The following is a 57,671-nucleotide window of genomic DNA, read 5'->3' on the forward strand; positions in this document are numbered from 1 at the left end:
CTATGAAAACCAAGGTGAGGCAAGATTCGATGCATCTAATCGTTTTTTTCTTGTCTTAACAGATGAGGGTGATATGTCCGCGAGTTGGAAACTAAAACGAAATATTGTTTTTCTGCAAGAAAAAATTCATAGCCATTTGGATAGCTTATCTCAAGATATCAACTCACTTGATATGGAGTTTTATTGGGCGCAAGATCAAAAAACATATAAATGTAAATCAGATATATTGTTTTTGAAGTACGACGGAACAGCGTAGTGTTTAAATCATCAAATCGAGTCAAATCTAAAAATCACATAATAAAGTATAGGTTAGTCTCAGACACAGCGCCGCCCGCCATCGGCTGCCGAAGTTTTAAGGACGCGGCTTCCGACACAGGTAAAACATCACCAGCCCGGCTATCACCATGGGCGCGCTCAGCCACTGGCCCATGCTCAGCCCCATCGATAACAATCCCAGATAGCTATCCGGCTCGCGTGTGTATTCCGCCAGAAAGCGGAAGCTGCCGTAGCCGATCAGAAACAGCGCTGAGACCGTGCCGCGTGGCCGGGGTTTGCTCGAATATATCCATAAAATCAGGAACAGCACGACACCTTCCAGCGCAAATTCATAGAGCTGCGAGGGGTGGCGCACCACTTGATCCACCTTGGGGAAAATCATGCCCCAGGGCATGTCGGTGGCTCGGCCCCACAGCTCGCCATTGATGAAATTGCCCATGCGTCCGGCGCCGAGACCAATCGGTACCAGCGGTGCTACAAAGTCCATGATCTCCAGCCAGCGCTTGCCGGTTTTACGGGCAAACAGCGCCATGGCCGCCAGTACGCCGAGAAATCCACCGTGGAATGACATGCCGCCCTGCCACAGATAGAGGATTTCATGTGGATGCTGGCTGAAGTAAGTGGGCTGGTAAAACATCACATAACCAAGTCGCCCGCCGATGATGACGCCTAGCGCCCCATAAAACAGGATGTCGTCGACATCGCTGACTTTCCAGCCAGAGTCGGGGTTGCGGCGTATGCGCCACTTGCCCAGCCACAACAGACTCAGGAAACCGAGCAGGTACATGAGGCCATACCAGTGGATGCCGAAGCTGCCGATATGAATGGCAATGGGGTCGAATTCAGGATGTATGAGCATGGCTGGATGGAGGAACAGGGGCAAATTGAATTCCATTTGCCGTGGTTCTGTTTAAATTGACGATGTGCTATGGTAACTGAAAATAATGACATTCAGGATCGCGCATCCAGCGTTTAAGGATAGCGATACCAGTTTTGGGGGACACTTCATGCAACAGTCAGGATCGGAAACCTCTTCGGCAGCAGCTCCGCCGGAGGACGCAGAGGTCACTCTTTCCCTGATCTGTCAGTGGGCAGCCGTTCTGTTTGAGCATCTGCAAGACAAGGTTGCCCTCTACAATCTCAACGCCGAAACCCTTTACATCAATCCCATGCTCAAAGCGCATCTGCCTGCTCATTGGGGAGGCGTGGCCGATGTGGTGATGCATTCCTTTTTCTGGCGGTATCGCGAGACGCTGGAAGGCGTAATCAAAACCGGGCGGCCGGATAGTTGCCTCGCCCACTACACACTGGGTGACAAAGAGGTCTGCGATCTGGTGAATTTCAGCCCGCTGCGCGATGCAGATGGCATGTTGATGGGGGTGCTCGCCATTGGTCGGCAGACGGATCAGCGGGACTTTGAAGAAGGCGTGGAGATTCGCCGCCGCGAGCAATACCAGCGCGCCGTGCTGGATAATTTCCCGTTCATTGTCTGGCTGAAAGACAAGCAAAGCCGTTTTCTTTCAATGAATAGTGCGTTCAGCAAAATGTTCGGTCTGCAAAATGCAGATGAGATGATAGGCAAAACGGATTTTGATATTTTCCCCGAGGCCATGGCCCAAGGCTATGTTGAGGATGACAAGGAAGTTCTGGCATCCGGCAATATCAAGATGCTGGTGGAACCAATCCGGAAGTCCGATGGCGAAATGCATTGGGCGGAAACCTATAAGTCGCCGGTGGTGATTGATGGCGAGGTGATTGGCACCGTGGGCTTTGCCCGTGACATTACGGCGGAGCGGCGGCTGGAGGCGGAGATTATCCGGCGCGAAAATGAATACTCTATGCTGGTGCAGAATCTGCCGTTGACCATCGTGCGCTATGACCGCGAATGCAGGCGCGTGTTTGTAAACTCGTATTGTGCGATGCGCGACAGCCTGCAGCAGCAAGTCAGTCAGGTAATGGGCAAGTCGCCGGTTGAGTATTGGAGCGGCAATATCATCAATATCACGGCCGAGGATTACCAGAAACGTATCCTGAATGTGATGGATTCTGGTGAGCCTGATAATCTGGAGCTGGTGACGCAATATGGTGATGAGCAGCTGGTGCATCTGGTACGCATCGTCCCTGAGCGTTCGGCTTCCGGGGAGTTGATTGGCGCCATGACCGTGGCCAGTGATGTAACGGAGAACAGCCGCTACCGCAAGCGTATCGAGCAACTGGCCTATCACGATATCCTGACCGAACTGCCCAATCGGCTGCTGTTCAATCAACAATTGCAATTGCTGATTGAACAGGTGAAAACCCAGACACATGGCTTCTGCCTGCTGTTTATTGATCTTGATAACTTCAAGACTATTAACGATACCCTCGGCCACTCGGTGGGCGACAAATTGCTGATTGAGGTATCGCGCCGCATAAGCCAGTTACTGGGCAAGGACGATATGCTGGCCCGCATGGGCGGCGACGAGTTTGCCATTTCCCTGCCGCATTGCCTGTCCCGGCTGGATGCTGCCTTGCTGGCGGCGCGCATCATTGATGCACTGAATGTCCCATTTGAGGTCTCCAGCATCAAGTTCTTCGTATCTGCCAGCATGGGCATCGCTTTTTATCCGGAAGACAGCAGCCATCTGGATGACTTGCTCAAGCATGCCGATCTTGCCATGTACCATGCCAAACGACAGGGGCGTAACAATTTCCAGTTTTACAACCAGGAGCTGACCGTGAACGCGGCCGAGCGGCTGCTCATGGAAAACCTGCTGCGGCAGGCGCTGGCCAAAGGCGAGTTGCAGTTGTATTACCAACCCATTATCGAGCTGGCGACCGGAGAGATGTATGGGGCCGAAGCCTTGTTGCGCTGGAATAGTTATGATCTGGGCATGGTAGGACCAGATAAATTCATTCCGATTGCCGAAGAGCGGGGCATGATTGTTGAAATCGGTCGCTGGGTGCTGCGTGAAGGCTGCCGTACCGCAGTGGCATGGAATGCCTTGCGCAGCCAGCCTTATGTGCTGGCGATCAATCTGTCATCGCGACAATTCATGCAGCAGGATTTCCTGACCATGATTACCAACTGCCTGCAGGAGACCGGATGTCATCCACAGTGGCTCAAGTTTGAAATTACCGAAAGCCTGCTGCTGCACGATAGCGACCATATACGTCAGACGCTGGAGGCGCTGCACTCAATTGGGATAGCCATTGCGATTGATGATTTTGGCACCGGTTATTCCGCGCTGGGCTATCTGAATAAATTCCCGGTGAGTCAGGTCAAGATTGACCGTTCATTTATCAGTGATATTGCCACCAATACCGAATCTGCCTTGCTGGTAAAAGCCATTATTGCCATGGCGGATAGCCTGGGAAAAGACCTGGTGGCCGAAGGTGTGGAAACCGCCGAGCAGGCAGACTTGCTCAGCCTGCTCGGCTGTCAGTATGTGCAAGGCTATTACTATGGCCGTCCGATGCCGCTGGAGACATTCAACTTATCGTTGCGTTGATGCAACGCCCTGTCCCGCTTGTGCAACTCAAATGATGCAAGATTGATACATCTCGCGTCCTTGGCTTTGATCTGGGTTAAAATTTACTTTTTTGATCCCATTCGGATAAACGCCATGCCTCAATACCGTTCCCGTACTACCACCCATGGCCGCAATATGGCGGGTGCCCGTGCCCTGTGGCGGGCCACCGGCATGAAGGAAGAAGACTTCACCAAGCCGATTATTGCCATTGCCAACTCCTTTACCCAGTTTGTGCCTGGGCATGTCCACCTCAAGGACCTGGGCCAGATGGTTGCCCGCGAAATTGAACGCGCCGGTGGCGTTGCCAAGGAATTCAACACCATTGCCGTGGATGACGGCATCGCCATGGGGCACAGTGGCATGCTATACAGCCTGCCCAGCCGCGACCTGATCGCCGATAGCGTTGAGTACATGGTCAACGCCCACTGTGCCGATGCACTGGTATGTATCTCCAACTGCGACAAGATCACCCCCGGCATGCTGATGGCCGCACTGCGCCTGAATATCCCGGTGGTCTTCGTGTCTGGCGGCCCGATGGAAGCGGGCAAGGTCAACTGGCAAGGCACATTCCACAAGCTGGATCTGGTAGATGCCATGGTAGCCGGTGCTGACAGCAAGGTCAGCGATGCCGAGTCCGAGGCGATTGAGCGTTCGGCTTGCCCGACTTGCGGTTCTTGCTCCGGCATGTTTACCGCCAATTCCATGAACTGCCTGACCGAGGCGCTGGGGCTCTCATTGCCAGGCAATGGCTCCACCCTCGCCACGCATGCAGCTCGCAAGGAGCTGTTCCTCAAGGCGGGTCGCCTGATTGTCGAGATTACCAAGCGCTATTACGAGCAGGACGACGAAAGCGTGCTGCCGCGCAATGTGGCCAATTTCAAGGCCTTCGAGAATGCCATGAGCCTGGACGTGGCCATGGGCGGCTCCACTAATACCGTGCTGCACCTGCTGGCCGCAGCGCACGAGGCTGAAATCAATTTCACCATGGCCGATATTGACCGCATTTCGCGCAATGTGCCATGCGTGTGCAAAGTGGCGCCTGCTACCGCCAAATACCACATGGAAGACGTGCACCGCGCTGGTGGCGTCATGGGCATTTTGAGCGAGCTGAACCGCGCCGGGAATATTCATGCGGATACGCCTACCGTGCACAGTCCTACCCTGGGCGATGCGCTGGCGAAGTGGGATATCACGACTACCACCGATGAAGACGTGAAGAAGTTCTACCGCGCCGCCCCTGGCGGCATTTCCACCACCATCGCCTTCAGCCAATCCATGCTGTGGCCTGAGCTGGATACGGATCGCGAAGAAGGCTGCATCCGCAACAAGGAGCATGCCTACTCGCAGGATGGCGGTCTCGCCGTGCTGTACGGCAACATTGCGCTGGATGGTTGTATCGTCAAGACCGCCGGCGTAGATGACAGCATTCTCAAATTCACCGGGCGTGCGCGCATTTTTGAATCGCAGGATGCGGCGGTTGAAGGCATTCTGGGTGACAAGGTCGTTGCGGGCGATGTGGTCGTGATTCGTTACGAAGGTCCACGCGGTGGCCCTGGCATGCAGGAAATGCTGTACCCCACCTCCTATCTCAAGTCCAAAGGCCTTGGCAAGGAATGTGCTTTACTTACGGACGGACGTTTTTCCGGTGGCACCTCTGGCCTCAGTATTGGCCATGCATCACCTGAAGCGGCTGAAGGCGGCGCCATTGGCTTGGTGGAAGAGGGCGATATCATCGAAATCGATATCCCTAACCGCACCATCCATCTGGCTGTCAGCGATGAAGTCATGGCGCACCGTCGTGCGGCCATGGAGACGCGCGGCAAGGATGCCTGGAAGCCACAGGCACGTGAGCGTCATGTATCACCAGCCCTGCGTGCCTACGCCGCCATGAGTACCTCGGCAGCTCGCGGCGCTGTGCGCGATGTAAGCCAGATCGAAAAATAACACCGTAAGGATCAAGAGTCGGATGCAATCCATACAGCAGTTGAATGCGCGTTACGGCGTTGGCCAGAAAATCCATTTCTATTCTGATCAGAATGGTCTGGTAACGGTTCATATTGAAAACCCCCATGCCTCGGCCAAGATCGCCCTGCAAGGCGCGCATGTCATGGAGTGGCAACCACATCACTCCGAAGAGCCGGTGTTTTGGCTGTCAGACCAGGCGCGCTTTGTCCGTGGCCGCTCGATTCGCGGTGGGGTGCCGGTATGTTGGCCCTGGTTTGGTGCACATGCCACCGATGAAACGCTCTGTCCGCACGGTTTTGCCCGGGTGGCTCAGTGGAAAATCGTCGATACGGTGATTGATCCGGATGGCGCCACGCGCATCGTCATGCAACTCATTGAAACCCAGCAGCTCGGCAAGCAATGGCCGCATCACTGTGAAGTGACCCTCACGGTGATTGTCGGCTCGGCCTTGCGCATGCAGCTTACAACGACCAATACCGGTACGGCTCCCTTTGTATTGGGTGAGGCCTTGCATACCTATTTCCATGTCAGCGATATTGAAGTCATCAAGATCAGCGGTCTGGAAAACACCCAGTATCAGGACAAGGTGGAAGGCTACGCCGTCAAGCAGCAGCAGGGTGATATTCGTTTCACCGAAGAAACCGATCGGGTGTACATCAATACTGAAAGCACCTGTGTGATCGAAGACCCCGGCTTGCGCCGTCGTATCGTGGTACAGAAATCCGGCAGTAAATCGACAGTGGTATGGAATCCATGGGGCCAGAAAGCCGCCGAGATCGGCGATCTGGGTAGTCATTCGGGCTGGCGCCACATGGTCTGTGTGGAATCTGCCAATGCGACTGACAACGTGGTAACCGTCGCCCCGGGTGAAGTTCATACGCTTGAGGTGGAGTACAGCACCGAATATTACCTCTAGCCGACATCGGCGATGAGTGAGGCTGGCCGCGGGATGGAACTGCGTCCGGGCAGGCAAGTCAGAATGATGCATGTGCAAGTAATGCATGGCAGGACACGGTCAACGTTTCGTTATGATTGACGTTGATTGAGTGTAGGTGATGCGCGAGATTGACAGGGTTAATAAAACGCTTAAGCACTTTCCAAGGCGCCGCAATCCTAGGTATCATTACAAGTTGTATTAACGTAGTTTTTACAAGACCGAGATGAAGGAGAAAGCATGAAAGGTTTATTAATGACGGTTGCAGCCGCCGGCTCTTTGATGCTGGCTGGACAAGCAAGCGCAGCAGATGCCAAGGCCGCTGAAGCCCTGGCTCAAAAGAATGGCTGTCTGGCATGTCACAGCATCGCCAACAAGGTAGTGGGTCCTGCTTACAAGGACGTTGCTGCCAAGTACAAGGGCGACAAAACGGCAGAAGCCAAGCTGATCACCAAGGTCAAGGCTGGTGGTAGTGGTGTTTGGGGCCCAATCCCAATGCCGCCTAACAGCCCGCACGTAAAAGACGAAGACATCAAGACTATCGTTGAATGGATTCTGACACTGTAATTACGGATTACAGTTTTCAAACAAAAAGCCGGTTCAAAAGACCGGCTTTTTTGTTGCCCGCAACTCTCAATGGGTAGCGGTTAAACCTCGGCCCCAAGCGATTTTTCTGCCTACAACTGGGCGGCCGTAATGACGATTTCAATGCGCCACTCAGGCTTGGCCAGTGCTGCCTTTACCGTGGCACGCGGTGGAGCCGCTCCGGCAGGCACCCAGGCATCCCACACCGTGTTCATACCGTCGTAATCAGCCAGATCTGCCAGGTAAATCTGCGCCATGAGGATGCGCGATTTATCGCTACCGGCTTCTGCCAGCAAGTTATCGATCATGGTTAGCACTTCTGCGGTTTGGCCCTGGATATCCAGGCTGCCGTCATTCGCCACCTGGCCTGCCAGGTAAATCGTGCTGTTAAAAATGGATGCCTCGCTGTAGCGGGTGCCAGGATGTAAACGCTGAAGATCGGACATGGAGAGTGTTAACGAGGTTGTTTGTTAAGAATGCTATGGTGCCTTGAATACACAAAATAGAACACTATTCCGAGCAGCACCCAGATAATAAATCGGTGCCATGTTTCGTTTGGCAGGAACGTCATCAGAGCGCCACATGAGATTACGCCCAGCAGGGGAATTAACGGATTCCATGGATTCTTGAACGGACGCTTGAGGTTGGGCTGGCGTATCCGCAATACCATGACGCCAATACACACCATGACAAAGCTTGCCAGGGTGCCGATATTTACGGTCTCTGCGAGCTCACCCAGCGGGAAAAAGCCTGCGATCGATGAAATAATGAGGGCGCATAGCAGAATGATGCGTACTGGAGTACGACGCGCCGGATTCAGCTTGGAAAAAAAGGGTGAAATCAGGCCATCGCGGCTCATGGCATACAGGATGCGGGTGAGACCGTACATCAGCACTAGCAGCACAGTGATTAGCCCCGCCAGCACGCCGGTGGCCACAAGCGTTGAAGACCATGTGAAGCCGATTTTGGACAGCGCGTAGGCCACCGGCGAGCTGACATTGAGTTCAGTGTAATGCACCATCCCAGTCAGCAGGCCGGAGACAAGAATATAGACAATGGTGCAGAAGGTGAGCGAAGCAATAAGTCCGATCGGCAAGTCACGTTGTGGATTTTTAGCCTCATCTGCTGCGGTGGAAACAGCATCAAAACCAAAGTAGGCAAAAAATACCAGTGAAGCGCCGGCCAGGATGCCTGTGGTATGACCATCCGGCAGTTTTTCAAACCAGCCAAACGGCATGAAGGGCTGCCAGTTGTCGGTCTGGATATGCAAGGCCGCAATGGCGACAAAAATCACGATGGTGCTGAGCTTGATGGCAACAATGATGTTATTAACCTGAGCGCTCTGTTTTACCCCGATGATGAGCAGGAGCGCCAGCACCCAGATAATGCCAAACGCAGGCAGGTTGATGATGCCGCCCTGGATCGGCGCTTTGCTTAGCAGCTCCGGCAGATGGATATTGAAGTTGGCCAGCGTGCCGATAAAGTAACCGGCCCATCCATTTGCAACGGCAGCGGCCCCCACGCCATACTCCAGCAACAGAATCCAGCCCATGATCCAGGCTATCAGCTCGCCGAATGCGACATAGCTGTATCCGTAAGCACTGCCTGATCCGCCAACTGACGCCGCCAGCTCTGCGTAGGAGAGGGCAGCAAATCCGGAAGCGATACCGGCAAAAATGAAAGAGACCACCACCGCTGGGCCAGAGAGCGTGGCCGCCGCAATGCCTGTCAGGACGAAAATACCCGTGCCGATGGCACATCCTATGCCCAGCAGGGCGAGATCAAAGGCGCTCAGACATTTTTTGAGACCGCTACGGTCTTCAGTATCAATCGGCTTGGTACGAAAAAGCTGTGCAAACATGCGATCCCCTATTTTTTGAAAATAGTATGCACGAAATATGCCTGTTGCCTGATCTTGCATAAGCCATCCTTCTGGCCCATGTCTAAGTGTTGCCTGCTCGCCGTGCGATAAACCCGCTGGCGAAGGTGAGCCAGGGAAGGCCTGGCTCAAACAGGGGACTTATCCCTTGAAGTAGCGATCAGTTTCCGCCTTGATCACCTTGGAAAGTACCAGCAGGCCGATCAGGTTGGGAATCGCCATCATGCCATTCATCAGGTCCGAGAAATTCCAAACCAGCTCCAGGCTGATGCTGGCGCCAACGGCGACGGCCAGAGTAAAGACCAAGCGATAAATCTTGATGCTGCGGAAGCCAAACAGGTATTCCACCGCTTTTTCGCCGTAGTAATTCCAGCCGATGAGGGTGGAGTAGGCAAACAGCGCAGTTGAAATGGCGACGATGTATTTGCCGGTGTCGCCCAGGGTTTCCGCCATGCTGATGCTGGTGAGCTGGCCTGCGCTGACGCCGTGCTTCCAGGCCGTAGCCGTGAGGATGATGAGCGCGGTCATGGTGCAGACCACCAGCGTATCGATAAAGGTTTGCGTCATGCTGACCAGTGCCTGGCTGACCGGGTCTTTGGTGCGTGCTGCAGCCGCGGCAATGGGGGCAGAGCCTAAGCCGGATTCATTGGAAAATACACCACGGGCAATGCCATAACGCATGGCGGCCGCGACCGTTGCCCCGGCAAAGCCGCCGCCTGCCGCTGCCGGGCTGAAGGCGTGATGGAAGATCAGGTAAAACGCATGCGGGATTTCGCTCAGGTTATAGGCCAGTACCACCAGGCCACTACCCACATAGACCACGATCATCAGTGGCACCAGATAAGAGGTGAATTTGCCGATGGACTTGATGCCGCCGATGATCACGAGGCCGGTCAGTACCATCAGGATAAAGCCGGTGAGTTCGGTGGGGATATGAAAGGTGGATTTGAAGATTTCTGCCGTGGCATTGGCTTGGGCCATGTTGCCAATGCCAAAGGCAGCACAGGCAGTGAAGAAGGCGAACAACGCACCAAGCCACGGCATGCCCACGCCTTTTGCCAGGTAGTACATGGGGCCGCCGCGCATGCCATGCGGGCCTTTTTCACGGTATTTGATGGCGAGGACGGCTTCTGAATATTTGGTCACCATGCCGACCAGGCCGGTCATCCACATCCAGAAGACGGCGCCGGGGCCGCCCAGGGTAATGGCGGTGGCGACGCCAACGATATTGCCGATGCCCACAGTGGCGGCCAATGCCGTCATCAGCGCGGCAAAGTGGCTGATATCGCCATCGTGGCCGACTTCTTTCTTGAAAATCAGCTTGAATGCCAGCGGCAGGGTGCGGAACTGCAAACCCTTGAGCAGCACGGTGAGATAGAGGCCGGTGCCGACCAGCAGGATCAACATGGGTGGCCCCCAGATCCAGCTGGATAGTGTGGCGATAATGCTTTCAATGGTTTGCATTTATAACTCCCTTTTTACAGGGATTATAAGCACAAACCGCGCCGATCAAGCTAAGCCAGCCAGTTTTTATCGATCAGGAAATCGCTGTAGAGACGGGCTTCAGGCGAGCCTGCTTCCGGTTTCCAGTCATAGCGCCATTTAACGATGGGTGGCATGGAAAGCAGGATAGACTCTGTGCGGCCATTAGATTGCAGGCCAAACAGCGTGCCGCGGTCATACACCAAGTTGAATTCGACATAACGGCCACGACGATAAGCTTGGAAATCGCGCTCGCGCTCGCCATAGGCTATGTCCTTGCGGCGCTGCACGATAGGCATGTAGGCCTGAATGAAGGCATCGCCCACATTGCGGATCAGGGCAAAACTCTGCTCAAAGCCCAGTTCGTTAAAATCATCAAAGAAGATGCCGCCTATACCGCGTGGCTCCTTGCGATGCTTGAGGTGGAAATATTCATCGCAATGCTGCTTGAATGCGGGGTAATACTGGCTGCCGAATGGCGCGAGCGCTTCGCGACACAGACGGTGAAAATGCACGGCATCATCCTCAAAACCATAATAAGGGGTGAGGTCCATGCCGCCGCCAAACCACCAGATAGGTTCTTCGCCTGGTTTTTCAGCGACAAAAAAGCGCACATTCATATGCACGGTGGGGATGTAAGGGTTGCGCGGGTGAAACACCAGCGAGACACCCATGGCCTTCCAGCTGCGGCCTGCCGCTTCCGGGTGTGCCACGCTCGCGGATGGCGGCAATTTATTGCCGATCACATGCGAAAAGCCCACGCCTGCACGTTCAAACACATTGCCTTCTTCCAGCAGGCAGGAAGTACCGCCGCCGCCTTCCGGGCGCTGCCAGCTGTCATTCAGGAAATTCTTGCCATCAATCAGCTCAATCGCTTCAACGATGCGGTTTTGCAGACCTTGCAGATAGTCATATACGGCGTCGGAATTCATGCGGTGCTCCGGTTTAGGGGCGCAAAATGCGTCCGGTGATGAGGTCTTGTATGGTCGAGGGCTTGCGGGCGCCACCGGTCAGTCCGGCGATGACGCGTACGCGCTGCCCGAAAAGCTGGCGGCACCGACGGGTGGTTTTGGCCGAGGCATGGCCCGCCTTGTTGGCACTGGTGGAGACCAGGGCCATGCCCGCCATGCGGCAAAGTCTTGACGACAAGGGGTGTGCTGTCACGCGCACAGCAAGCGAGGGATGACGACCATGCAGCCAGATGGGGCAGTCTTCTGCGTGCGGCACCAGCCAGGTATGCGGGCCGGGCCAGGTGGTGGCAACGCGCGCTTGCTGTTCGGGGCTCAATGGTGCAATCAGGCGCTTGAAGCGTGCCTGCTGATCCGCTATCAGGATCAGGCCTTTGCGTTGTGGCCGACCCTTGAGGCGCAGTATGCGCTGCACGCCCAGACGGCTATGTGGATCGCACCCAAACCCAAAGCAGGACTCGGTAGGATAGGCAATGACCCCGCCCTGACGCAGGTAATGCCGCAACTCGCGTGCATTCATCATTGCCGTTTACTCTCAGGATTTGACGGCGCGGTAGCCGATATCCTTGCGCATCTGCGCGCCATCAAAATGAATCTCTTCGGCGATCTGGTAAGCACGGCTTTGTGCGTATTTCACGGTTTCGCCCAGCGCGGTAACGCAGAGTACACGGCCACCGCTGGTCAGCACGCGGCCATCTTCCAGTCGAGTGCCAGCATGAAACACATGGGCATCCTGCAGATCACGCGGCAGGCCGGTGATTTTATCACCGGTACGCGGGGTATCAGGGTAATTGGAGGCGGCCATCACCACGCCCAGCGCGGTGCGGCGATCCCAATCCACCGTCGCCTGGTCCAGCGTGCCGTTGACGGCATGCTCGGCCAGACCCACGAGGTCCGTCTTGAGACGCAGCATGATGGGCTGGGTTTCCGGGTCGCCCATGCGGCAGTTGAATTCCAGCGTCTTGACGTCGCCTTCGGGCGTAATCATCAGGCCCGCATACAAAAAGCCGGTGTAGGGAATGCCATCCTTCGCCATGCCCGCGACGGTGGGGGCAATGATTTCGCGCATTACCTTGGCATGAATGTCAGGGGTGACCACAGGGGCTGGAGAATATGCCCCCATGCCGCCGGTGTTAGGGCCTTGGTCGCCATCCAGCAAGCGTTTGTGGTCCTGGCTGGTGGCCAGAGGCAGGATATTCTTGCCATCGACCATCACGATAAAGCTGGCTTCTTCGCCAGTCAGGAACTCTTCAATCACCACGCGGGCACCAGCAGCCCCCAGCTTGTTGTCAGCCAGCATGGCGTCAATCGCGGCATGGGCTTCATCTTCATCCATGGCCACGACCACGCCCTTGCCTGCCGCCAAGCCATCGGCCTTGATGACGATAGGCGCGCCTTGTGCACGCACATAGTCGTGGGCAGCAGCAGCATCGGTAAACGTGCCATAGGCGGCTGTCGGGATGCCATGGCGTATCATGAACGCCTTGGCAAAATCCTTGGAGCTTTCCAGTTGGGCAGCTGCCTTGGTGGGGCCGAAAATCTTCAGGTCATTGGCGCGGAAAGTATCTACGACACCTTGCGAAAGCGGGGCTTCCGGGCCGACGATGGTGAGGGCGATCTGCTCCTTGAGCGCAAATTCCAGAAGATCGGCTACCGAGGAGGCGGGGACGTTGACCATGTCCGGGTTAAGCGCGGTGCCAGCATTGCCCGGGGCCACGTAAACGCGGCTGATATTGGGGTTTTGCGTAACTTTCCAGGCCAGTGCATGTTCGCGGCCACCGCTGCCAATGACGAGTACTTTCATGTTGTTAACCCTGTGCTATGTGAACAATGCCCCGCGATCTGAACAATGGGCATTCCGCATAATCGGAAAGCCCATCCAGATGCGCAGGGCACGGCATATTTAGTGACGGAAATGACGAATGCCGGTGAGTACCATGGCAATGCCATGCTCATCCGCGGCGGCAATGACTTCTTCATCGCGAATGCTGCCACCTGGCTGAATAACGCAAGCAGCACCGGCTTCGGCCAGCACGTCCACTCCATCGCGGAATGGGAAGAAAGCATCGGAGGCCACGGCAGAACCCTGCAGGGAAAGCCCCGCATTCTGCGCCTTGATGGCGGCGATCTTGGTGCTATCCACGCGGCTCATCTGGCCAGCGCCCACGCCCAGCGTCATACCATTGCCACAGAAGACGATGGCATTGGATTTGACATACTTGGCCACGCGCCAGGCGAACAGCAGGTCTTGCAGCTGTTGCGGTGTAGGCTGTGTGCGGGTGACCACTTTGAGGTCAGACAGGCTGAGCTCATGGTTGTCCGCGGTCTGGATCAGCAGGCCCGAGCCCACGCGCTTGGTGTCATGCGAGTTGCGGCCTTGCTCCCAGGCGCTGCTGCCACCGGGTGGCAATGCAATCTTGAGCACACGCACATTGGCCTTGGCCTTGAAAATTGCCAGTGCATCCGCAGTAAAGTCAGGCGCAATCAGCACTTCGACAAACTGCTTGGCAACGGCTTCTGCTGCGGCAGCGTCCACGGTCTGGTTGAAGGCGATGATGCCGCCGAATGCCGAGGTCGTGTCAGTCTGGAAAGCCTTGCTGTAGGCTTCGAGCGCGGTCGCGCCGACGGCAACGCCACAAGGGTTGGCATGCTTGACGATGACGCAGGCGCCACTGTCAAAGCTCTTGACGCATTCCCAGGCAGCATCAGCATCGGCGATGTTGTTGTAAGAAAGCTCTTTGCCCTGCAATTGTTCGGCGGTGACCAGTGAGCCAGGTGCCGGGTACAAGTCACGGTAGAACGCGGCCTGCTGGTGTGGGTTTTCGCCATAGCGCAGGTCTTGCACCTTGACGAAGCGGCCATTGGTTTGCGCGGGGAATGCGCTGCGGGTGCCATCGGTATTGATGGAGGAAAGATAATCGCTGATGGCGGCATCGTAGTTGCTGATGCGGTTGAACGCGGCGACGGACAGCGCAAAGCGTGTGGCCTGGCTGGTAGCGCCCCCCGTGCTTTTCATCTCATCCAGCACGGCGGCGTATTGCGATGCATCGGTCAGTACCACCACATCTTTCCAGTTCTTGGCGGCGGAGCGCACCATGGCAGGGCCGCCGATGTCGATGTTTTCAATCGCATCTTCCAGCGTACAGTCGGCCTTGGCGACAGTGGCCTCGAATGGGTAAAGATTGACGCAGAGCAAATCAATATTGGGAATACCCGCTTCCTGCATGGCGCTCACGTGCTCAGGCAGATCGCGACGGCCCAGCAGGCCGCCGTGCACCTTGGGATGCAGCGTTTTGACGCGGCCATCCAGCATTTCAGGAAAGCCGGTGTAATCACTGACTTCAATCACGGGAATCTGGTGATCGCGAAACAGCTTTGCCGTGCCGCCAGTCGAGAGGATTTCGACGCCAAAGGCGTGCAGGCTTTGGGCAAATTCGACGATGCCTGCCTTGTCGGAAACGCTGATGAGTGCTCTTTTGATGATGGCCATGATGTCAGTTGATGTCAGTGAGGGTCAGTAAATATGCGTCGTTAAATTGAAGCGGGAAAAATAAAACAGGAAAACATTAAGAACAGCATGAAGCGGCTATGGCCGCCTGGCGGTTATTCAATCTGGTAAAGCTGCATCTTCTTGCGCAGGGTGTTGCGGTTGAGGCCGAGAATCTCGGCGGCCTTGCTCTGGTTGCCCCCGGCGCGATGCAGCACATATTCGAGCATGGGTTTTTCCACGCAGCCCATCACCATGTCATACACGGCGTGTGGCGGCTGGCCATCAAGGTCTTTGAAATATTCATCCAGGGCGGCCCTGATACAGGCGGCGACGTCTTTGTTGCTCATGCTTTATTTCTCATGGCTAGGCCGCCATCGCTTGGTCATCGGAGGAGTCAGTCTCGGGCACATATTGCAGGCGCTGGTCGTGCTGCAACAACTGACCGAAGAATTGGCTGATGGCCGCCTGTTGCTCGTCTACCGTTTGCAACTGATTCATGTGGTGGCGGAAATTGGCGGAATCCTTCAGCCCCTTGGTGTACCAGGAGATATGCTTGCGCGCCACGCGCATGCCAGTCAGCTCGCCATAAAAGTCATACAGGTCCTGCACATGGTCCAGCATCACCTGATGGATTTCGCTCACCTCGGGTGGCGGCAGATGCTCGCCGGTTTCGAGGAAATGCGCGATTTCACGGAAAATCCAGGGGCGACCTTGGGCCGCACGACCTATCATCACGGCATCGGCCTGGGTGTATTCCAGCACAAACTTGGCTTTTTCCGGGGTGGTGATGTCGCCATTGGCGATCAATGGAATCTTGATGGCTTGCTTGACCGCCGCAATGGTGTCGTACTCGGCATCGCCGTTATATAGGCAAGCGCGGGTGCGGCCGTGCATGGCCAGTGCCTGCACGCCGATGTCTTCCGCCATGCGCGCCACGGCCACGGCGTTGCGGTTGTTCTTGTCCCAGCCGGTACGGATTTTCAGGGTCACCGGCACATCCACGGCGGCCACCACCGCTTTCAGAATCTGCGATACCAGCGGCTCATCCTTGAGCAGGGCAGAGCCTGCCATTACATTGCAAATCTTCTTGGCCGGGCAACCCATGTTGATGTCGATGATCTGCGCACCGTTATCCACATTGTGCTTGGCGGCCTCTGCCATCATCTTCGGGTCTGCCCCGGCGATCTGCACCGAAATCGGCTCCACTTCGCCCTCGTGGTTGGCGCGACGCAACGTCTTGGCGCTGCCGTACAGCAGCGAGTTCGACGTCACCATCTCGGAAACAGCCAGCCCCGCGCCCAGCTTTTTGCAGAGCATGCGGAAAGGCCGATCCGTCACGCCCGCCATGGGCGCAACCACCAGATTGTTTTTTAGTTTGTATGGGCCGATTTGCACTGAAGCTGAAACCTTGGACAAAGTCCGTACGATGATTGTGGAAAAGCTGCCTATTTTATATGCAAACGGCAGGCGCGCAAAACGAAAAATTGTAATTGGTGGGCTTGACATGAGTAAAAGCATGCATCTGCTAGCTTGTTGATTCCCTTAAAACTATCAAGATTGCTTGGCGCTCTGTTCTCTGGCAGGGCCAGGCAAAAATACCTTCCTTGAGTAAACAGATAGACTGCTTTCGGCATCGCTAAAAAGTGGGCGTCAAGCTATGGATGCTTTATGCTGGCGCCACCCCTGGACCATAACTTATATGCCGATGAACAAGCAGCCGATATCCTCTCCCTCCACCACCCGCATCGCCTTTGCCAGCTTCATCGGCACTGCCATCGAGTTCTATGACTTTTACATCTACGCCATGGCGGCTGCCCTGGTGATCGGGCAGGTGTTCTTCCCCGCGGAGGCTCCGGCGGCCCAGTCGCTCAATGCATTTTTGACCTTTGGCATCGCCTTTCTGGCACGGCCGCTGGGGGCGGTGCTGTTCGGGCATTTTGGTGACCGGGTGGGGCGCAAAGTCACTCTGGCGGCATCATTGTTGTTGATGGGGATCAGCACGTTGCTGATTGGTGTGCTCCCGGGCTATGCCGAATGGGGCGTGTGGGCGCCGGTGGTGTTGTGCCTGTTGCGCTTTGGTCAGGGGCTGGGGCTGGGCGGCGAATGGGGTGGTGCAGCCCTGCTGGCTACCGAACATGCGCCGGAGGGGCGGCGTGCCTGGTTTGGCATGTTTCCGCAATTGGGGCCCTCCGTGGGCTTTTTGCTGGCGACTTTGAGCTTTCTTGGTTTAAGCCTGTGGCTGACAGATGCTGAATTCAAGGCGTGGGGCTGGCGCGTGCCGTTTATTGCCAGCGCCTTGCTGGTGGTGGTGGGGCTTTATGTACGCTTTACGCTGGCCGAAACCCCGGCCTTTGCCGCTGTGCTGGCCCATAAAGCCACCCATACTCTGCCGGTGGGCGCCTTGCTGAAGACGCATGCGCGTGCCGTGCTACTGGGCGCGCTGGCGATGGGCGTGTGCTACAACCTGTTTTACACCGCGACGGTGTTTTGCCTGAGCTATGGCACTGGCACGCTGGGCATATCGCGCCCGGTTTTTCTGGGCATGCTGTGCGTGGCGATTCTGGCGATGACGCTGGCGACGCCCTTGGCCGCTGCCCGGAGTGATCGTATTGGCCGTCGACCGGTGTTGCTGCGCGGGGCGCTGGCCGCCATGCTGGCGGGTTTTCTGCTGGCACCTGCGTTGCAGAGCGGTTCTTTGTTGCTGGTGACGGCGTATCTCGCGTTGTTGTTATTCCTCATGGGCGTGACCTTTGCCCCCATGGGTGCATTTTTGCCCGAGCAGTTCCCGGCCGCCGTGCGCTATAGCGGTGCCGGGCTTGCATATAGTTTGGGTGGCATTCTCGGTGCCTCGCTGGCGCCCGCCATTTCGCAAGCGCTGGTGCAACAAGGCGGGCTGGCCTGGGTAGGCGGATATGTGTCGGTGATGGCGGGGTTGAGTGCGCTGGCTGTGCTGGGGCTCAGGGCGCGGGCTGGGTAAGTTGTTCCAGTTCGCCTAGCCAGTGTATGGCGTGCTCGCGGCTGGTGCCGCACATGGCGGGTTCCGGTTGCAGGCCGCCGCAGAAGTGCGGGCGCTCGGGCTGGCCGAAGATGGCGCAGCGCAGGTCGTCCGTTAATTGTATGCAGCGCACGCCAGCGGGTTTGCCATGCGGCATGCCGGGTATGGGACTGGTGATTGAGGGGGCGATGCAGCAGGCGCCGCAGTCCGGGCGGCAGTCCATCACATGGCTTGCCAGGGAAAGCCTGCCTGCGTCACGCCTTGCGTGATGTCGGCCATGGCAGCGGCCACCGCGTCAGACTGGCCTTTGACGCCCAGCTCGATGGTGCGTCGCGTATCCAGCTTGGGCAGGCTGAACAGCTTGACCTCGGGGTGGGTGGCGACGATGTGGTTCATGAGATCAATCAACTGGCTCTCACCGGCATCCCACACCACAATCGCTTGTTCGGTGATCACATGCTGGTGGAACAGATGGGCGTAGTGCGTATCCAGCACCCATTCCATCATCGGCCAGGCCATCTCGGGAAAGCCGGGCATGAAGTAATGCGAGCCCAGTGAAAACCCCGCCACGCGGTTGACCGGGTTAGGGATCAGGTCAGCGCCCTTGGGGAAATCTGCCATCAGCACCCGCTTGGGGTAGGCGGCCTCGCCAAAGCGCGCTTCAATTTCGGCTACTGCGCCCGCATGGCGCTCAATGGGCAGGCCAGCGGCTTCGGCAGCGGCCTGGCGGGTAAAGTCGTCTGGCGTGGCGCCTATGCCGCCAAAACTGAACACGATGTCGCAACGGTCCATGCTGCGTTTGATGCTTTGCGCGATACGGCGCTGGTCATCGCCCAGATACTCGGCCCAGCCAAGCTGCAAGCCGCGTGCGGCCAGGGTCTGGATTACCCGGGACAGATGGGCATCCTGCCGTTTGCCGGAGAGGATTTCATCGCCGATGATGTAGGCACCGAAGGTTGGCATGGTGTGTGGACGTTATCGAAAATCGCATTATATCCTGCCCGGTAATACAGGCTTGCAGTCTGGGCGCTTTCAACATGCGTCCTTATGCAACGCCATAAACCCAGGCACTATGCCATATACTTTGCAGCATATTTACCCTGATTTAGCTTATGACCACCGACAAAGATAACCCCGACAACGAAGTGCTATGCCACTGCAGCGGCACCAAGCGCGGCCAGATACGCGAGCTGTTTCTGGAAGGCCGTGATCTGGAGGGCATCTCGCGCTGGACGGGCGCGCTGACTGGCTGCGGCGGCTGTGAATGGGATATCGAGTGGTATCTAAAGGAGCTTAAGGAGGAGGGCGCGAAGGCCGCGCCCGTTTCTTCAACAGTGCCGGATTCGGCTGAGCCGCCCGCGGGTGATAGTCCTGAGGCACCGACAGAGGAGTCTTAGAGCCGAACCGGCTTGGCCTGCGAACATCTGTGGTGCTGAACGATCAGTGCGCCGCTTCCCAGTTACTCCCTACACCGACTTCTGCCAGCAATGGCACATCCAGTTTTGCCACATCCTGCATCAGCTGCGGCAGTTTTTCCTTCACCAGCGCCAGCTCGTTATCCGGCACTTCCAGCACCAGTTCATCGTGCACTTGCATGATGAGTTTTGTGGCGAGCTTTTCGGTTTCCAGCCAGCTTTGCACGGCAATCATGGCGAGCTTGATGAGGTCGGCTGCGGTGCCTTGCATGGGCGCGTTGATGGCGGCGCGTTCGGCACCGGCGCGGCGCATGCCGTTAGGGCTGTTGATCTCCGGCACCCACAGGCGACGGCCGAAGAAGGTTTCCACATAGCCTTGGGCTTTGGCGCGCTCGCGCGTGTTTTGCATGTAATCGCGCACGCCGGGGTAGCGGGTGAAATAGCGCTCGATGTAGTTCTGCGCGGCCTGCCGTTCGATGCCGAGGTTTTGCGCGAGGCCAAAGGCGCTCATGCCGTAGATCAGGCCAAAGTTGATGACTTTTGCGTAACGACGCTGTTCGCTGCTGACGGCTTCGCGTTCCACGCCAAAAATTTCGGCAGCGGTGGCGCGGTGAATATCCTCACCGGCGGCAAAGGCGGTGAGCAGGCCGTCATCCTGTGACAAGTGCGCCATGATGCGCAGCTCAATCTGCGAATAGTCGGCGGAGACGATGTGGCCGCCCGCCGGGGCGATGAAGGCTTCGCGAATGCGGCGGCCTTCGGCGGTGCGTACCGGGATGTTCTGCAGATTGGGGTCCGAGCTGGAGAGGCGCCCCGTCACGGCCACGGCCTGGCTGTAGCTGGTGTGCACGCGGCCGGTGGTCGGGTTGATCATGCGCGGCAGCTTGTCGGTGTAGGTGGATTTCAGCTTGGCGAGCCCGCGATATTCCAGCAAGACCTTGGGCAATGGGTAATCCAGCGCCAGCTCCTGCAGTACATCTTCATCGGTAGAGGGCGTGCCGCTGGGGGTTTTCTTCAGGGGCTTGATGCCCAGCTTGCCGAACAGGATTTCCTGCAATTGCTTGGGCGAGCCCAGATTGAACGGCTGGCCGGCCAGTTCGTAAGCCTGTTGTTCCAGCGCCATCAGCTTCTGGCCGATTTCATGGCTCTGGCGATTCAGCATGTCATTGTCGATCAGCACGCCATTGCGCTCGATGGTAAACAGGATGTCCAGCACCGGCATCTCGATCTGGCGATAGACGAATTCCAGCTTGGCATCTTCGGCCACTTGCGGGTAAAGATACTCATGCAGTTGCAGGGTGATATCCGCATCTTCGGCGGCATATTCGCCCGCCTGCTCCAGCGCCACCTGGCTGAACGACACCTGTTTGGCACCTTTGCCCGCTACCTGTTCATAAGTGATGGTCTGCACGCCGAGGTGGCGCATGGCGAGATCATCCATGCCATGGGTACGATGGCTTTCCAGCACATAAGATTGCAGCAGGGTGTCGTGCGCAATGCCATTGAGCGCGATGCCGTGGTTGGCCAGCACGTGCTTGTCGTATTTGAGGTTTTGCCCGACTTTTTTGATGGCGGGGTTTTCCAGCAGCGGCTTGATGCGCGCCAGCGTAGCGGCAAACGGCAGCTGATCTGGCGCGCCGGGGTAATCATGCGTCAGTGGCAGATAAGCGGCTTCGCCCGCCTTGATCGAAAACGACATGCCAACCAGCTTGGCGGTCAGCGGGTCCAGCGAGGTGGTCTCGGTATCAAAGCACACCAGTGCGGCGCTGCTGATCTTGTCCAGCCAGCGTTGCAGGCTGGCCTCATCGAGGATGGTCTCGAACTGACGGGTGCTGACGCCAGCGGCGGCAAACAAATCTGCCGAGGTGCCAGCGGGCTGCGCTGCCACGGTGGGCAATGGGGCTTGCGCGGCGGGGATGGCCAGGTCCAGCTCGCGGCGCAGGGTCTTGAATTCAAAACGGTCAAATAGCTCGATTAGCTTTTCGCGGTCCTGCGGGCGTGGCGCCAGGTCATCCAGGCTCTCCTGTATGCCCACATCGCAGCGGATGGTGATCAGCTCGCGCGCCGTGGGCAGCCAGGGCAGGGCTTTGCGCAGGTTCTCGCCCACTACGCCGGTTATCTGATCGGCATTGGCGACGATATTTTCCAGCGAGCCGTATTGCTTCAGCCATTTGACGGCGGTTTTCGGGCCGACTTTTTCCACGCCTGGCACATTGTCCGAGCTGTCGCCTATCAATATCAGGTAATCCACCATCAGGCCAGGCGGCACGCCAAATTTGGCTTCGACGCCTGCCGGGTCCAGCACTTCATCGGTTTTGCGAAAGGCATCGCGCATGGTGTTGACGACGGTGATGTGCTCATTCACCAGTTGCGAAATATCCTTGTCGCCAGTGGAAATGATGACGCGTATGCCTTCGCGCTCGGCCTGCTTGGCCAGCGCGCCGATGACGTCATCGGCTTCCACGCCGTCTTCTACAATCAGGGGCCAGCCCATGGCCCGGATGGCCGTGTGCAAAGGCTCTATCTGTAGGCGCAGATCGTCGGGCATGGAGGCGCGGTTGGCCTTGTATTCGGGGTAGATGTCGTCACGAAAGGTTTTGCCTTTGGCATCAAACACACAAGCGCTATAATCGGCCGGATAATCTTTATGCAGGCGGCGCAGCATGTTCAGCACGCCCTGAATGGCGCCGGTCGGCTCGTTTTGCTTGTTGCGCAAATCGGGCATGGCATGAAACGCCCGGTAAAGATAGGATGAGCCGTCAACCAATAACAATGTTTTCATAAGGTGCCTTCATAAACTGACTTCTGACGCATGCCGTATTCAGGATGCCGTGCGCCAGTCCCGCATTTTCCAGGCCCTCAACACGCAAGGTTAAGCCCCATGTCTGCTGCAAAAAAAATCCCGAAACTGATGGACCCGGATCTCATCGAGCATCGACGTTCATCGCACGAGGCCTGGCATGCACTCGAGATTATGTCAGAATTCGTCGATGCTACCGAACGCCTGAAACAGATTACCCCGGCAGTCTCGATTTTCGGCAGTGCCCGCACCGCACCCGATCATCCCTATTACCAGCTGACAGAAGAAATCGCGCGCCAGCTCTCCGAGGCAGGCTTCAGCGTGATTTCGGGCGGTGGCCCCGGCATCATGGAAGCCGCCAACAAGGGCGCGTTTTATGCTCGTTCGCCCAGCATCGGCCTCAATATCGAATTGCCGCACGAGCAAAAGGGCAACCAGTATCAGGACATCAGCCAGACCTTCCATCACTTTTTCATGCGCAAGGTCATGTTTGTCAAATACGCCTCGGCCTATGTGGTGATGCCGGGCGGCTTTGGTACGCTGGATGAGCTGATGGAGGCGCTGACGCTGATACAGACCGGCAAGTCGCGCAAGATACCCATTATTCTGGTGCATGAGCCTTTCTGGGGCGGCATGCTGGACTGGTTCCGCAATACGCTGGTGGCAGAAGGCATGGTGTCGCCGGATGACATGGACCTGGTGCAGGTGATTGATGATCCGGCGGCCGTGGTGGAAGCCATCTTCAAGCACTACGAAACCCGTGGCTTCGAGTTGTCGCCAGCCGAGCGCCAGATTCAGCTTTACCTGTGATTCCCAACCGACATCTTCTGCATATCCATTTTCCCGGCTTGGGGTGGTTTTTGCTAGAATGCCTTCATCCCGCCGCTTTCGTTGTGAAGGCGGCTCAAAGCCTGAGGTGATTATGCGACTGCTTCGTCATTTAGTTGTTCTAGCACTGGTATTGCCATGGCTCGCCCATGCTGCTGAACTGCCCAAGAATCTTGAACCTTTGCCAGAGGCACCTCCGCCGCCGCCAGGCTATGAAAATACGCCAGAGCCTGAAGTGACCATCACCAAAAAGGGCGAAGACACCATTGAGGAATACCGCGTTAACGGTGAGCTTTACATGATGAAGGTGACGCCTTCGCATGGCGTGCCTTACTACCTGACCAAGGATGATGAGCAAAGCGATTGGGCACGTTCCAATGGGCCAACCCCACCGATCTCGATTCCAAAGTGGGTACTGTTCCGATTCTAGAATCCCGGTGCGAAGAGTTCATCTCTTCGCCATCTCACGATAAGCGTTATGTCCGTATTCACTACCGTTACTTTCGAGCAGCTCAGCCATTGGCTTGAAGCTTATCCGCTGGGCCAGCTGCGTGATCTGCAGGGCATCGCTTCCGGCATTACCAATACCAATTATTTTGTGACGACCGATACCGGTCGTTATGTGCTCACCCTGTTTGAAGAAAATACGGCGGAAGAGCTGCCGTTTTTTCTTGATCTCATGACCCATCTGGCCGAGCGCGGCATACCATGCCCGCATCCGGTCAAGAATCATGCGGGTGCCAGTCTGGGCGAGCTGAATGGCAAACCGGCGGCGCTGGTCAGCTGCCTGCGCGGCAAATCCCTTGAGCATCCCTCTGTTGAGCAATGCGCTGAAATCGGCCGTGTACTGGCAGACATGCATCTTGCCGGGCTGACCTTTCCTGCGGGCATGAAAAACCTGCGCGATGGTGAGTGGCGTCAAAAGACCGCTGCCAAAGTGGCTCCTTTATTGCGGCCTGCAGACAAAGCATTGCTCGATGCGCAACTGACATTCGAGGCCGAGGCAGATTCGGAATATCTGCCCAGTGGCGTGATTCATGCTGATCTCTTCCGCGACAATGTGCTTTTTGATGGTAACGAACTGGGCGGCATCATTGATTTTTACTATGCCTGTCAGGATGCCTTGCTCTACGACGTCGCCATTGCGGTGAACGACTGGTGCGTGGATGCCGATGGCGGCCTAGATCAGGCCAGAGTCATGGCGCTGATAGAGGCATACCATGCCGTGCGCCCGTTGACTGCCGCCGAAATAGAGGCGTGGCCGGGCATGCTGCGTACAGCTGCCATGCGGTTCTGGTTGTCGCGCCTGCATGATTTGCATTTCCCGAGTGCCGGGGAGCTGACGCATGCCAAGGATCCGGGCCATTTCAGAACTATATTGCATAAGCGCATGACGGAGCCGTCGGCGCTGGGACCGCTACCCACTTGAGGCAGCGGCCAATCATATAAAGGGGGAAAAATCATGTTCAAGCGTAGCGCCAGAGAGGCCATTCATTGGGTCAGGGATTGTCTTGGTATTTTCAGGCAAAATCCTGCCATGTGGATGCTGGTGGCCCTGAGCTACGTGCTGCTATTCATGGTGATCCCAGCGATAGTTTTCCTGCCGGTGATCGTGAAATTGCTGGTGGTGATCATGGGGCCGTTTTTCCTGGTGCTGGCGCTCACGCTTTACCGTGAAGCCGACTACGGACGCGATACCGAGTTCAGTGACATCGTCGCACAAGTGAAGCCGCAACTTGGCAAGCTGGTCGCCCTGGGCGGCGCTTGCATGGTTTATGGCATCCTCATCAGCTATGTGACGTCAGGCGATATGCAGGCGCTGGATGACATGGTGAATGCGAAGGCCGATGCTGAGGCACTGGCGACGCGCGCGGTGCCGCTGGCGATCAAGATGCTGGTGTTGATGACGCCGATTTTCATGTCCACCTGGTTTGCTCCCATGCTGGTGGCGCATCACCAGTTCTCGGTATGGAAAGCCATCAAGTCCAGTATTGCCGGCTGCCTGACCAGTGTGTTGTCGCTGACCTTTGCCTGGATATTGCTCACGGCGGGTCTGGCACTTTGCATGATGGCGACGGGGATAGTGGTGGCGCTGGTGACAGCGATTATCAAGCCTGTTGGCCTGATCCTGACCTCGCTGACACTCTTGGCCTTTTTGCTGCTGGCGACCTCGCTGATGCTGGGGTTGCAATATGTCAGCTATCGCGACATCTTTGCCAAAAAGCTGGATGCAAAGACATTGGAACCCTCCGCTATATAAGATTCTGAGTGGCGTAGCCGCCATCACAGCTACTCCTTAGTCTCATGCATTGCAAACAAAAGGCCCGCATAAGCGGGCTTTTTGTTTTATACCTTTTCCAGCTTGGCGTATTCCAGCATGAGCCATTTCATGCCTTCGCTGCCGAAATTCACCTGTACCCGCATGTCGTTGGCGTTGCCTTCGTAATTCACGACCACGCCTTGCCCAAACTTGCTGTGCGCTACGGCCTGGCCGATCTTCCATGGCATGCTGTTTTTCTGTTCGCTGCTGGTGGCAGCTTGCGATACCGGAGACTCTCCATAGCCACCGCGGCCAGGGCTGGCGCGTGTATTCAGGCGCTTCAACAAGGCCTCGGGTATTTCATCCAGAAAGCGCGATGAAATACCGTAGCGCACCTGACCATGCAGCATGCGGCTTTGCGCGTGGCTCAGGTAAAGACGCTGGCGCGCACGCGTCACGGCTACATACATCAGGCGCCGTTCTTCTTCCAGCCCGTTCGTTTCGTAAAGGCTTTGCTCGTGCGGGCACAAGCCTTCTTCCAGTCCGCTGATAAAGACCGTGCGGAATTCCAGGCCTTTGGCGGCATGCACGGTCATCAGTTGCAAGGCATCGCGACCGACTTCTGCCTGATGCTCGCCCGCTTCGAGGCTGGCAAAGGTGAGAAAATCCGTCAACGTGCCGGCATCCTGATTATTATTGACGAAGGTAACGGCCGCCGAGATTAATTCATCCAGGTTGGCGATACGATCTTCGCCTTCTTTTTCATTCTGGTAATGGGTTTTCAAGCCGGACAGCGTGGTGGCAATCTCGGCCATTTCCGGCAGCGTGAGCCCGGTGGCTTCTTCCGCCATCTGCCGGATCAACGCGACAAAGCCTTCTACGCCCTTGCCGGGGCGGCCGTTGCCCACTTTGTTGATGGCGGCCTGCCACAAGCTGCAATCTTCGGCGCGGGCGGCTTCCTGCAATTGTTCCAGGCTGCGTGCACCTATGCCGCGGGTGGGGAAGTTGATCACGCGCAGTAATGCGGTGTCATCGTTGGGGTTGGCGATCAGGCGCAGATAGGCCAGCGCATGCTTGATTTCGGCGCGCTCAAAAAAGCGCAGGCCGCCGTATACGCGATAAGGCAGACCAGCTGAAAACAGCGCATGCTCCAGCACGCGAGACTGGGCATTGGAGCGATAGAGCAGGGCGATCTCGCTCAGCTCGGTGCCCTCACTGTGCAGGGATTTGATTTCGTCGACGATAAAGTTGGCTTCATCAATATCGTTGTATGCCTGATACACGCGTATCGGCTCGCCCTTGCCAGCCGAGGTCCACAGGTTCTTGCCCAAGCGGTTACGGTTGTGGGTGATGATGGCGTTGGCAGCATCCAGAATATTGCCGTGTGAGCGGTAGTTCTGTTCCAGCTTGACGATGTTGCGCACATTGAAGTCTTGCTCAAAGTCGCGCATATTGCCCACTCGCGCGCCGCGAAAGGCATAAATCGACTGGTCGTCATCGCCCACGGCAAACACGCAATTGTCCGCCCCGGCCAGCAGCTTCAGCCACAGGTATTGCAGGCGGTTGGTATCCTGAAACTCATCGACCAGGATGTATTTGAAGCGGCTCTGGTAGTGCTGGCGTATGCTGGCATCGCGGCTCAGCAGTTCATAGCAGCGCAGCAGCAGTTCGGCAAAATCGACCACGCCCTCACGCTGGCACTGGCGGTCATATTCTTCAAAAATCTCCCGCATGCGCTGCGAATGGGCGTCGTAGGCATCCACGGCATTTGCCCGCAGGCCTTCTTCCTTGCAGCTGTTGATATAGCCCATGACCTGCTTGGGTGGAAACTTTTCATCATCCACATTCATCTGCTTCATCAGGCGCTTGATGCTGGATAGCTGGTCGGCCGTGTCGAGAATCTGGAAGGTGGCAGGCAGCAGGGCTTCGCGATGATGCGCACGCAACAGCCGGTTGCACAGACCATGGAATGTGCCCGCCCACATGCCGCGCACGTTGATTGGGAGCATGGCAGACAGCCGTGTCAGCATTTCCTTGGCGGCCTTGTTAGTAAAGGTCACCGCCAGCAAACCATTGGGCGATACCTGTCCGGTCTGGATCAGCCAGGCAATGCGGGTGGTGAGTACGCGGGTCTTGCCACTCCCCGCACCGGCAAGAATCAATGCGGATTGGTGTGGCAGCGTGACAGCCTCAAGCTGCTTGTCATTCAGGCCTTCGAGCAGGGCGTTGGGGGCGTGTTGTGAATTCATCTGCCAATTATCGCAGGTCATGCAGGCTTAGAGAACTAAAAGCGGGATACGGGGGTGATGGCAGAAAAACGGGATGTTAAAAAATGAAAAATCGGGGATCTTTTCTGACAATTTTAGAAATTGTCGGAACTAAACGCGAGTGACTTCGTCTTACTTTGCAGATGGCGCAAGTCATCTCCCGCTTCTCCTCCCTGAGCGGGAAGCCTTATCTGATGAGGCTGCTTGATCCCCGATTTTACTCCCCTTTAATCGGGGTTTTTTTTGCCTGTCGCTCTTGTAAATCCTTGTGGACTCCGGCGCGGAAGCGTTTCTGGAACTGATTATACCTTGGGCAAAATTAAATTGTAAAAAAATGTAACAGAATTGCTATCCAATCCCTGATCCGCCATGACAGGCCCCGCTGAACGGGGCTGTCCGTGAATTAATCGGTGGCAATAATGATACAAACGCGCCGGTTTTCAGCTCGACCTTCGGGGGTGGAGTTATCGGCGATCGGCTTTTGTGTGCCGATGCCGCGAACGATGAGGCCTTCACGCGGAATGCCGGTTTGATTGAACGCATCGGCCACTGCATTGGCGCGCTGCTCCGACAGTTGTGTGTTGTAGGCATCGCGCCCTGACTTGTCGGCATGGCCTTCAATGCGCATCTTTACCAGGCCCACAGACAGCAGTGCCTGGCTCACTTTGTTGACGACAGCGCGACTTTTATCGTTAAGCACATACTGGTTGCTATCAAACAGCAATTTATCGGCAAAGCTGAGTTCCCAGCCTTCATCCGTTTGTACAAAGCCTTGTTCTTTCAGGGTGCGAAGCTGTTTTTGTCGCAGGGTTTCCTGCTCCGGTGCGGCGGTTGGAGTTGACTGACATGCGGTCAACAACGTGGAAAAAGAAATGGCCAACATGGCATAGGTGATGATGGAACGTAACAAAGAATGCAATTTAAACCTCATAGTGAATAGATTTCAGATACCCCTGTATGTTGGAAGCCCACACGTTAAAAAACCAAGCCTTATCAATGGCTTTTATCTATCAATGCTTTAAATAACCCCGATTTTCATAATCCAATCGCCCAGCTGCCACGCTCCTGATCCTTGGCGCGGTACATCGCTTCGTCTGCCGCCGCCAGCAGTTCCTGTGCAGTGCGGGCATGGTCTGGGTAAAGTGCAATGCCGATGGTGACGGAGGTGGTGACCTGCTCACCGTTGGGCAATGTGATGGGAGACTGCATCTGGATGGCGATTTTCTCGGCAATATGCACGGCATCCTCGGCATGTTTGATGGGCTTCAGCAGTGCCGCAAACTCATCCCCTCCAAGGCGGGCCACAATGTCACTCTCGCGCAACTGGCCGCTGATGCGCAGTGCCAGGATTTTCAATACCTCGTCTCCAGCGCCATGCCCATAGGTATCGTTGATTTCCTTGAAGTGGTCACCATCCATGAACATCAATGCCACAGCGTTGTTGTGGAAACGGGCATCGCGCACAGCATGCTCCAGTTCGGATTCGAGCAAGCCACGATTGCATAGCCCGGTAAGACTGTCATGGTTGGCGCGATAGGCCAGTGTGTCATGTTCGCGTTCCACATGGCGCTGCCAGGTGGCGAGCTCATCCATCAAGGCATTGAAGTCCTGGTTTAGCTGATCGAGCTCGGCAATGTCAGCAGCGGGGGCACGCAAGCCGAAACTGCGATATTGACGAACGCGGTGGGCGGTATCGGCGAGCTTGTTCAGCGGGCCGGAAATACCCGCATGCATGCGCCGCGAGAAGGCCAGCGCCAGCAAGGTACTGAATGCCATGCAAGCCAGCACGCTGGCTACCCCGGTCACCAGGTATTGCACCAGAAGGCGGCTGTGCGGTACCAGCCGAATGCGCCCGATGGTGATGTTGTCGTGGGTGACAGGGTAATAATAGGGTTCAGGCATGACAATGCTCGCCAGCCAGTTTTCGAGCCGCACAAACGGGCCGGTCTCATGCCGTTTCCAGCTTGCCAGTGGCATGCCATTGCGCCCGACGACACGAATCTCTGCGACATCTTCGCGCTTGCCGACTTTATCCAGCGCTTCCTGCACCGCCAGCTCATCGTTGAATACCACAGCCGCTTCGACCGTGTAGCTGAGCGAGCGCGCAACCAGCTGCATATTCTGCGTGGCATAGGCCTGCAAGGCATAAATGCCAGCGAGCGTGAGGGCAAGGCCGGAGGAAATGACCGCGATCAGGGCCACGCTCAGATGCGCGCGCCTTAGTACCTGATCCAATCCTGGGAGTGATGAGCGAGAGTTCGTCATGGCAAAGATTTGCGCTTTCCTAGCTGGAGTACATTGGGATGTACACGCAAACCGCTGCGCGCAATGGTATCGAGATTGACTTCAAAGTAGACATTGTCTTCACGAAACAGCAGACAGAACATGCCTCCCGCGCTGCATGAAGGCGGAGGTTCGCTGATGATCAGTATGGGTTGTCCGATAAGCTGTGCCAGCAGCGATTCACGCTCGCCACTCTCCATGGTGCCAATGTAGGCAATCTGGCATTGGGCGACGGCTTCAGGACTATGCTGTGCAAGCTGGCGTACCGTGATGCGGGGATGCATGGGGTTAGGGGTCCCCGCTATCAAGGCATCTGCATAGCGTGTGTCGCCGGTAATACATAGCTGAAGTTCAGGAAAAGGGGCGGGCCAGCGGGTGTAGCTGACGATGCCGTACACAATTTGCGCCACCTGTCTGCCACGCGCGATGTCATCGCTGGCGGCAGCATGGCTGGCCTGACTCGCAAGCAGCAGGCAGGCGAAACCCAGCCAGGTCAGCAGCGAAAAATCAGGAAGGCAATATTGCGTGCCGGAAAATGGTGTGAAACGGTAAATTTAACAACCCCCTAGTCAATCAAACATGACGAGTTACCCGTAAGCACTCGTTCTTTAATTTATCGCATAAGTATGGCCCGAATTGGGGAAACTGCATAGATATTGGCCTATGCAGTCCGCTGGTGTGTAAGCGATCAGGTGTTTATTTTACGCGAGACCATCATCTCTGGCTTTGGGCAGCCTGAGTTCAAATCGTATTTTGTGGTCTTTCGACAGGGCGCGAATATTGCCACCATGCGCATCGATAATGGATTTGGTGATGGCGAGCCCCAGGCCAGTGCCTTCACTCTCACGCTGGCGTGAGGAGTCCACCCGATAAAACCGGTCAAACACCCGGGCCAGCGACTCCTGCGGGATAGGCTCACCTGCATTATCCACAAAGACCATCATCCAGTCGGTATCGTCATTCTGGATGGTGATCGTAATGGCTTGCCCCACCGGGGTATAGCGCACGGCATTGGATAGCAGATTGCTGAAAGCACGGCGTATCATCAAGCGGTCTCCAGCTAGGGTGGCCGTACCATGGCGCATGAGCGAGAGTTGTTTTTCAGCCGCCAACGCGTCGTAAAACTCAATCACGGCATCGATTTCTACGCCCAGATCCATGGTTTCGCGATGCGGTACCAGCAGGCCATTGTCCGCCTTGGCCAGAAACAGCATATCGGCAATCATGCGTGCGAGCCGCTCGTATTCTTCAATATTGGAATAGAGAATTTCCTGATACTCGCCTGCCGAGCGCGCCTGCGATAGCGCTACATGACTTTGCGTCATGAGATTGCTAACCGGTGTGCGCAGCTCGTGGGCAATGTCGGATGAAAACTCCGATAGCCGAATAAACGATTCCTGCAGGCGGTGCAGCATGTCATTAAACGATACCCCAAGCTCGACCAGCTCGCGTGGCAGCGAGGCAACGTCGATTCTATCGCCCAGACGGCTGGCCGAAATAGTGCCCGCCATGCGCACAAAGTCGCGAATCGGCCGCAAGCCCCGGCGGGCGGCAATCCAGCCCACCACTATAAGGAACAGGATGCCCGTGGTCAGGTAAAGCCAGAGGGCGCGCTGAAAATGATGGATGAAATGGTCGTGGTGGCCGATATCCACGGCAATGGCAACATTGAGCGGCGAACGTTGTGCCGTGGTCGCAAACTGCACTACCAGTCCGCGGTAAGCGTGGTCATCATGCTGCCACTTTTGTAGCGGCGCGCCATCGCTGCCATATATGGGAGGCTTGGCCGTCAGTAGCGGGGCAGGGAAGCTTGCCTCCATAGAGCGGTAAACAACATGCCCATCCGGCGCGTATACCATGACCATCATGCCATGGTGGCCGATCAGGGCGTCATCCAGCCGCTGTGACAACGATGGGCTATCTGCACCAGGTGCCAGCATCAGCGCATGCTGGATGAGTTGCAGCTTGCCTTTTATCTCCAGCAAGTCTTCTTCGGCAAAGTGGCTATCTACCGAGTAGCTGGCGATGGTGCCGATGGCGATCATGACGCTGGTTGATAGCAGCGCAAAAATCAGGGTGATACGGGTGATGATGGAGGCATGCATGCTTATGTCGCCTCGGGCACATCCAGCACATAGCCCATGCCGCGGACGGTATGAATCAACTTGGGCTCAAACGGGTCATCAATCTTGGCGCGCAGGCGTCGCATGGCAACCTCAATCACATTGGTGTCGCTGTCAAAATTCATGTCCCACACCTGCGAGGCAATCAGCGAGCGCGACAATACCTCACCACGCCGACGAACCAGCAATTCGAGCAGCCCGAACTCCTTGGCCGTGAGCTCGATTTTCTTGCCATCACGCTGCACGCGCCGTCGCATGACATCAATTTCCAGGTTGGCAACTTGTAGTACATCCGCTTCGCGCGTCCTGCCACGGCGCAGCAGGGTGCGTATGCGGGCCAGCAATTCAGAAAAGGCAAACGGTTTGACCAGGTAATCGTCGGCGCCAAGTTCCAGGCCCTTTACCCGGTCCTCCACCAGGTCCCGCGCTGTGAGGAACAGAACGGGCGTATGCTTGCCCGCCTCACGCAGGGCCGAGATGATCTGCCAGCCATTGGCGCGCGGCAGCATCACATCCAGAATGATCAGGTCGTAGTGTTCACCCAGCGCCATATGCTGCCCATCCAGTCCATCATGGACCAGGTCCGTGACAAATCCGGCCTCGGTCAGGCCTTTGCGTAAATACTCGCCGGTTTTGTGTTCATCCTCGACTACAAGAATTCGCATGGAGTGGTCAGGTGGTGGTGTAGACAGTGATTGTGCCGCAAACCATGCTGGCTGGCAGCAAGATGACAAAAATGTAATCTTGATGTCAGCTGGCTGTTGGGTGGCAAATGACATGATGGTCAGCATGAAACCAATTCCGTATATCCACTTGTGGCGGGCAAGCATGATGCGCAGGGCCTGTGTGCGGCTGTTATGGCCCCTTGTGCTTGTCAGCCTGTTGCCGGGTTGCGCCACATTTTCGCGCGATGGCGGATTTGATCAGGTGGCTTCCACAGTGAAATCAAGAACCGGCAAGGATATTCGCTGGGTCAAGTCCGAAGACGAGCGTCATGCCCTGGACGAGCGCATCGCACAACTGTTGCAGCAGCCTCTCGGCGTGGATGATGCCGTGCAGATTGCCTTGCTGAATAATCGCGGCCTGCAGGCATCCTATGCCGAGCTGGGGATTTCAGAGGCTGATCTGGTGCAGGCCGGCCGTTTGCCCAACCCGCGCTTCTCCATGCTGCGCGCCAGCCGTGACGGCGAATACAAGATCGAACAGGCGCTGACCTTCAATATTTTTTCGCTGGTGACCATGCCCAAGGCCACCGCCATCGAGCGTCGCCGCTTTGAGCAAACCCAGCGCCAGGTATCGCTGGAGGTCCTGCGGCTGGCCAACGATACCCGCAAAGCGTATTTCACCGCGCTGGCTGCCACGCAGTCCGAACGCTACATGCAGCAGGTGACGCGGGCGGCGGAGACCAGTGCCACTCTGGCACAACGCATGAAGCAGGCCGGCAACTGGAGCACACTGGATGAGGCGCGTGAGCAGGGGTTTTATGCAGATGCAACGGTGGGCGCGGCCCGTGCCCGCCAGGCCAGTGTGCAGGCCACCGAACAACTTACGCGGCTGATGGGGCTGGATCACGCCCAATATAAGTTGCCCGAGCGCATGCCTGATCTGCCTGGGCAGATGGCAGAGGCTGGCAGTCTAGAGCAGACCGCGATGCAGCAGCGCATGGATCTGCAGATGATGAAGCTGCAAACCGAAGCCCTTGCCGGTCAATTGGGTCTCACCAAAACCACGCGGTTTATCAATGTGCTGGAGCTGGGCCCTGCCCGCGTGCTGGAGGGGCGACGCTCGGACCCTTACAAAAATGGCGTCGAGATTTCGCTGGAGATTCCCTTGTTTGACTGGGGCAGCGCCCGCGTGGCGAGGGCAGAGTCTACCTATATGCAAGCGGTGAACCTGCTGGCGCAGACGGCGGTGGAAGCCCGGTCGCAAGTACGCGAAGGCTATGGCCGTTATCGCGCCAGCTACGATATCGCCAGGAGTTATCGCGATAACGTGGTGCCTATCCGCCAGAAAATCGCCGAAGAAAACCAGCTGCGCTATAACGGCATGCTGGTCAGTGTGTTTGATTTGCTGGCCGATGCGCGCGCGCAGATCGCCAGTGTCAACAGCTACATCGAAGCCTTGCGCGATTTCTGGCTGGCGCAGAGCGATATGGAAATGTCGTTGATCGGCAAGCCCGATTTTTCTGCGCCAGCTGCGGCTCTGGTCGCCCAATAATACGAGCCCAGACCAGTCAGCAGGCTCAAGTAATCAATAGAACAGGATAACGATATGGTGTCTAGGCGTGATTTTCTCAAAGGTGCCAGCCTGGCCGGGGTGGCAGCAACCGCCGCTACGGTCAGCAAAGTCGCCATGGCCGCGTTGCCGGAGATTGTCTCGGTGAGTGATGCCGAAACCCAGGCGCCGCTCATGCCCGACAATGGTCGCCCCTATAACCCGGTAGTCACCCTGAATGGCTGGACATTACCATGGCGTATGCGCAATGGCGTGAAGGAGTTTCATCTGGTGGCCGAGCCGGTGGTGCGCGAATTGGCGCCCGGCATGAAGGCGCATTTATGGGGTTACAACGGCCAGAGCCCGGGCCCCACGATTGAAGTAGTGGAAGGCGACCGCGTGCGTATCTATGTCACCAATCGCCTCCCCGAGCACACCTCCATGCACTGGCATGGCCAGCGCCTGCCCAATGGTATGGATGGCGTCACCGGCCTGACCCAGCCAGGCATCAAGCCCGGCAAAACCTTTGCCTATGAGTTTGTCGCGCAGCGGGCTGGCACCTTTATGTATCACCCGCATGCCGATGAAATGACGCAGATGGCGATGGGCATGATGGGCTTTTGGGTCACGCATCCGAAAAACCCCGCCACCATGGCGGTGGACCGTGATTTTGTGTTCCTGATCAATGCCTACGATATCGACCCCGGTGCTTACACGCCGCGCATCAATACCATGCTGGATTTCAATCTGTGGACCTTCAATAGCCGTGTTTTTCCGGGCATCAGCCCCATGGTGGTGAATCAAGGCGATCGGGTACGCATCCGCGTGGGCAATCTCAGCATGACCAATCACCCCATCCATATTCATGGTCACGAGTTCATGGTGACGGGCACCGATGGTGGCTGGGTGCCGCCCACCGCACGTTGGCCCGAAGTGACCACCGACATTGCTGTGGGCCAGATGCGGGCGCTGGAATTCAAGGCGGATGCGCCGGGCGACTGGGCGTTTCATTGCCATAAAAGCCATCACACCATGAATGCCATGGGGCATGACGTGCCCACCATGCTCGGCGTGGATCAGCGCGACTTGAAACAGCAACTGCAAGGCTTGTTGCCGGACTACATGGCCATGGGCCAGCACGGCATGGCCAATATGGCGGAGATGCAAATGCCACTGCCGGACAACACCCTGCCGATGATGTCGGGCCAGGGCCAGTTTGGCGGGGTGGAAATGGGCGGCATGTTTACCACCGTCAAAATCCGCAAGGGCATCGCCAAACATGATTATCGCGACCCCGGCCATTACCAGCACCCCGCCGGTACGGTGGCCTGGGAAGTGGAAAACGATCTCCCGCCTGTCGAGCGGCCTGCAGACACCGACGCCGAAGGTGGCGTTGAAGTGCAGGTGCGCAAACCCGGCGACCACATGCAGCATTAACCTGAATGGATGTTACTTATGACCAAGCCAGTAATTCGTGTTTTATGGACCTTTAACCTGATCGGCATGATGGCCTTGCCGCTGCCGGGGTATGCGCACGAGGGGATGACGCATGACGCGCCACCGATTTCTGCCGCAGATACCGACATCAGCGCCACCCAAGGCGAAGTGCGCAAGATCAATCTGGAGCAAGGCACCATTACGCTACGGCATGGCGATATCAAAAATCTGGGGATGCCGGGCATGACCATGGTCTTTGTCGCGCGAGATAAAGCCATGCTGCATGGTCTGGCAGAGGGCGACCAAGTGGTGTTTCGTGCTGAGCGGCTGAATGGAGTGCTGATGGTGATTGCCATCCAAAAGCAGGGGGCAGCCAGTTCATCGTCAAATCCGGCGCCCTGAGCCAGTCGCATGACGTGAGGCTGGTGGTCTGACGATAGCGCGGCTGGATATCCCATTCAATCCATTGCAAAGACCATAAAAAAAGCCCCGGTTTCCCGGGGCTTTTTACTTGATGGCGAGGCTTGCAGCCTCTGCATCAGGCCTTGATTACATCATGCCGCCCATGCCACCCATACCGCCCATGTCGCCGCCGCCCATCGCAGGCGCGTCTTCCTTAGGCAGTTCTGCAACCAGTGCGTCGGTTGTCAGAATCAGGGATGCAACAGAAGCTGCATTTTGCAGTGCGGAACGCGTTACCTTGGCTGGATCCAGAACGCCCAGTTCAACCAGGTCACCGTAAGTGCCGTTGGCAGCGTTGTAACCGTAGTTACCCTTGCCTTCCAGTACCTTGTTAACCACAACAGATGGCTCGTCACCAGCGTTAGCCACGATCTGGCGCAGAGGCTCTTCAATCGCGCGCAGCACGATCTTGATACCAGCGTCCTGATCAGGATTGTCGCCCTTCAGTTCCTTGATCGCAGCGCGAGCACGCAGCAGAGCTACGCCGCCGCCAGCCACGATACCTTCTTCAACAGCGGCGCGGGTAGCGTGCAATGCATCTTCCACACGTGCTTTCTTTTCCTTCATTTCGATTTCGGTAGCAGCGCCAACCTTGATCACAGCAACACCGCCAGCCAGCTTGGCTACGCGCTCTTGCAGTTTTTCACGGTCGTAGTCGCTGCTTGCGTCTTCGATTTGCTTCTTGATCTGCTCAATGCGGCTCTTGATGGTGTCTTCAACGCCAGCACCGTCGATGATGGTGGTGTTTTCTTTGCCCACTTCAATACGCTTGGCTTGGCCCAGGTCGTTCAGGGTTACACTTTCCAGCTTCAAGCCCACTTCTTCAGCAATCACGGTACCGCCGGTCAGGATGGCGATATCTTCCAGCATGGCCTTGCGACGGTCACCAAAGCCAGGAGCCTTCACAGCCACAGTCTTCAGGATGCCGCGGATGTTGTTCACCACCAGGGTAGCCAGTGCTTCGCCTTCGATATCTTCAGCGATGATCAGCAGAGGACGGCCAGACTTCGCAACTTGCTCCAGCGCTGGCAGCAGGTCACGAATGTTGGAGATCTTCTTGTCGTGCAGCAGCACGAATGGATTTTCCAGCAGGGCGATTTGACGCTCTGGGTTGTTGATGAAGTAAGGAGACAGGTAACCACGGTCAAACTGCATGCCTTCAACCACGTCCAGCTCGTTTTCCAGGCCGGAACCATCTTCCACGGTGATAACGCCTTCTTTGCCTACCTTGTCCATGGCATCCGCAATGATCTGACCGATGTCAGCATCCGAGTTGGCGGAGATGGAACCCACTTGAGCAATTTCCTTGCTGGTTGTGGTTGGCTTGGAGATCGCCTTGATTTCTTCCACGATCGCCACAACAGCCTTGTCGATACCACGCTTCAGGTCAGCTGGGTTGAAACCGGCAGCGACGTACTTGAAGCCTTCACGTACGATGGCTTGAGCCAGTACGGTAGCGGTCGTGGTGCCGTCACCAGCGTTGTCGGAAGTCTTGGAAGCCACTTCCTTCACCAGTTGGGCGCCCATGTTTTCCAGCTTGTCTTTCAGCTCGATTTCCTTGGCAACGGATACACCATCCTTGGTCACGGTAGGGGCGCCAAAAGAACGCTCCAGCACCACGTTACGGCCTTTAGGACCCAGCGTTACCTTAACGGCATTTGCCAGAATGTTCACACCGTTAACGATTTTGGCACGTGCCTCATCGCCAAAAATTACTTGTTTTGCAGCCATTGTTAATTCTCCTGAATCTAGATTCGGTTAAGGGATGCGTCGCAATTAAGCTTCAACAACGCCCAGAATGTCTTCTTCACGCAGTACCAGTACTTCTTCGCCGTTAACCTTAACAGCCTGGCCTGCATACTTGCCGAACAACACCTTGTCGCCCACTTTCACATCCAGAGCGATAGCTTTGCCGCTGTCATCCTTCTTGCCAGGACCAACAGCGAGGATCTCGCCTTGATCGGGCTTCTCTGCAGCAGTATCTGGAATGACGATGCCGGATGCTGTTTTACGTTCTTCTTCCAAGCGCTTAACAATCACGCGGTCATGCAAAGGACGAATTGCCATGAGTTACTCTCCTTAATAAAGTCATTTTTTGACATTGGGTTAATCAGAATTCGGGTAGGGCAGGGTGCTTTTAGCACTCAACCCTATAGAGTGCTAATAATAAGGGCGAGGGTGGGATTTTTCAAGAGAGGGCTGGTCTTTTGTCGTGAGCAATTTAATTCAAGAGGTTTTTGATTTAGGTGAATATATTAAATTGATTAATAAATTCAATAGGATGGTGTTTATTTTTGAATGGGTGCGAAAACCATGTAATTCCACATGCCCAGGATTGCTGAGTTCGGAAAAAATATAAGGTCAACTTTCGCGGCCTTTATAATTCAGCCGTTACAATTTCAGTATATTCAGTTACTAAATAATAAAAACGCATTTTCTCAATTGAGCTTACAACTTCGATCCATTTTGATACTAGGGTACGGCAGCATCGGACAAGGCCTCACCGAAATACTGCTACGACACTTTTCCCTGGCTCCTCATCAAATCATCATCATCGCAGCAGACGATGACGGCGCAATCGTAGCCGCGCATTTTGGGTTGTCGATCATTACATTGCGTCTGGATGAAGGTAATTATGAAAAGACGATCAGCCGCTACCTGCAGCCAGGCAGTCTCCTGATCAATGTATCTGTGGAAGTATCCTCAAAATCGTTAGTGGAGTGGTGTCGACCTCGGCAAGTCCTTTACCTCGATACCTGTGTGGAGCCTTGGGCTGGTGGATACCATAGGGCAGATGACCATGCTTTGACGACAAACTATTTTTTGCGGCATGAGATATTGAAAGATAGTCGGCCTGGCGACCCTACAGCTATCGTAGCCCATGGGGCAAACCCGGGCCTGGTCAGTCACCTTGTGAAGGAGGGGTTGCAATCTCTCGCCACCTTGAGGGGTTTAGATCACTGGCACTCATGGCCGGACCTTGCACAACAACTTGGCGTAAAGGTCATTCAGGTGGCCGAGCGCGACACCCAATATACAAGGCTGCCACTACCCGCAGAGCATTTTTACAATACCTGGTCCGTAGATGGGTTGCTCGCTGAAGCGTGGCAGCCAGCCGAAATGGGTTGGGGCAGCCATGAGCAAACACTCCCGTTTGATGCACATCGGCATACATCAGGCGATCAGTCTGGCATTTATCTTGATCGCCATAGCATGGATATCAGGGTCAAATCGTGGGTGCCGTCAGTCGGTCCACAAGAGGCTTTGCTGCTTTCTCATCATGAAGCGCTGTCAATTGCCAATTGGTTGACCATGCCAGTAGACGGGCTTGATGGTTCAACTTATTACCGGCCTACGGTTTACTATGCTTATCATCCCGCTCCAATTGCATTAGAGTCATTAAATAATTGGAGGGCTAACCAGTACCAACCGCCATTTGTAACCAAGGTTCTGAGAGATGAACTGGAGAATGGTATGGATCAGTTGGGCGTGCTACTTGTATTTGAGGGCGGTGCTTATTGGTATGGCTCGACATTGACACTTATAGAGGCACGCGAGCTTTCGCTCTTCAATAGTGCGACTTCTCTGCAAGTCGTGGCTGGCATCATTGGCGCCATTAGCTGGATGCTGGAAAATCCTGTCAAGGGTGTCATTGAAGCGGAATATGTGGACCATGGATATGTCATGCGCATTGCGCGCCCGTACCTTGGGCATGTTGGTGGCGTTCTCACAGACTGGCAACCACATTCAACAGGTGGCTTACAGTTTGAAGATTTCCTTATAAAAAAACACAATGAATGAACGTTGATACATTAAGGGAGACAATTTGAAGAAAAAATCGGTATCGGTGCCGCTGATTATCCTTGGCAGCCTGAGCTTGTCCGCATGTGACCCACAACCACTCAATGATGTGCAACAACAGGTATATAACAGTCGCGAAGAATGTGAGCGTGACTGGAATGATGGCCAGTCTTGCACAGACAATCCGAATGGTGAGCCTACCAACGATCATAATCCCTATTATGTGTACGGCCCCCGCTGGTATGGCCCTCGTTATTATTGGGATCATGATTTGCAACGCCCAGTGCAGTTGCGTCAGGATGGTACGACGCGGGTCATCAACAATAGCCGCATCAATTCATCAAGTGGATATAGCAGCAATTCCACTACGATTGGCAAAATTGATCGCGGCGGTTTTGGCTACACCGCACGCGGTTTTTCCGGAGGCGGTTAAATATGCAGCGCCTTACGATAACGCCCCGCCCGGATGCCGGTAAAAAGCTGGAGCAACAGGGACTCTCTTTCCACAATTGGGACGACTACTGGAAAGAAGACGCCTGTTATCAATTTACCCTGACTCAGATAGAGGAAATTGAAACCGCCACCGAAAACCTTTATGCCATGTGCCAACAGGCCTTACAGCTTGTGATTGATCAACAGCGCCTTGGCCAGTTGGGTATTCCAGAAATGTTCTGGCAGGCTATCCGCCAGTCCTGGGAAAAAGCTGACTTCTCGATTTATGGTCGCTTTGACCTTGCCTACGATGGCAAGAGTCCGCCCAAGATGCTGGAATACAATGCGGACACCCCGACCTCCCTGCTGGAGTCGGCAGTCTGCCAGTGGTACTGGCTGGAGGATGTATTTCCACAGCATGACCAGTTCAACTCGCTCCATGAAAAACTGGTAGACCGATGGAAAGCCTTGCCCAAAGGTGCGCCTGTTCATCTCACTTCATTGCTGGATAATGAAGAGGACTGGGTATGTGCCATGTACATGCTTGATACCGTCACACAGGCAGGGCACCAGGCCAAGCATATCTTTGTCGAAGATATTGGTTGGGACGAGGACCTCAAGTGTTTTGTGGACATGGAAACTGAGCCAATAGCTCGGCTGTTCAAGCTTTATCCCTGGGAGTGGATGATGCGGGAATCCTTTGCAGAACATGTTCTACAGGCACCGACACGTTTTATCGAACCACTCTGGAAGTCCGTGCTGTCCTGTAAAGGGCTGCTCCCCGTCTTGTGGGAGCTGTTTCCAGGTCACCCCAATCTGCTCCCTGCCTATTTTGATGCTGGCAAGCTTGCTTCGTATGCGCGTAAGCCGCTCTATTCGCGTGAGGGAGCCAACATTCAGCTAGTCAGGAATGGCCAGTTGATTGCGGAGGATGATGGCCCTTATGGTGCGGAAGGCTATATTTATCAGGAGCTATATGACATCCCGGTGTTTGATGGAAAATATCCTGTGATTGGTTCCTGGGTGGTGAATGGAGAGCCTGCCGGCATGTGCATACGCGAAGATGTGAAAGCCATTACCACCAATATGAGCAACTTTGTCCCGCATTTTTTTACTGAGTGAATTGAATAAAAAGGATAACTCCATGATCAACAGCATTGCTGCTTTTCTGTCCTATTTGGGTGTTGCCATCCTGCTATTGGGCGCATTTATGGCTATCTATGTCCAGATCACCCCATACAAAGAATTCAAGCTGATTGCACAAGGCAATGCTGCCGCAGCAATTTCCTTGTCAGGCGCAGTGCTCGGCTTCACTTTCCCATTGCTTGCCTCCATCTACTATACCCAATCCTTGCTCGAAATGACCATATGGGCAGGCATTACCTGCATTGTTCAGCTACTGGTCTTCACCGTCATGCGGCACTGGGCAAAACATATTGAAGATGGCGTACTGGCACCGGCCATTATATTGGCTGCATTGTCCATGAGTGTTGGCCTGCTGAATGCAGTGAGTATCAGCCATTAAGTGATCAAGGACTTATCATGAATTACCTCATTCACTTCCAGAAGATATTACTTTGGTCACCCAGTTAACAGGCTGCAATCAAATGGCCAATAAAGAAGTTGGATATCAATGGACATGCCAGGTGTGCGATCAGAGCAACTCACCGCAAGCGAATGTATGTGCCAGATGTCAATTTCCATCGCACGCTTCAGGCAGGGAGATTGAGGCCGCAAAAATGGCATTTTCCAATGGTGATCCAACGCAAGGTATTGCCAAGGATGTAAATGAGTTGGGGATAATCATCGGGATTTTGCTGCTGTGTACGGGCGGATTTTTGATGAAGTTTTGTTGGGAAAGTGGAGGATCTGCTCCCGGTATCGTATTAATTCTTCTTGGCGCATTAATACTTAACCTTAGCGGGTATGTTTGGCCGAAGAGAAAAGGTTAGAAACATGTTGTTTGTCTGGATTCCAAGGGTACGCTGCTGGGTTTAACTGCATGGGTCTGTCGCCGCTAGCGGCTAGGCTGGTTCGCTAAATCAATGTCAGTTGCGCCCTGAGCTGCATGTAAGCCTTGGATGCATGAAATGCGGGCAGGAACTCTTCAAACGTATTAATCGGCAGGGGCCTGCTGAACAGATACCCCTGGTATTTCATGCAGCCTTTATTCAGCAGGTAGTTCAGCTGCTCGGTGGTTTCCACGCCTTCTGCAATCAGCATCATGTTGAGGTTTTTGCTGAGCACGACCAGGGTTTCCACAATCGCCTTGTCACTTTCGTTGGTCAAGAGATCGCGCACAAAGGATTGGTCTATCTTTAGCTGCTCAAACGGCAGGTGCTTGAGGTAGTTGAGTGAGGAGTAGCCGGTGCCAAAGTCATCCAGTGACCAACTGATGCCGAAGGCGCGCAGGGCTTTCATTTTCTGGATGGTGGTGTCGACATCCTTTGCCAGCATGCTTTCGGTGAGTTCCAATTTCAGGTGGGCGGGCGTGGCGCCGCTGCGCATCACGATCTCGATGACTTCCTGCACAAAGTCGGGTTGCCTGAGCTGCGATGCGCTGACATTCACGGCGATGCTGAGATGTGCCGTCTGCGGGTCTTTTGACCACTTTACCAATTGGGCGCAGGCTTCTTTCAGTACCCAGGTGCCAATTGGCTGGATCAGGCCAGTTTCTTCTGCCACGGCGATGAATACGCCGGGCGGTATCATGCCGCGCGTCGGGTGTTGCCAGCGCAGGAGCGCTTCGGCTCCGAAAATATGCCCCTCGGCATCGACCTGGGGCTGATAGTGCAAGCAGAAATGGCCTTTCGCCAGGGCTTCGCGCATGTCCGCGTACAGCGAGTTGCGTATGGGGGTCTGTTGCAGGACAAGCCGCAGGGCAGCTTCGTCAAGGTGGAGTAGATTTGTCGGGCGGCCATCGCGAGGCACGCCCGCGTTCGCTTCGCGATACAATAAGGCCTCACGCCAGTGAGGTGGAAAATCGTCATGTGATCTCCACTCGCCTGGCAATCCACATTGCCTGACCCCACAAGGATTCAACATTAAGCTCGTTCCCAGCCTGGTCGTTTCCGAAAATCCCGCGGATCCGTTCCGGTACATTATTTCTGTGCGTGCCATGTGCGATCTGGTTGCCCGTCGCGGTGATCTGGATCAGCGCTTTACGCCGGCGCCCACGGCGCTGGAGGGGATGATGGGGCATACCTCGGTCACGTCTAATCGCAATGCCAGCTACGAGACCGAGATTGCGCTCACTGGCGAATATCAGAACATTTTTGTGCGGGGCCGGGCAGATGGCTATGACCCGGAGCTCAACCAGCTGGAGGAGATCAAGACTTTCAAGGGCCTGCTGGAGCGCATGCCGGAAAATCATCGCTTCCTGCACTGGGCGCAGGCCAAGGTGTATGCCGCGCTGTTGTCGCAGGAGCGCGAGCTGCGCGAGATCAATACCGCGCTGGTGTATTACAACGTATCGAGCAAGACGGAAGAGCCGCTAAGCGAGCTTTATACGGCGGAGGAGCTGGCCGCGTATTTCAACGCGCAATGCGCCCAGCTGCGCACCTGGGCGGACCGCGAGGTGGCGCACCGCCTGCGCCGTAACCTGCAGCTCACGGCCTTGCAGTTTCCGCACCCTACCTTTCGCACCGGGCAGCGCGTACTGTCGGAATCGGTGTACAAAACGGCGAGCCTGGGCAAATGCCTGATGGCGCAGGCCACCACCGGCATCGGCAAAACGCTGGGCACGCTTTTCCCGCTGCTGAAAGCCATGCCGGAAAAGAAGCTGGACAAGATTTTCTTTCTCACGGCGAAAACCTCCGGGCGCAAGCTGGCGCTGGATGCCATCCATGTGATTCACGCGGCCAACCCGGACCTTGGCTTGCGTACGCTGGAACTGGTGGCGCGCGAAAAGGCCTGCGAGCACCCCGACAAAAGCTGCCATGGAGACTCCTGCCCGCTGGCCAAGGGGTTTTATGACCGCTTGCCGCCAGCGCGCATAGCAGCGCTGGAGCGCGGCATGATGGACCGCGAGGCACTGGCGGCGGTGGCGCGGCAACATCAGATTTGCCCTTATTACCTGGCGCAGGATCTGGTGAGCTGGAGCGATGTGGTGGTGGGCGATTACAACTACTACTTTGATCTGTATGCCGTGCTGTATGCGGGCACGGTGATGAATGAATGGCGCGTCAGCATCCTAGTGGATGAGGCGCACAACATGATAGAGCGCGGCCGCAAGATGTACAGCGCCAAGCTGGATCAGCAGGTGTTCGAGGTCATGCGGCAGGAAGCCCCCAAGTCGCTGAAAACACCGCTGGAAAAACTCAGCCAGGCCTGGAGCAGCATGGTGCAGCCGCAGGTGGCACCGTATGAGGTCTATCCGGCGATTGAGGAAGACTTTGAGCTTTCCCTGCAGCGGGTGGTCACGCGCATTACCGATTATCTGGTGCTGCACCCGACCGATAACGCCGCCAGCCTGCTGAATTTCTATTTTGACGCCCTGCAGTTTGTCACGCTGGCCGATGCCTTTGGCCCGCATTCCATGTTTGATATCACGCTGAAAGAGGGCCGCGCTAATTTGTTGCAGGCAAACACGGTGCTATGCATACGCAATATCGTGCCCGCGCCATTCCTCAAGACGCGCTTTGATGCCGCGCAATCTGCCACGCTGTTTTCCGCCACGCTCAGCCCCTCGCATTTTTACAGTGACATGCTGGGCCTGCCGGATAAAACGCCGTTTATCGATGTGCCATCGCCATTCAGCCCAGAGCAGCTCGATGTGCGGCTGGTGACGCATATTTCCACGCGCTATCTGCGCCGGCGCCACTCGGTGATGCCGATTGCCCAGCTCATGGCCAGGCAATACAAAGCCCGACCTGGCAACTATCTGCTGTTCGTGAGTAGCTTTGATTATTTGCAGCAGGTATACGCGCTTTTTACCGAGCGTTATCCCGATATCCCGGTGCGGCAGCAAGCGCGCATGATGACGGAGCAGGACAGGGAAGCCTTTATCAATGGCTTTACTGATACCTCGGAAGGCATTGCGTTTGCCGTGCTGGGCGGTGCTTTCGGTGAGGGCATCGATTTGCCGGGTGATCGGCTGGTGGGCGCCTTTGTCGCCACCATAGGCTTGCCGCAGATCAACGAGGTAAACGAGCAGATGCGGGAACGCATGGAAGAGATATTTGGCACAGGGTATGAGTACACTTATCTCTACCCCGGCCTGCAGAAAGTGGTACAGGCGGCGGGCCGTGTGATCCGTACGCGCGAAGATACGGGCGCCATTTACCTGATTGATGACCGCTACTCGCAAGCCGAGGTGCGTGCCCTGCTGCCAACGTGGTGGGAAATCCGCTAAGGCATTTGGTGGCGGTAGCCTGGGATGAATAGCCCGCTGATCCAGAGTGTCATTTCCCTAACCCCCCTTGTCAGGCCCGCTCGCTTTTCCGGGTCTCGGCTATCTGGCGTTGCAGCAAATGCAACACATGCCGCTCAATGGCATCCAGTGCCCAGGGCGCATCTTTATGCGTGGTTTCCTGCTCAACTGCCTCCAGCAGTTTGCCCGCCATATAGGTTTCAATAATCAGCGGGTGCACATAACACTTGCGGCAGATGGTGGGGGTGTTGCCCAGCTTGCGGGCGGCTTCGGTGATCGCCTGCACCACATTCTTTTTGGCCTGGGTCTGGTTTTCAAACGCATCCAGTGAGGTGAGCGATTGAAAGGTATGCAAGGTGCCAGACCAGGTTCTGAAATCCTTGGCGGTATAGTCGCGGCCGGTAATCGTCTTGAGATAAGCATTCACATCGGATGAGCTGATGGCATGGCGTTGCCCATCATCATCCACATACTGAAACAGCGCTTGCCCCGGCAGGTCCTTCATCTTGCGCACCAGGCTGGCCAGCCTTGCATTCTGCAATTCGATGGCATGCTCCACCCGGCTTTTGCCGCGGAAGTGAAAAGCGATGCGGCCGCCTTGCACCTCTACATGGCGATTGCGCAGGGTAGTGAGTCCAAAGGAACGGTTGGTGCGGGCATATTCGTCATTGCCAACGCGTATCATGGTTTTTTCCAGCAAGGCAATCACCAGTGCCAGCACTTTCTCCCGGCACAACCCTGGCCTGGCAAGGTCCGCATCTACTTGCTCGCGTATCAGCGGCAGATGCAGGGCGAAATCCAGCATGTGGGCGTATTTCGCTTCATCGCGGATGGCGCGCCACTCCTTGTGGTAGCGATACTGCTTGCGGCCCTTGGCATCCACCCCGGTGGCTTGGATGTGCCCATTGGCATACGGGCATATCCACACGTCTTGCCAGGCAGGCGGAATGGCGAGCGCCTTGATGCGCACCAGATGCGTTTTGTCATGCAGTGGGCGGCCTTGCCGGTCTATATAGCGGAAGCCCTTGGCTGTGTGTTTGCGGGCAAAGCCGGGTGTGCCGTCATTCACATAGCGCAGCCGCGCGGCTTCGGCTGACAACGCCATGTCGCCATGCAATTCGGCACCGAGGGCGTCGTTGAGCTGGACTGTGCATTCATCAAGCGTGGTATCGGGCATCGCGTGCTTTCAGCGGATGGATATGTACTTGATGACCAGTGCTGGCGGGTAAAAGTGCCTGAACGTCGGATGAAACGCTCAGGTCACCATAGCCTCAGATTGCAATGGCGAAGACCGGATCGTCGGCGGGGTGCCTGGCTGAAAGTCGCTGGCCTTCGAGCAGCAGCTCGTCATGAAAGATGCTGGCAATGGGCGATAGCTTTTTGCCCTTGGACGTGACGATATGCCAGTTGGCATGAATGGGGAAACCGGCGACATCCAGCACGGTGATCTCGGTTTGATTGGGGTAATCATGAATGGCGTGGATGGAAATCACGCCGATGCCGAGATCACTGGCGACGGCTTCTTTAATCGCCTCGTTGCTGCCCAGCTCCAGCCGGATATTCGGCATGAACTTCATCTCCTTGAAATGCATATCGCAGGCCATGCGCGTGCCTGAGCCCATTTCGCGCAGGATAAACCGGTCTTGGCTGAGCTGATCCAGCGTGATGTGAGGCTGATGCGCCAAGGGGTGGGCTTTATTGGCGATGATGACGAGCGGGTTGGGCATGAAGACTTCGTCCTCAATCTCGATATGCAGCGGCGGCCGCGACATGATGTACATGTCATCCATGTTTTTTTCGAGGCGCTCGATGACTCCCTCGCGATTCAATACTTCCAGCGCAATATCAATTTCCGGATAGCGCTGGCAAAACGAGCCCAGCACCCGCGGCACAAAATATTTGGCGGTGCTCACTACCGCAATCTTTAGGCGGCCGCGCGTCACGCCTTTCAACGCCATGACTTTCTGCTCAAAGGCCTCCCACTCGGCGGACATAATGCGTGCGCTGTTGGCCAGCTCCAGCCCTACCTCGGTCATGTGGATTTTTTTGGCGATCACCTCAAACAGCGGCAGGCCGACGGTGCTCGCCAGCTCCTTCAGTTGCATGGAGGCGGTGGGCTGGGTGATATGCATCCGCCGCGCGGCTGCTGTCACGCTACCGGTATCGGCCAGGGCCAGCAGCAAACGTAATTGGCGAAAGGTGACGTTCATAGGTTTTATCTATGTAAGTGTTGATTATTATCTATTTTACACTATGAATATTGCTTCTTATACTGCGCTCACTTTTAAGGGGAGCGTATACGTGAGCAATTTTGCTGATCCAGCCATACTGTTTTTCATATTCGGGGTGCTAGCCGGGTTTGCCCGGTCCAATCTGGAAATCCCGCATGCCATTTCTCGTTTTTTATCGTTGTATCTCCTGATGGCGCTGGGCTTGAAAGGCGGCTTTGCCCTGCATCATTCCGGCATTACCTCCGAAGTCAGCCTGGCGTTGGGCCTCGCGATTTTTCTTGCCGTGTTTATTCCCATCGTGGCGTATTTCATCCTGGGAAAATGGCTCAATAAACTGGATGCCGCGGCGATTGCGGCTACTTATGGCTCCATCAGCGCGGTGACCTTCATTACCGCCTCGCAAAGTCTGGATCAGCAGGGTATTCATTACGGCGGCTACATGGCCGCGGCGATGGCGCTGATGGAATCGCCTGCCATTGTGCTGGCGATCGTGCTCGCCAATAAGGCCAGAGCGCAGCAATCGACTGGCACGTCCACTCACACCAGTTTGTCCAAGGTTCTGCATGAGTCGTTTACCGATGGTGGGCAGTTGCTGCTGCTGGGTGCCATGGCGATCGGCATTCTCAGTGGCGATGCCGGGCATAAAGCCATGACGCCGTTTTCGATTGATCTGTTCAAGGGCCTGCTGTCATTCTTCTTGCTGGATATGGGCTTGCAGGTGGCGAGAAACCTCAGCCAGTTGAAGCGCGTGCCCAGGCTGACCATTGTGTATGGCCTGGTGGCGCCACCCGTGCATGCCATGCTGGCCCTGGGCATTTGCAAGCTGGTGGGCATGCAGCTGGGCGAAACCATCCTGCTGATGGTGCTGGCAGCCAGTGCGTCTTACATTGCAGTGCCCGCCGTCTTGCGGCAGGCGGTGCCTGAGGTGAGTCCGGCGCTGTATATGGGCATGTCGCTGGGTATTACGTTTCCGCTGAATATTCTGATCGGGATTCCTGCTTATACCTGGCTTGCGCATTATTTCATGTAGCTGGGGTGGATAGAGCCTGGTTTTAGCGTGACTGATATGGTTTTTATTGAGACATCTGCATCTGTTGGTGTTTTGCCCGCTGCACTATGATGCCTCTTCGTTTATCCAGGCTGGGGCTTTCATGCAGATTGTGGCGGTAACCAAAAAAGATCAGGACTTGCTGTTTGCCTCGGGCAATACCTTGCGCATTTCGGTGGAGCGCATGTTTGAAGTCGGCATCTACGAAGGGGCGGCAGAGGTAGCGCGTATCCGCTTTGAAGCGCTGTCGTCGCTCAATAATCTGGAGCTGCCACCGTTGTATCGGCTGTCCGCCGCATCGGTGACTACCGCCATGCCGCGCGAGCAGCTGGCCGATGCGGGCCGCGCCGCGATTGCCTTGTTTCAGTATTACACCAACGGCAGCGTGCGCGTGCCCGACGAGATGCAGGCGACGCTGGCGCTGGCCTGATCAGCGGATATGTTCGGGGATCAGCCTCGCCACCGTGTGCAGGGCCTGCTCGATTTCACTGGTCCATTCATGGCCGTAATTCAGCCGTATGTATTGCGAAAACTGCCGTTGCGCTGAAAACATGGGGCCTGGCGCAATGCTGATGCCATGTTCCAGACAATGCTGATGCAGCGAGAGTGCATCGGTGCCGTCGGGCAGTTTCAGCCACAGAAAATAGCCACCTGCCGGGCGCGTCAGCTGAGTACCGGCTGGGAATACCTGCTCAATGGTTTCAATAAAGCGTATCTGCTGCATCAGCAAGGTATGCCTGAGTGAGCGCAAGTGGCGGTCATAGCCACCCATGGCCAGATACGCTGCCAGCGTTTGCTGTACCGGCGCGGGCGCGGCAAGCGTGGTGGTGAGCTTGATGCGCTCTATGGTTTTGGCGTAGCGACCCGCTGCCACCCAACCCACGCGATACCCCGGCGCCAGACATTTGGAAAATGACGAGCAATGCATGACCAGGCCCTCGGTATCAAACGCCTTGGCAGGCTTGGGGCGCTGCTGCCCAAAGTACAGTTCACCATACACATCATCTTCGATCAGCGGCACCTGATAGCGCTGCAGCAAGGCCACCAAGGCCTGCTTTTTATCCTCCGGCATCAGGCTGCCCAAGGGATTCTGAAAATTGGTCATCAGCCAGCAGGCTGCTGGTTTATGCTGCTCCAGTGCCGCTGCCATGGCATTCAGATTGACGCCGGTTTTGGGATGGCTGGGGATTTCAATGGCATTCAGCCCATTACGCTCGATCGCCTGCAGCGCGGCATAAAAGGTCGGGCACTCGATCAGAATGCTATCACCGGGTTTTGAGACCGCGGCCAGGCAGAGATTGAGCGCTTCCAGCGCGCCATTGGTAATCACGATGTCATCGGTAGGCACGCTGAAACCATCAATCATGTAGCGCACGGCAATCTGGCGGCGCAGGTTTTCATCGCCCGGGCTCAAGTCACGCACCGAGCTCCACGGGTCCATGTGCTGGGCGATGGAGGCCATGGTGCGGCCCAGTTTTTTCAGCGGAAACAGCAAAGGGCTGGGGAAGGCAGACCCCAGCGGCACCACCGTACGATTGCGAGTGGCGCCCAGAATATCAAACACCAGCTCGCTCACATCCACCGGCGTCAAATACGGATGCGCCACCGGGTGCGCGACCAGCTCCGGCAGGCTGGAACCACCACCACTGACGTAATAGCCCGAGCGCTCTTTTACCGTAATCAGGCCGCGCGCTTCCAGCAGATAATAGGCTTCAAATACGGTAGAAGCGTTTACCGCATGGCTAGCGCTGGCCTGGCGCACCGATGGCAGTTTGTCACCCTTGCGCAGCACACCGGTGCGTATGGATTCGGCAATATCTTCCGCCAGTTTTTCGTATTTTTTCATGGCCGGGCCCTGCAGCTGATCAGGCAGGCAGTATAAATCTGATATGGTTTTTTATGTGGTTTCTGCATCTGTTTTATATTGATGGCGAGTTTTAACATGGCACATACTCAAATGAATGGAGCCAGCCATGCAAGCGGTTATTGCCGGTGCTGCCAAGCCCGCCAGAAAAATCATTCCTATCGTGCCGTATGCGGTCAAGGGCAAATATCGTAATCTCAAGACCGGGATTCTACTCCTGGCCTACACGGTTTATTTTGGCCTGCCCTGGCTCACCTGGCATGGTGCCGCGCGCAGCGGCCAGCCTTTGCTGTTTGACCTTGCTAATTCCCGCTTCTTTTTGTTTGATATCGTGATCTTCCCGCAGGACCTGATGGTGCTGATGGCGATCATGGTCATGGCGGCCACCATGCTGTTTGTCTCGGCCGCGCTATATGGCCGGGTATTCTGCGGGTTTTTCTGCTTCCAGACCTTGTGGACCGATGCCTTCCGCATGATAGAAGGCTGGGTGCAGGGCGAGGCGCAGGCCCGTATCCGCTTGATGAAACAACCCTGGGGCCTGGAGAAAATCGCCAAGCTGGGGCTGACCCATGCGCTCTGGCTTTGCCTGGCGCTGGCAACGGCCGTGACCTTTACCCTGTATTTCGCCGATGCCCGCCACCTGATCTCCGCCATCTGGGAAGGCCATGCGCCCATGGCGGCCTACACCGCCATTGCTACCATCACCGCTACCACCTATGTCGCTGCCGGCTTTGCCCGCGAGAATATCTGCCGCGTGGCTTGTCCCTATGGCAAATTCCAGAGCGCGATGCAGGACCCGCTGACCAAAACCGTGGTCTACGATGCTGCCCGCGGTGAACGCACGCAAGGCCGCCAGCCACCCGCCAAGGCGCTCAAGGAGCCAGGTTCGCGTCAGCAGCAGGGCGTGGGCGACTGTATTGATTGCGGCTATTGCGTCAATGTCTGCCCCACCGGCGTGGATATCCGCAAGGGCTTTCAGATTGACTGCATTGCCTGCGGTTTGTGTATTGATGCCTGCAATACCATCATGAAATCCATACAGCTGCCAACCGGCCTGATTGATTTCCGCCAGGCCGCGGCGGTGGAGCCTGCGGCCAAATCTGCCACCATCAGCTTTGCCAGCCGCCTCAAGCAATATGGCTATCTGGGGCTGATGGCATTGGCGATTGTCTTCTTTGCCTACAAGATCCAGCACCTGGAGCCCTTCGTCGCCAATATCCAGCAAGACCAGCCGCTGGTGACCCGCATGTCCAATGGCGACCTCAAAAGCCGCTACATGGTGCGCCTCACCAATAAAGAGGCTCATGCACAGACTTATGTGCTCACCCTGCAAGGCTTGCCAACCGATGCTGCCGCTGCCCGGCACGTGATGCAAGTGCCCTCCGGCAAAACCTACGCCAGCACTTTCAGCATTGTGCTTTCACCGCAGGTGGCGCAGACGCTGCAAGGCTTTACTGCCGTGATCACGCCGCTGGAAGCGCATGAACGCGCCGAGCCTGAAAAAGCCCAGGAATTCAGTCTGGCGTATTCGTCGGGCCAGACTAGGGAGTGATAGGCGTGGCAGGGTTACAGCAACGGCAGCATGTGGCTGGCGGCGGGGACATCCTGGAATAGCAGGGCGGGATTGTGCAGTACCTGGGTCATTTCCTTGGCGGGCAGGGGTTTGCTGAACAGGAAGCCCTGCATCTTGGTGCAGCCCAGCGATTGCAGGGTGTGCATCTGCGGCAGGGTTTCCACGCCTTCGGCAATGAGGTCGAGCTTGAAGCCGTTGGCGATACCGGCAATCGCCGAGATGATGGAGGCGTTTTCGTTGGTGCTGCTGATGTCGCTGACGAAAGATTTGTCGATCTTGACGCTGTGGATGGGGAAGCGACGCAAGTAGGCAAGCGAGGAGTAGCAGGTGCCAAAGTCATCCAGGGCGATCTTGATGCCGTGGCTGCCCAGCTCTTTCAGCTTGCTGATCGAGCTTTCCACATCGCGCATCAGCAGGTTTTCGGTAATCTCGATTTCAAACAAGTCTTCGCTCAGCTGGTGGTGGCGTATCGGCGTCAATATGCGGCTGACAAAGGCATCTTCTTCCACGAGTTGCGGTGAGATGTTGATGGCCAGGCTGAAGTTGTTGAGCCCGGCATCCTGCCATTGCCGCATCTGCACGCAGGCTTCTTCCAGCAGCATTTCCCCCAGGGCGTGGATAAGCCCGGTTTCTTCTGCCAGCGGGATGAATTCCAGCGGTGAGACCAGGCCGAGCTCGGGGTGATGCCAGCGCGCCAGGGCTTCGAGGCCGATGACGCAATGACCATCCAGATGAATCTTGGGCTGGTAGTACAGCACGATCTGGCGTTTTTCGATGGCGCGCCGCAGCTCGTTTTCCAGCGACAGCTTTTTGTGGAACATGCTGTTCATGCTCGGATCGTAATACTGGAAGCCATTCTTGCCGCGCCATTTGACGTGGTACATGGCAATGTCGGCGCGCTTGATCAGGTTTTCGATGGAATCGCCATGGTCCGGGTAAATGGCGATGCCGATACTGGATGAGATGAAAATTTCGCGATCATCCAGCATGAAGGGGCGCTTCAGCTCATCAAAAATCTTCTGGGCAATTACCGTCGCATCATCCGGCTGATTGAGCTCGTGCAGCAGCATGGTGAATTCATCGCCACCCATGCGCGCCAACGTATCCTGCTCGCGCATGCAGTTGCGCAGGCGCGCGGCGACTTGCTTCAATAGCTCATCGCCATACAGGTGACCCAGTGTGTCGTTCACCCATTTGAAACGGTCCAGATCCAGGAACATGATCGCCAGCTTGTGCTTGTTGCGCTTGGCGTGGTGAATCGCCACCGTGAGTCTGTCCTTGAACAGCATGCGGTTGGGCAGGTCGGTCAGGGTATCGTGGTAAGCCTGATGAGTGATCGCCTGCTCGGCTTTTTTGCGCTCGGTAATGTCGCGCGCGACGCCATAGGTGCCGTTGAATGGCGTGCCATGTTCCGGGTGCGTGCCATAAATGCCCATGGCATTGATGACGACCGTGATGTAATTCTGGTCGGGCTGGCGACGCTCACTGCGACGCTCCTGGCAGCGCAGCCGAAGCTCCACGTTTTTGGCGGCGCGGTTGCCGGTGCGGCGCTCATTGAAGGCATGGTGTGCCCGCTCAAAATCCTCTTCATGGATCAGCAGCGTGTAATGCTTGCCCAGCATGGTCTCGCGCGAGTAGCCCAGCAGGGTTTCCACGCGGTTGTTGATGAAGGTGAAGTTGCCGTTGTCATCCAGCGTGTAGATGATGTCGGGCGAGCTGTCGATCAGGTACTGATAAAGCGTTTCGGATTCTTCGAGCCGGGCGTGGATGGATTTGTTCTGCAGCTCAAGCCGCGAGTGTTCCAGCGCATTTTCAATGGTGCGCAGCAATTCTTCTGGCTGGTAGGGTTTGCGCAAAAAGTCATAGGCGCCATGGCGCATGGCATCAATCGCGGCATTCAGGGTTTTGGTACCACTGATGACTACCACCGGTATGCGTTGCTTGCCCTTGGGGAGTTGCATCAGCACCTCATGCCCGGTCATGCCCGGCATGGAAAGGTCCAGCAGCATCAGGTCAAATCGTTGCTCGGCGACGAGATCAAGCGCCGCATGGCCGGAGTTGCACACCTGGGCGACATAGCCATGGATTTCCACCAGGTATTTGAGGCTCTCGGCCAGCCGGACATTGTCATCGACGATAAGCAGCCGGGCCAGCGGCGCTGGCTCGGCAACCGGCTTGGGTGTGGCGTTGATGGGATAGATGCTCGACATGGTGCCCTTTTATTCCATTAATGCCAGATCGCTGGCTTCGGATTGCAGAGGCAGGCGCACGTCAAAGCTGGTGCCCTGGGGGGATGTACGGCAGGCCATGCTGCCATGCAGGGATTTGATAATGTCGTTACTGATGGTGAGCCCGATGCCACCATGGTTGCCGCCCTTGGTGCTGGTTTGCGGGCTGAACAAGCGTGCCATCACCTCATCGGGGATGCCGTGGCCGGTATCGCTGACCTGAATCAGCAGCATGGGTTGTTCGCCAGCCCGATTTTCCACGTGGGTGGCAATGGTGAGCGTGCCGCCATTCGGCATGGCTTCGGCGGCATTGCGGATCAGATTGACCAGCACTTGCCGCAATTGGTACGGAATGGTGGTGACTTCAGGCAGGGTGGGATGCAGTGCTTCCACCACATCCACGCCAGCGGGTTCCAGGTAAGTCTGGCGATGCAGGGTGATCAGGTCCAGCACCATCTGGTTGATATCCACACTGGCGGCGCTATAGCTTTGGCCATTGGAATACAGTTCGCCGATCATGACGCCGATGCGGTCGATCTCTTCATTGACGATGCTGATGTCATCGCTTTGCATGCCGTTTTTCAACATGCGCTGCTCTAAAATCGCGAGGTAGTTTTTGACGGTAGTGAGCGGGTTGCTGGTCTCGTGTACAAACCGTCGCAAGCGTTCTTTTTGCGCTTCGCCGGCCAGCATGTCATCGGCGGGTTGTCCTCTGGCGGCGATGCGGCTGGCGGCAATGCGGGCAAGGGCGGTGGGGATGGACATCTGCGTGTCCAGTAGCAGAAATTCCGGCTGATCCAGCGCCAGCACCATCACCCCCATGGGCTTGCCTTTCAGCATCATGGGCACGCATAGCATGCCTGCGGCATCGCTCATGCGCATCATCTGCTTGTCTGGCAGGCTGGCCTTGCTGCCACGGAATGCCTCAAAACTATGGCGCGCAGCCTGCGCAAGCCAGGTGTCGGCAATCAGGCTCACATCCTGCTGGGTCGGCAGGATAAAGTCGGCTACCCATTTCTGGTCAGCCTGCAGCGGCTTGCCGATCAGGGTGGTCTGGGTTTCATTTGGCACAAACAGCATCAGCTGCTTGCTGTGGCAGATCAGCCGCGCCAGCTTTTGCAATTGCAGCAGCAAGGCCTCTTCATCCGGCTGCTGGCTGAGCGTGCTTTCCATGTGGTTGATCAGCGCATTGCTTGCCACGCCTTGCATCAGGCGGTCATCTATATTGGACGATGGCGCGAGCGGCGCTTGCGCACGGTTGCCCAGCGCGCCCAGCAGGGCTTCGATATCTTCGGCTTCCGGGGCGCTTTCCATGCCCAGCGCCGGTTTTTCGGCTTCGAGATTGAGCGAGATCGCCAGCACATCAATCTGCTGATGGCTGATGCTGACAATTTCATCCAGCGCGGTTTCGCTCAGGTTGAACCAGCGCTCTGCCAGTTCGGCCAGGGCGGGCTTGTCACGGATATTCTGCTGCGCCAGCAGATTGGCCAGGTAGACAATCTTGATCAGTGCCGGGGAGTGTTCCAGCTGCGCGGCAGGCAAATGGTGATAAGCAATCGCATCTTCGAGGAAAGACTTCACCTGCCAGTTTTTGATGACCCAGGCGCCAAGCTCGCAATGGTCGATGCCAAAGCGCGCGGCTTCACTCTCGATGTAGTTTGGCAGGGATTCGTCGATGGCAAAAAACGCCTGGTACTGGGCATTGAATCCGCTCAACAGCCCCAGGCGGCCAATGTCGTGCAGCAGGCCTGAAATATAGGCTTCGTCGGTAGAAACCGCGCTCGTGCGGGCGGCCAGCGCCTTGCACAGCACGGCCGTGCGCAGCGAGTGATACCAGTAACTGGCGAGATCCTGCTGATTGCTCTTGAAGTAATCGCTCAGCATGCGCTGGAAAATAATGCTCAGGGTCAGGGTCTTGACCAGGTCCCAGCCGAGGTTGGAGATGCCGCTATACACCGACAATACCTGGGTTCCACGCTGGAATGCCGCCGAGTTGGCCACTTGCAGGATGCGGGCGCTGATCACCACATCCATTTCCATCAGGTCCGCCAGCTTGCGCATGTCGGTATCTTCATCCTGCAGCAATTCCAGAATGCGTGTCAGCACCTGCGGAATAGATGGCAGCGCGCTGATCGTGACGTGATTCAGCACGATCTGCGCGTGATGGTCCGGCATATATTGAGGCGATTGCTGCATGGGTTTATGGATTCAAAGTCCGCGTTTTAAAAACAGGCTACAAAAGGGCGGGACGCAAGAATCGTGCTCGCAAGGCGCATGGTATATAGACCCCCCTTAGAAAAACTCCATTAGAGTGCATTAATTTTTTTGCTAAAAACCGATATTTTTTTATAATTTTCCAACAAATTAAGGCACTTATGCCAAGTTATTAAACCACAATGTATCATTGTGTGAATAAAGAGACAATACCGTGTCTTATAGCACAATTGATTTTTAATGGTTGTGCTAGCCACCGGCGATCGGGAGCGGAGGAGTGCAGTGCCGAAATACCATGCCAACTGATCAGATTTCGACGCTGCAGGGCTTAAGAGCAAACTGCCCGGTATAGTGCCGGGCAGTTTGATGGGAGGGGAGTTAGAACTGCATCTGTGCCGAGAAGGCCAAGCTGCGTGGGGTGCCGAGGTAGTAGGCGTTCAACCAGTAATCCTTGTCGAACAAATTGTTCACATTAAAGCGCAAGGTCAGTGGGCGGTTGGACACCATGGTCTGATAGCGGGCGCCAATATCGGCCGTGACATAGGATGGCAGGCGGTCCGTGTTGGCATCATCCGCATATTGCTTGCCGGTATAGTAAACCCCGCCAGTGAGGGTCAGCCCCTCAACGCCGGGAATCTGATACTCGCTATATACCTTGGCAAACTGCTGCGCGACATTCACCGGCACATTGCCCGCGTTTTCCGATTTCTTCACCGTGGCATCCATCAGCGTCA

At 56.0% G+C, this 57,671-nt stretch carries 51 protein-coding genes (2 of these 51 running past the window's edge); 23 read left to right on the forward strand and 28 right to left on the reverse strand.

Going from position 1 to position 57,671, the window contains the following annotated elements; translation table 11 throughout:
* A protein-coding gene (locus LG204_RS02875) for a hypothetical protein (protein WP_230335854.1) crosses the window boundary here: on the forward strand, positions 1-256 show its final stretch. 860 nt of this gene lie to the left of the window's left edge; the window shows 256 of its 1,116 coding nt (coding positions 861-1,116); its start codon lies off the left edge, out of view; its stop codon occupies positions 254-256.
* Positions 257-352: 96 nt separating this feature from the next.
* Here the strand turns inward: LG204_RS02875 and lgt are convergent, their stop codons facing one another.
* Positions 353-1,135, reverse strand: a complete 783-nt coding sequence (gene lgt, locus LG204_RS02880) for a prolipoprotein diacylglyceryl transferase (protein ID WP_230336101.1) — start codon at positions 1,133-1,135, stop codon at positions 353-355.
* Between the two features lie 148 nt (positions 1,136-1,283).
* On the opposite strand from lgt, the gene LG204_RS02885 reads away from it, so the two are divergent.
* The 4 genes from LG204_RS02885 (at position 1,284) to LG204_RS02900 (ending at position 7,254) form a co-directional block, all read left to right on the forward strand.
* Positions 1,284-3,767 carry an EAL domain-containing protein gene (locus LG204_RS02885; RefSeq protein WP_230335855.1) on the forward strand — a complete coding sequence of 828 codons (2,484 nt, stop codon included), beginning with the start codon at positions 1,284-1,286 and terminating at the stop codon, positions 3,765-3,767.
* A 114-nt stretch (positions 3,768-3,881) separates the two neighbouring features.
* Positions 3,882-5,732, forward strand: coding sequence for a dihydroxy-acid dehydratase (gene ilvD / locus LG204_RS02890; protein ID WP_230335856.1), 1,851 nt, complete (start codon positions 3,882-3,884; stop codon positions 5,730-5,732).
* A gap of 22 nt (positions 5,733-5,754) precedes the next feature.
* Complete coding sequence (locus LG204_RS02895) at positions 5,755-6,669, forward strand: D-hexose-6-phosphate mutarotase (protein ID WP_230335857.1); 915 nt, start codon at positions 5,755-5,757, stop codon at positions 6,667-6,669.
* A 258-nt stretch (positions 6,670-6,927) separates the two neighbouring features.
* A complete protein-coding gene (locus LG204_RS02900; protein WP_230335858.1) occupies positions 6,928-7,254 on the forward strand; it encodes a c-type cytochrome in 327 nt (108 codons plus the stop codon).
* A 110-nt stretch (positions 7,255-7,364) separates the two neighbouring features.
* Here LG204_RS02900 and LG204_RS02905 read toward each other — a convergent pair whose 3' ends face one another.
* The 9 genes from LG204_RS02905 to dusB all read right to left on the reverse strand — a co-directional run bounded on the left by LG204_RS02905 (position 7,365) and on the right by dusB (position 16,486).
* Complete coding sequence (locus LG204_RS02905; protein ID WP_230335859.1) at positions 7,365-7,718, reverse strand: RidA family protein; 354 nt, start codon at positions 7,716-7,718, stop codon at positions 7,365-7,367.
* An 8-nt stretch (positions 7,719-7,726) separates the two neighbouring features.
* Positions 7,727-9,133, reverse strand: a complete 1,407-nt coding sequence (locus LG204_RS02910) for an APC family permease (RefSeq protein WP_230335860.1) — start codon at positions 9,131-9,133, stop codon at positions 7,727-7,729.
* Positions 9,134-9,292: 159 nt separating this feature from the next.
* Entirely contained in the window at positions 9,293-10,615 is a 1,323-nt protein-coding gene (locus LG204_RS02915; RefSeq protein WP_230335861.1) for an alanine/glycine:cation symporter family protein, read from the reverse strand.
* Between the two features lie 50 nt (positions 10,616-10,665).
* On the reverse strand, positions 10,666-11,565 hold the full coding sequence (gene hemF / locus LG204_RS02920; RefSeq protein ID WP_230335862.1) for an oxygen-dependent coproporphyrinogen oxidase: 900 nt from the start codon (positions 11,563-11,565) through the stop codon (positions 10,666-10,668).
* Between the two features lie 13 nt (positions 11,566-11,578).
* Entirely contained in the window at positions 11,579-12,124 is a 546-nt protein-coding gene (locus LG204_RS02925; RefSeq protein WP_230335863.1) for an L-threonylcarbamoyladenylate synthase, read from the reverse strand.
* Between the two features lie 12 nt (positions 12,125-12,136).
* A complete protein-coding gene (purD, locus tag LG204_RS02930) occupies positions 12,137-13,405 on the reverse strand; it encodes a phosphoribosylamine--glycine ligase (protein WP_230335864.1) in 1,269 nt (422 codons plus the stop codon).
* Positions 13,406-13,504: 99 nt separating this feature from the next.
* The gene (purH, locus tag LG204_RS02935; protein ID WP_230335865.1) at positions 13,505-15,091 is read right to left on the reverse strand and encodes a bifunctional phosphoribosylaminoimidazolecarboxamide formyltransferase/IMP cyclohydrolase; all 1,587 of its coding nucleotides are present in this window, start codon (positions 15,089-15,091) and stop codon (positions 13,505-13,507) included.
* Between the two features lie 113 nt (positions 15,092-15,204).
* Entirely contained in the window at positions 15,205-15,438 is a 234-nt protein-coding gene (locus LG204_RS02940; RefSeq protein ID WP_013441204.1) for a Fis family transcriptional regulator, read from the reverse strand.
* A gap of 16 nt (positions 15,439-15,454) precedes the next feature.
* Complete coding sequence (gene dusB, locus LG204_RS02945) at positions 15,455-16,486, reverse strand: tRNA dihydrouridine synthase DusB (protein ID WP_230335866.1); 1,032 nt, start codon at positions 16,484-16,486, stop codon at positions 15,455-15,457.
* 310 nt (positions 16,487-16,796) lie between these two features.
* On the opposite strand from dusB, the gene LG204_RS02950 reads away from it, so the two are divergent.
* Positions 16,797-18,068, forward strand: a complete 1,272-nt coding sequence (locus LG204_RS02950; protein ID WP_230336102.1) for an MFS transporter — start codon at positions 16,797-16,799, stop codon at positions 18,066-18,068.
* Here the strand turns inward: LG204_RS02950 and LG204_RS02955 are convergent.
* Together LG204_RS02955 and LG204_RS02960 are read right to left on the reverse strand one after the other, a co-directional pair.
* Positions 18,049-18,309, reverse strand: coding sequence for a YkgJ family cysteine cluster protein (locus LG204_RS02955; RefSeq protein ID WP_230336103.1), 261 nt, complete (start codon positions 18,307-18,309; stop codon positions 18,049-18,051). The two genes, LG204_RS02950 and LG204_RS02955, sit on opposite strands and share 20 nt — an antisense overlap.
* Positions 18,309-19,049, reverse strand: coding sequence for a competence/damage-inducible protein A (locus tag LG204_RS02960; RefSeq protein ID WP_230335867.1), 741 nt, complete (start codon positions 19,047-19,049; stop codon positions 18,309-18,311). The genes LG204_RS02955 and LG204_RS02960 overlap by 1 nt, the downstream gene beginning before the upstream one ends.
* 149 nt (positions 19,050-19,198) lie before the next feature.
* On the opposite strand from LG204_RS02960, the gene LG204_RS02965 reads away from it, so the two are divergent.
* Positions 19,199-19,483, forward strand: a complete 285-nt coding sequence (locus LG204_RS02965; protein WP_328440967.1) for a (2Fe-2S)-binding protein — start codon at positions 19,199-19,201, stop codon at positions 19,481-19,483.
* Between the two features lie 43 nt (positions 19,484-19,526).
* Here the strand turns inward: LG204_RS02965 and polA are convergent, their stop codons facing one another.
* Entirely contained in the window at positions 19,527-22,283 is a 2,757-nt protein-coding gene (gene polA, locus LG204_RS02970; RefSeq protein ID WP_230335868.1) for a DNA polymerase I, read from the reverse strand.
* Between the two features lie 99 nt (positions 22,284-22,382).
* On the opposite strand from polA, the gene LG204_RS02975 reads away from it, so the two are divergent.
* The 4 genes from LG204_RS02975 (at position 22,383) to LG204_RS02990 (ending at position 25,389) form a co-directional block, all read left to right on the forward strand.
* Positions 22,383-23,111 (forward strand): LOG family protein, encoded by a 729-nt coding sequence (locus LG204_RS02975; protein WP_230335869.1) that lies wholly within the window; start codon positions 22,383-22,385, stop codon positions 23,109-23,111.
* A gap of 112 nt (positions 23,112-23,223) precedes the next feature.
* Positions 23,224-23,559 (forward strand): DUF2782 domain-containing protein, encoded by a 336-nt coding sequence (locus LG204_RS02980; RefSeq protein ID WP_230335870.1) that lies wholly within the window; start codon positions 23,224-23,226, stop codon positions 23,557-23,559.
* A gap of 48 nt (positions 23,560-23,607) precedes the next feature.
* Entirely contained in the window at positions 23,608-24,558 is a 951-nt protein-coding gene (gene thrB, locus LG204_RS02985; protein ID WP_230335871.1) for a homoserine kinase, read from the forward strand.
* Between the two features lie 33 nt (positions 24,559-24,591).
* Positions 24,592-25,389 carry a BPSS1780 family membrane protein gene (locus LG204_RS02990; RefSeq protein ID WP_230335872.1) on the forward strand — a complete coding sequence of 266 codons (798 nt, stop codon included), beginning with the start codon at positions 24,592-24,594 and terminating at the stop codon, positions 25,387-25,389.
* Between the two features lie 86 nt (positions 25,390-25,475).
* Here the strand turns inward: LG204_RS02990 and uvrD are convergent, their stop codons facing one another.
* The 6 genes from uvrD to LG204_RS03020 all read right to left on the reverse strand — a co-directional run bounded on the left by uvrD (position 25,476) and on the right by LG204_RS03020 (position 32,727).
* Positions 25,476-27,638, reverse strand: coding sequence for a DNA helicase II (uvrD, locus tag LG204_RS02995; protein WP_230335873.1), 2,163 nt, complete (start codon positions 27,636-27,638; stop codon positions 25,476-25,478).
* A 421-nt stretch (positions 27,639-28,059) separates the two neighbouring features.
* The gene (locus tag LG204_RS03000) at positions 28,060-28,575 is read right to left on the reverse strand and encodes an OmpA family protein (protein WP_230335874.1); all 516 of its coding nucleotides are present in this window, start codon (positions 28,573-28,575) and stop codon (positions 28,060-28,062) included.
* Positions 28,576-28,691: 116 nt separating this feature from the next.
* Complete coding sequence (locus LG204_RS03005; protein ID WP_230335875.1) at positions 28,692-29,921, reverse strand: diguanylate cyclase domain-containing protein; 1,230 nt, start codon at positions 29,919-29,921, stop codon at positions 28,692-28,694.
* A complete protein-coding gene (locus LG204_RS03010) occupies positions 29,918-30,349 on the reverse strand; it encodes a YfiR family protein (protein ID WP_230335876.1) in 432 nt (143 codons plus the stop codon). Before LG204_RS03010 ends, LG204_RS03005 begins: the two co-directional genes overlap by 4 nt.
* Positions 30,350-30,640: 291 nt before the next feature.
* Positions 30,641-32,044 (reverse strand): heavy metal sensor histidine kinase, encoded by a 1,404-nt coding sequence (locus LG204_RS03015; RefSeq protein WP_230335877.1) that lies wholly within the window; start codon positions 32,042-32,044, stop codon positions 30,641-30,643.
* A 2-nt stretch (positions 32,045-32,046) separates the two neighbouring features.
* Positions 32,047-32,727 carry a heavy metal response regulator transcription factor gene (locus LG204_RS03020; protein WP_230336104.1) on the reverse strand — a complete coding sequence of 227 codons (681 nt, stop codon included), beginning with the start codon at positions 32,725-32,727 and terminating at the stop codon, positions 32,047-32,049.
* Between the two features lie 163 nt (positions 32,728-32,890).
* Between LG204_RS03020 and LG204_RS03025 the strand changes: the two genes are divergently transcribed.
* Genes LG204_RS03025 through LG204_RS03035 form a run of 3 tightly spaced genes read left to right on the forward strand, consistent with a single transcriptional unit; the run spans position 32,891 to position 36,115 of the window.
* The gene (locus tag LG204_RS03025) at positions 32,891-34,279 is read left to right on the forward strand and encodes a TolC family protein (protein WP_230336105.1); all 1,389 of its coding nucleotides are present in this window, start codon (positions 32,891-32,893) and stop codon (positions 34,277-34,279) included.
* Positions 34,280-34,333: 54 nt separating this feature from the next.
* A complete protein-coding gene (locus tag LG204_RS03030; RefSeq protein WP_230335878.1) occupies positions 34,334-35,713 on the forward strand; it encodes a multicopper oxidase family protein in 1,380 nt (459 codons plus the stop codon).
* Positions 35,714-35,731: 18 nt separating this feature from the next.
* Positions 35,732-36,115 carry a copper-binding protein gene (locus LG204_RS03035; RefSeq protein ID WP_230335879.1) on the forward strand — a complete coding sequence of 128 codons (384 nt, stop codon included), beginning with the start codon at positions 35,732-35,734 and terminating at the stop codon, positions 36,113-36,115.
* 147 nt (positions 36,116-36,262) lie between these two features.
* Here the strand turns inward: LG204_RS03035 and groL are convergent, their stop codons facing one another.
* Positions 36,263-37,906: a chaperonin GroEL gene (groL, locus tag LG204_RS03040; RefSeq protein WP_230335880.1), complete on the reverse strand. Its 1,644-nt coding sequence runs from the start codon at positions 37,904-37,906 to the stop codon at positions 36,263-36,265.
* A gap of 45 nt (positions 37,907-37,951) precedes the next feature.
* Positions 37,952-38,242: a co-chaperone GroES gene (gene groES, locus LG204_RS03045; RefSeq protein ID WP_230335881.1), complete on the reverse strand. Its 291-nt coding sequence runs from the start codon at positions 38,240-38,242 to the stop codon at positions 37,952-37,954.
* Between the two features lie 258 nt (positions 38,243-38,500).
* On the opposite strand from groES, the gene LG204_RS03050 reads away from it, so the two are divergent.
* The 5 genes from LG204_RS03050 (at position 38,501) to LG204_RS03070 (ending at position 42,360) form a co-directional block, all read left to right on the forward strand.
* Complete coding sequence (locus LG204_RS03050) at positions 38,501-39,976, forward strand: saccharopine dehydrogenase NADP-binding domain-containing protein (RefSeq protein WP_230335882.1); 1,476 nt, start codon at positions 38,501-38,503, stop codon at positions 39,974-39,976.
* 25 nt (positions 39,977-40,001) lie between these two features.
* Positions 40,002-40,409: a hypothetical protein gene (locus tag LG204_RS03055; protein WP_230335883.1), complete on the forward strand. Its 408-nt coding sequence runs from the start codon at positions 40,002-40,004 to the stop codon at positions 40,407-40,409.
* 2 nt (positions 40,410-40,411) lie between these two features.
* Positions 40,412-41,530 carry a glutathionylspermidine synthase family protein gene (locus tag LG204_RS03060; protein ID WP_230335884.1) on the forward strand — a complete coding sequence of 373 codons (1,119 nt, stop codon included), beginning with the start codon at positions 40,412-40,414 and terminating at the stop codon, positions 41,528-41,530.
* A 22-nt stretch (positions 41,531-41,552) separates the two neighbouring features.
* On the forward strand, positions 41,553-41,933 hold the full coding sequence (locus tag LG204_RS03065) for a DUF350 domain-containing protein (RefSeq protein ID WP_230335885.1): 381 nt from the start codon (positions 41,553-41,555) through the stop codon (positions 41,931-41,933).
* Between the two features lie 82 nt (positions 41,934-42,015).
* Complete coding sequence (locus LG204_RS03070) at positions 42,016-42,360, forward strand: zinc finger Ran-binding domain-containing protein (protein WP_230335886.1); 345 nt, start codon at positions 42,016-42,018, stop codon at positions 42,358-42,360.
* A gap of 85 nt (positions 42,361-42,445) precedes the next feature.
* Here LG204_RS03070 and LG204_RS03075 read toward each other — a convergent pair whose 3' ends face one another.
* Complete coding sequence (locus tag LG204_RS03075) at positions 42,446-43,363, reverse strand: putative bifunctional diguanylate cyclase/phosphodiesterase (protein ID WP_230335887.1); 918 nt, start codon at positions 43,361-43,363, stop codon at positions 42,446-42,448.
* Positions 43,364-43,526: 163 nt separating this feature from the next.
* Here LG204_RS03075 and LG204_RS03080 point away from each other — a divergent pair, with 163 nt between their 5' ends.
* Positions 43,527-45,761 (forward strand): ATP-dependent DNA helicase, encoded by a 2,235-nt coding sequence (locus tag LG204_RS03080; RefSeq protein ID WP_230335888.1) that lies wholly within the window; start codon positions 43,527-43,529, stop codon positions 45,759-45,761.
* Between the two features lie 70 nt (positions 45,762-45,831).
* On the opposite strand, the gene LG204_RS03085 is transcribed toward LG204_RS03080, so the two are convergent.
* Both LG204_RS03085 and LG204_RS03090 read right to left on the reverse strand, forming a co-directional pair.
* Entirely contained in the window at positions 45,832-46,956 is a 1,125-nt protein-coding gene (locus tag LG204_RS03085; protein ID WP_230335889.1) for a DNA topoisomerase IB, read from the reverse strand.
* Positions 46,957-47,050: 94 nt separating this feature from the next.
* Positions 47,051-47,989, reverse strand: coding sequence for a LysR family transcriptional regulator (locus tag LG204_RS03090; protein WP_230335890.1), 939 nt, complete (start codon positions 47,987-47,989; stop codon positions 47,051-47,053).
* A gap of 91 nt (positions 47,990-48,080) precedes the next feature.
* Between LG204_RS03090 and LG204_RS03095 the strand changes: the two genes are divergently transcribed.
* Entirely contained in the window at positions 48,081-49,040 is a 960-nt protein-coding gene (locus LG204_RS03095; protein ID WP_230335891.1) for a sodium-dependent bicarbonate transport family permease, read from the forward strand.
* A gap of 46 nt (positions 49,041-49,086) precedes the next feature.
* Positions 49,087-49,488, forward strand: coding sequence for a hypothetical protein (locus tag LG204_RS03100; RefSeq protein ID WP_230335892.1), 402 nt, complete (start codon positions 49,087-49,089; stop codon positions 49,486-49,488).
* On the opposite strand, the gene LG204_RS03105 is transcribed toward LG204_RS03100, so the two are convergent.
* The gene (locus LG204_RS03105) at positions 49,489-50,904 is read right to left on the reverse strand and encodes an aminotransferase-like domain-containing protein (RefSeq protein WP_230335893.1); all 1,416 of its coding nucleotides are present in this window, start codon (positions 50,902-50,904) and stop codon (positions 49,489-49,491) included.
* A 127-nt stretch (positions 50,905-51,031) separates the two neighbouring features.
* On the opposite strand from LG204_RS03105, the gene ccoG reads away from it, so the two are divergent.
* A complete protein-coding gene (gene ccoG / locus LG204_RS03110; protein WP_230335894.1) occupies positions 51,032-52,474 on the forward strand; it encodes a cytochrome c oxidase accessory protein CcoG in 1,443 nt (480 codons plus the stop codon).
* Positions 52,475-52,488: 14 nt separating this feature from the next.
* Here the strand turns inward: ccoG and LG204_RS03115 are convergent, their stop codons facing one another.
* From LG204_RS03115 to LG204_RS03125, 3 genes are all read right to left on the reverse strand, one after another.
* On the reverse strand, positions 52,489-54,705 hold the full coding sequence (locus tag LG204_RS03115; protein WP_230335895.1) for an EAL domain-containing protein: 2,217 nt from the start codon (positions 54,703-54,705) through the stop codon (positions 52,489-52,491).
* 9 nt (positions 54,706-54,714) lie between these two features.
* On the reverse strand, positions 54,715-56,919 hold the full coding sequence (locus LG204_RS03120; RefSeq protein ID WP_230335896.1) for an HDOD domain-containing protein: 2,205 nt from the start codon (positions 56,917-56,919) through the stop codon (positions 54,715-54,717).
* Between the two features lie 396 nt (positions 56,920-57,315).
* On the reverse strand, positions 57,316-57,671 hold the 3' end of the coding sequence (locus LG204_RS03125) for a TonB-dependent receptor (protein ID WP_230335897.1). The gene runs 2,053 nt beyond the window's last position; 356 of the gene's 2,409 nt are visible here — the last part of the coding sequence; its start codon lies off the right edge, out of view — the gene reads right to left on this strand; the stop codon is at positions 57,316-57,318.

The organism is Methylovorus menthalis (assembly GCF_020523625.1).
GTDB classification, from domain to species: domain Bacteria; phylum Pseudomonadota; class Gammaproteobacteria; order Burkholderiales; family Methylophilaceae; genus Methylovorus; species Methylovorus menthalis.

What these genes read in the sequence shown, in the direction of transcription:
- LG204_RS02885 (WP_230335855.1), top strand. Translation starts at nt 1,284, where the DNA reads ATGCAACAGTCAGGATCGGAAACCTCTTCGGCAGCAGCTCCGCCGGAG.
- uvrD (WP_230335873.1), bottom strand. Translation starts at nt 27,638, where the DNA reads ATGAATTCACAACACGCCCCCAACGCCCTGCTCGAAGGCCTGAATGAC.
- LG204_RS02910 (WP_230335860.1), bottom strand. Translation starts at nt 9,133, where the DNA reads ATGTTTGCACAGCTTTTTCGTACCAAGCCGATTGATACTGAAGACCGT.
- LG204_RS03035 (WP_230335879.1), top strand. Translation starts at nt 35,732, where the DNA reads ATGACCAAGCCAGTAATTCGTGTTTTATGGACCTTTAACCTGATCGGC.
- LG204_RS02940 (WP_013441204.1), bottom strand. Translation starts at nt 15,438, where the DNA reads ATGAGCAACAAAGACGTCGCCGCCTGTATCAGGGCCGCCCTGGATGAA.
- LG204_RS02980 (WP_230335870.1), top strand. Translation starts at nt 23,224, where the DNA reads ATGCGACTGCTTCGTCATTTAGTTGTTCTAGCACTGGTATTGCCATGG.
- LG204_RS03120 (WP_230335896.1), bottom strand. Translation starts at nt 56,919, where the DNA reads ATGCAGCAATCGCCTCAATATATGCCGGACCATCACGCGCAGATCGTG.
- LG204_RS03090 (WP_230335890.1), bottom strand. Translation starts at nt 47,989, where the DNA reads ATGAACGTCACCTTTCGCCAATTACGTTTGCTGCTGGCCCTGGCCGAT.
- LG204_RS02950 (WP_230336102.1), top strand. Translation starts at nt 16,797, where the DNA reads ATGAACAAGCAGCCGATATCCTCTCCCTCCACCACCCGCATCGCCTTT.
- LG204_RS03025 (WP_230336105.1), top strand. Translation starts at nt 32,891, where the DNA reads ATGATGCGCAGGGCCTGTGTGCGGCTGTTATGGCCCCTTGTGCTTGTC.
- LG204_RS02905 (WP_230335859.1), bottom strand. Translation starts at nt 7,718, where the DNA reads ATGTCCGATCTTCAGCGTTTACATCCTGGCACCCGCTACAGCGAGGCA.
- LG204_RS02900 (WP_230335858.1), top strand. Translation starts at nt 6,928, where the DNA reads ATGAAAGGTTTATTAATGACGGTTGCAGCCGCCGGCTCTTTGATGCTG.
- LG204_RS03050 (WP_230335882.1), top strand. Translation starts at nt 38,501, where the DNA reads ATGCCCAGGATTGCTGAGTTCGGAAAAAATATAAGGTCAACTTTCGCG.
- LG204_RS03080 (WP_230335888.1), top strand. Translation starts at nt 43,527, where the DNA reads ATGTGCGATCTGGTTGCCCGTCGCGGTGATCTGGATCAGCGCTTTACG.
- polA (WP_230335868.1), bottom strand. Translation starts at nt 22,283, where the DNA reads ATGAAAACATTGTTATTGGTTGACGGCTCATCCTATCTTTACCGGGCG.
- LG204_RS03065 (WP_230335885.1), top strand. Translation starts at nt 41,553, where the DNA reads ATGATCAACAGCATTGCTGCTTTTCTGTCCTATTTGGGTGTTGCCATC.
- LG204_RS02965 (WP_328440967.1), top strand. Translation starts at nt 19,199, where the DNA reads ATGACCACCGACAAAGATAACCCCGACAACGAAGTGCTATGCCACTGC.
- LG204_RS03015 (WP_230335877.1), bottom strand. Translation starts at nt 32,044, where the DNA reads ATGCATGCCTCCATCATCACCCGTATCACCCTGATTTTTGCGCTGCTA.
- LG204_RS03085 (WP_230335889.1), bottom strand. Translation starts at nt 46,956, where the DNA reads ATGCCCGATACCACGCTTGATGAATGCACAGTCCAGCTCAACGACGCC.
- purH (WP_230335865.1), bottom strand. Translation starts at nt 15,091, where the DNA reads ATGGCCATCATCAAAAGAGCACTCATCAGCGTTTCCGACAAGGCAGGC.
- LG204_RS02925 (WP_230335863.1), bottom strand. Translation starts at nt 12,124, where the DNA reads ATGATGAATGCACGCGAGTTGCGGCATTACCTGCGTCAGGGCGGGGTC.
- purD (WP_230335864.1), bottom strand. Translation starts at nt 13,405, where the DNA reads ATGAAAGTACTCGTCATTGGCAGCGGTGGCCGCGAACATGCACTGGCC.
- LG204_RS03005 (WP_230335875.1), bottom strand. Translation starts at nt 29,921, where the DNA reads ATGACGAACTCTCGCTCATCACTCCCAGGATTGGATCAGGTACTAAGG.
- LG204_RS03060 (WP_230335884.1), top strand. Translation starts at nt 40,412, where the DNA reads ATGCAGCGCCTTACGATAACGCCCCGCCCGGATGCCGGTAAAAAGCTG.
- ilvD (WP_230335856.1), top strand. Translation starts at nt 3,882, where the DNA reads ATGCCTCAATACCGTTCCCGTACTACCACCCATGGCCGCAATATGGCG.
- LG204_RS03115 (WP_230335895.1), bottom strand. Translation starts at nt 54,705, where the DNA reads ATGTCGAGCATCTATCCCATCAACGCCACACCCAAGCCGGTTGCCGAG.
- LG204_RS02915 (WP_230335861.1), bottom strand. Translation starts at nt 10,615, where the DNA reads ATGCAAACCATTGAAAGCATTATCGCCACACTATCCAGCTGGATCTGG.
- ccoG (WP_230335894.1), top strand. Translation starts at nt 51,032, where the DNA reads ATGCAAGCGGTTATTGCCGGTGCTGCCAAGCCCGCCAGAAAAATCATT.
- groES (WP_230335881.1), bottom strand. Translation starts at nt 38,242, where the DNA reads ATGGCAATTCGTCCTTTGCATGACCGCGTGATTGTTAAGCGCTTGGAA.
- hemF (WP_230335862.1), bottom strand. Translation starts at nt 11,565, where the DNA reads ATGAATTCCGACGCCGTATATGACTATCTGCAAGGTCTGCAAAACCGC.
- LG204_RS02990 (WP_230335872.1), top strand. Translation starts at nt 24,592, where the DNA reads ATGTTCAAGCGTAGCGCCAGAGAGGCCATTCATTGGGTCAGGGATTGT.
- LG204_RS03030 (WP_230335878.1), top strand. Translation starts at nt 34,334, where the DNA reads ATGGTGTCTAGGCGTGATTTTCTCAAAGGTGCCAGCCTGGCCGGGGTG.
- groL (WP_230335880.1), bottom strand. Translation starts at nt 37,906, where the DNA reads ATGGCTGCAAAACAAGTAATTTTTGGCGATGAGGCACGTGCCAAAATC.
- LG204_RS02955 (WP_230336103.1), bottom strand. Translation starts at nt 18,309, where the DNA reads ATGGACTGCCGCCCGGACTGCGGCGCCTGCTGCATCGCCCCCTCAATC.
- LG204_RS02895 (WP_230335857.1), top strand. Translation starts at nt 5,755, where the DNA reads ATGCAATCCATACAGCAGTTGAATGCGCGTTACGGCGTTGGCCAGAAA.
- LG204_RS02975 (WP_230335869.1), top strand. Translation starts at nt 22,383, where the DNA reads ATGTCTGCTGCAAAAAAAATCCCGAAACTGATGGACCCGGATCTCATC.
- LG204_RS03020 (WP_230336104.1), bottom strand. Translation starts at nt 32,727, where the DNA reads ATGCGAATTCTTGTAGTCGAGGATGAACACAAAACCGGCGAGTATTTA.
- lgt (WP_230336101.1), bottom strand. Translation starts at nt 1,135, where the DNA reads ATGCTCATACATCCTGAATTCGACCCCATTGCCATTCATATCGGCAGC.
- thrB (WP_230335871.1), top strand. Translation starts at nt 23,608, where the DNA reads ATGTCCGTATTCACTACCGTTACTTTCGAGCAGCTCAGCCATTGGCTT.
- LG204_RS03070 (WP_230335886.1), top strand. Translation starts at nt 42,016, where the DNA reads ATGGCCAATAAAGAAGTTGGATATCAATGGACATGCCAGGTGTGCGAT.
- LG204_RS03105 (WP_230335893.1), bottom strand. Translation starts at nt 50,904, where the DNA reads ATGAAAAAATACGAAAAACTGGCGGAAGATATTGCCGAATCCATACGC.
- LG204_RS02960 (WP_230335867.1), bottom strand. Translation starts at nt 19,049, where the DNA reads ATGCCAACCTTCGGTGCCTACATCATCGGCGATGAAATCCTCTCCGGC.